Raw genomic sequence first — 47,817 nt, 5'->3', positions numbered from 1 at the left:
CCAACGGCGGCCAGTACATGGCCTGAGCCCGGCACCGGGAGAAACCGGGCGCGGCAGCCCATGAGCGGGCTGCCGCGGCATCTTCGGGCCGCTCGCCGCGCCGCCCGCATGAGCCGGGCGGCGGCGCGTGTTTTCAGACGTGGCAGGCGCGCGCAATCTTCGATAAGGGAAATTATGACAATTTGCCAGCCGGATCGTCGATCTGACGGGACCTTGGCTGCCCCGCCATTGCCAGCGGCAAGGAACGGCACCCGCGCGCCGAGGCTTGACGGCCTGCGCGGAGCGCGTAAGGTCGAGGTCGAGCAACGATGCTCCGGCGACGCCTCGCGCGCCGCCACGATCGATCGAGTCCAGGACAGAACCTGACGGCAACGGAGCCCGCGGCAACAGGCCGGCGGGCCTTGTCGCGCTGGCTCCTCGGGGAGGAGAGCACGCGTGACGGCGCCGGACGTCATCCGGATCGGGCTCCTGTTCTCGACCAGCGGCCCTTACGCCACGATCGGGCGCGCCATGATGAATGGCGCCTGCCTGGCGCTCGCCGAGATCACCGCCGACCCCGCCTTCCCGTTCCGGCTCGAGCCGCTCGCCATCGACCCGGGCGGACGCAATGCGGCCTATGCCGAGGCCGCCCGCGCCATGCTGGCCGATGCCGGCCTCGCCCACGTGGTCGGCTGCTACACCTCCTCGAGCCGCAAGGAGGTGCTGCCGCTGTTCGAGAAGCACGACGCGCTGCTCTGGTACCCCTCGCACTACGAGGGCTTCGAGAGCAGCGAGAACGTGGTCTACACGGGTGCAGCGCCGAACCAGCACATCGTGCCGCTGGTCGAGCACCTCCTGCGCACGCGCGGTCGGCGCGCCTGGTGCCTGGGCTCGAACTATATCTGGGCCTGGGAGAACAACCGGATCATGCGCGAGGCCGTGCTCGGCGCCGGCGGCACCATCCTGGCCGAGCGCTACTTCGCCGTCGGCGAGACCGACCTCGACGCCGTGATCGCCCAGATCCTGGAGGCAAGGCCCGACTTCGTCTTCAACACGCTGATCGGCACCTCGGCCTATGCCTTCTTCCGCCGCTTCCGCGCGGCCGCAGCGGCATGCGGCATCGATCAGGCGAGCGCGATCCCGGTCGCGAGCTGCAGCCTCGCCGAGCCCGAGCTGATCGAGATCGGACCCGAAGCCTGCGCGGGACACATCAGCTCGAGCGTCTACTTCGAGAGCATCGACAATCCGGTGAACCGGGCGTTCGTCGCCGCCTATCGCGCCGCGTTCCCGGACGCCGGCCCGACCTCGGCCGACGTCGAATCCTCCTATCTCGCCGTCCACCTCCTCGCCCGCGCGATCCGGTGCGCCGGCCGCGCCGACATCGACGCCGTGCGCGCGGCCCTGCCCGAGATCGCGATGATGGCGCCGCAGGGCGAGGTCCGCATCGATCCCGACAACCGGCACAGCTATCTCACGCCCCGGATCGGCATCTCGAACGCGGCCGGCGGCTTCGACGTGATCTACGAGGCGAAGCGCCCGGTGAAGCCCGATCCCTATCTCGTCTGGCACGACATGCGGCCCGCCATGCGCCCGCGCAGCCTGAGGCTCGTCCGATGAGCCGGCGCCTCGTCCAGAACTTCCGCGGCATGCGCGCGCTCGTGGCGCTCGGCCCCGACCGCAACCGCGCCGTCCTGCTCGATACGCTCGGAAAGCTCGGGCTCGAGGCCGTGCCGGTGGAAGCGCCGCTCGGGGGCGAGACGGCGGACGGCGCGGGGCTCGTCCTGTTCGATGCCGACGCCGGCGAGGGCGAGCTTCTGCCCTGGCTGCCGGGAACCGCGCCCGTGCCGCTCGTCGCCGTGATCGGCCTCGAGACGCCGAGCCGGCTGCAACGCGCCTTCGACCATCTGCCCTGCGCCGTGCTGCACAAGCCGGTGCGGGCGAACGGGGTCTATACCGCCCTCTTCTTCGCGATCAACGAGCATCGCCGCCGGCAGGAGCTGGCGGCGAGCCTGCGCGCGCTCGAGGCGCGGCACGGGGCGCGCCGCTTCGTCATCAAGGCGGTGCTGCGGCTGATGGAACGCCACGGCATCGACGACGAGCAGGCCTACCGGCGCTTGCGCAAGGAAAGCATGCGCCAGCGGCTCACGGTGGAGGAGCTCGCCGTCCGGGTCCTCGCCGCCGGACCGCCCGGGTCTTCGGCGGCGGCACGCGAGGCATGATGCCGGACGGCCAGACACGAAGGAGCAGGGAGAGAGCCATGAGCGACAGGCAGGATGGGAACGTGGGCGGGACGGGCGCCGCCGCTGCGGCCGAGGCGGCGGCGCCCGGCGCCGACCGCCGCACCGTGCTGAAGGGGGCCACGGCCGTCGGCATCGCCGGGTTCGGCGCCACCTATCTTCGCGGCTTCCGCTTCACGAGTGCGGCGAAGGCGGCGGGCTCCTCGCCGGTGAAGCTCGGCTTCATCGAGGACACGAGCGGCAACCTCGCCGTCTACGGCATCCAGAAGCTGCACGCGGCCCAGCTCGCCGTGAAGGAGATCAACGAGGGCAAGACGCTCAAGGGTGCGCCCAACATCGGTGCGGGCATGATGGGCGTCATGGGCCAGGTCGCGAAGGACCCGCCCGTGATCAGCAAGGAGGGCACGGCGCTCGACGTGGTCAGCGACGGCGGGGCGAAGGGCCGTACCGATCTCGTCTTCGACGAGGACGACGAGATCCTGATCGATTCCGGCGACAGCGGGATCATGGGCCGCGAGCTCTCGCTCGTCGCGGCCGACGGCCAGAGCAACAACGCGATCTGGCAGCAGCTCGCCCGCCGCATGATCCAGCAGGACAAGGTCGACGTGCTGGTGGCGGGCTTCGCGTCCGCCGAGCGCGAGGCGATCCGGCCGATCGTCGACCAGTTCAAGCAGCTCTACTTCTACACCAACCAGTACGAAGGCGGTGTGGCGGATGCCAACACCTTCTGCACCGGGCCGGTGTGCGAGCAGCAGGTGATCCCGACCGTGCAGTACATGGTCGAGAAGTTCGGCCCGCGCTGCTACACGATCGCCGCCGACTACAATTTCGGCCAGCTCACCGCCGCCTGGACCCGCGCCTTCATCCCGCTGGTCGGCGGCCAGATCATCGGCGAGGAGTTCATCCCGCTCTCGGTCTCCGAGTTCAGCCAGGTGATCCAGCGCATCCAGCAGGCGAAGCCCGACTGGGTGATGACGCTCCTCGTCGGCCAGAACCACCACAATTATTACCCGCAGGCCGCGGCCGCCGGCCTCAGGTTCCCGATGGCCTCCACCGTCAACATGGCGCAGGGCTACGAGCACAAGCGCTTCGCGCCCCCGTCCCTCGCCAACATGCACAACGCCATCCAGTACCAGCTCGAGGTGCCGACGGCCAGGAACCGCGCCTTCGTCAAGCGCTGGATGGCGATGTTCCCGGACGACCAGTATATCGGCGAGATGGCGCAGAACACCTACTTCACCATCCACATGTACGCAAAGGCCGCACGCCTCGCCGGCACCACCGACCAGCAGACGGTGAAGAAGGCGCTGGAACTGGGCTGGAACATCGAGGCCCCCGAAGGCAGCGTGTTCCTCGAGCCCGGCACACACCACTGCGCGCACCCGATCCGCATGGCGGTGTGCGACGAGAACCACAATGTCCGCTTCGTGCGCGACTGGCCGATGATCCAGGCCTGGTGGCTGCAGCGGCTCGGCGTCAACCTCGTCCGCAATCCGGAGTACAAGCAGTACACGCCGGACGAGGATCCGTACTTCAAGATGTTCGGCAACAGCAAGAAGGCCTGAGGCGCTTTCCGTCCCCGAGGCCGCAGCATCGGCCTCGGGGATGCATCGGGGATGGGACAGGCGGATGGACGGCTTGGCGCTCCTGGCGAGCGTGCTCTACCAGCTCGGCACCAATGCGGCGTTCCTGCTGCTCTGTGCGCTCGGGCTGATCGTCATCCTGGGCATGATGAACATCATCAACCTCGCCCACGGCGAGCTCATGATGATGGGTGCTTATACCGCTACCATGGCGGTCCAGCGCGGGATACCCTTCCCGCTCGCCGTGCTGCTCGCCTTCGTCGTGGTCGGCCTGTTCGGCGCCGTGCTCGAGCGGCTGATCGTGCGCCGCTTCTACGGCCGCGAGCTCGGGGCGCTGGTGGTCACCTGGGGCCTCAGCCTGATCCTGGCGCAGGGTACCCTCATCCTGCTCGGCCCCTTCATGCCGGCGATCCAGATCCCGGGCGGCTCGGTCTCGCTCGGCCAGTATTCCTTCTCGGTCTACTGGCTCGTCATGATCGCGGTCGCGGCCGCCGTCGTCGTGCTGCTCTGGTGGCTCTACAACCGCACCACCTTCGGCCTCGAGGCCCGCGCCACCATGCAGAACGCGGCGATGGCAAGAGCGCTCGGTGTCGACACCGAGCGCATCTACATGCTGACCTTCAGCCTGGGGGCGGGCCTCGCCGGCCTCAGCGGGGCGCTGCTCGCCCCCACCACCTCGATCGCCCCCTTCATGGGCCAGCAGTTCGTGGCCCCCGCCTTCATCACCGTGGTCGTCGGCGGGGCCACCAACGTCATCGCCGGTGCCGTGGGCTCGAGCCTGCTCCTTTCCCTCGTGCGCACGCCCGTGGGCTTCCTCTTCGGCGCCTTCCTCGGCCTCGTCGCCCTCCTGTTCGCGGCCCTCGTCATCATCCGCCTGATGCCCGACGGCATTTCCGCCTACCTGCAGCGCTGGCACGACCGGCGCACGAGGCTCGCCTGACCCATGAAGCTGCATCGGCTCTTCACCGGCCCCGAGGACATCGGCCAGTCGCCCTGGTTCTGGCTGGGCTTCGTCCTCCTGATCGGCTTCCTGTTCTGGTACCCGAACCTGATCACCGAGTTCGAGGCCACGAACGTCGCCTACTATCTCCTCAACATCCCCCTGGCCTTGGGCCTGTGCCTGCTCTGGGGCTACTCCGGGGTCCTGAGCTTCGGCCAGGTCGCCTATTTCGGCATCGCCGGCTACCTCTACGGCATCATCGCCGGCAACATGACGGGCAACCCCTGGGGACCGCTCGCGGGCTCGCTCGGCGGGCTTCTCGCCTGCGCCGTCGTCGCCGCGATCTTCGGCTGGTTCGTGTTCTACGCCCGGGTGCAGATGTGGATCGCCCCCATCCTCACCCTCGTCTTCACGCTGCTGCTCGAGACCTTCCTCGGCCAGACCGCGGGCTATCAGTGGCGGGTCGGCACGGTCCAGCTCGGCGGCTACAACGGCATGACCGGCATCCCGTCCTTCCAGCTCGGCGAGCTCGTCTTCTTCGGCTACCCGCTCTACTACTACGTGCTCGTCGTCGTCCTCGTCTGCTTCGTCCTCTGCCGGATGCTCGTCGGCTCGCGGCACGGCAAGGTGATGCTCGCGATCCGCGAGGACGCGCTCCGCACCGAGCTCCTGGGCTACGACATCCGCGCGCGCCAGCTCGCCGTCTTCGTGCTGGCCGCGGTCCTCGCCGGCATCTCGGGCCTGCTCTACGTCCAGTGGGGCAACTACATCACGCCCTCGCAGGTGGGCCTGCTCCAGGCCTCGCTGCCGGTGATCTGGGTCGCGGTCGGCGGCCGCGACAGCCTGATCGCGACCGCCCTCTCCACCTACGCCCTCAACTGGCTCAACTACACCCTCTCCTCGGCCGGCAACCAGTACGCGCTCGTCATCATCGGCGGCCTGCTCGTGCTGGTGATGCTGTTCTTCCCCAAGGGCATCATCGTCACCCTCGCCCGCGACCTGCCGCGCCACGGCTGGCGCGCCACCTTCACCACGGCACTGGCGGGCCGCTGACATGACCGTGCCCATCCTCGCCACCCGGTCGCTGGCCAAGCGCTTCGGCGGCGTCGTCGCGACCGACCGGGTCGATCTCGCCGTGGCCGAGGGCGAGCTGCGCTGCATCATCGGCCCGAACGGGGCCGGCAAATCGACCCTGTTCGCGCTCTTGTGCGGCATCTACCGCCCCGATGCCGGCACGATCCGCCTCAAGGGCAAGGACGTCACCACCCTCCCCGCCTTTCGCCGCGTGCGGCTGGGCCTGGGCCTCACCTTCCAGACCAACCGCGCCTACCACGACCTTTCCGTCCGGCAGAACCTGGAAACGCCGCTACGCATCGCCCGCGCCGATGCGCCCAAGGATGCCGAGGAGCGCTTCCGCTACGCGCTCGAGCTGTTCGGGCTCGACCCCGGAAGCGAGCTGCCGGCGCGCGAGCTGCCGCATCACCGGCTCCAGTGGCTCGAGATCGCGATGGTGCTCGCCGCCGGCCCCGACATCCTGCTGCTCGACGAGCCCACCGCCGGCATGTCGCCCGAGGAGACCATGCAGACCGCGCGCGTGCTGCAGCACCTCAACCGGGCGGGCCTCACCATCGTCGTGGTCGAGCACGACATCGCCTTCGTCCGCGAGGTGGCCCAAAGCGTCACCGTCCTGCACCAGGGCCGGGTCTTCGCGGAAGGCAGCGTCGCCGACATCACCGCGCACGAAGACGTGCGCAAGATCTATCTCGGGCGGGCCTGAGCCATGGACGCCATCCTCACGGTCGAAAACTTGCGCGCCGGCTACGCCACCGGCGACGTGCTGCAGGGCGTCGCCGTCCGGGTCGGCCCCGGCGAGGTCGTGGGCGTGCTCGGCCGCAACGGTGTCGGCAAGAGCACGCTCATGCGCGCCGTGATCGGTTTGCTCCCGGCGCGCAGCGGCACGATCCGCTTCAAGGGCGAGGACGTGACCGCAAGCAGCGCCGACCGCCGCGCCCGCGCCGGCATCGGCTACGTGCCGCAGGGCCGCGAGGTCTTCCCGCACATGTCCGTCCTCGACAATCTGCGCATGGGCCGGTTCGTGAACGCCGGCCGCGGCACGTTCGCGCTCGACGAGGTCTACGGCTACTTCCCGTTCCTGCGCGAACGCCGCAACCAGCGCGCCGGCACGCTCTCGGGCGGGCAGCAGGAGATGCTCGCGATCGCGCGCGCCCTCGTCAACGGCCCCGACCTCCTCCTCCTGGACGAGCCCTCCGACGGCGTGCAGCCCTCGATCGTGCAGGAGATCGGCGCCTTCATCGTCGAGCTGGTCAGAAAGAAGCCGATCGGCGTTCTGATCGTCGAGCAGAACATCGACCTCATGCAGACCGTGGCACAGCGCGCCTACGTCATGGACAAGGGCCGCGTGGTGGCGACGGTCGACCGCGGCACGCTTCTCGATACTGAGCGCGTCGCCGGGTTCCTCGCCGTCTGACAGGGAGACGAGAGATGGATGCAGGCTGGCTCGAGACGAGCTACATGGCGCGCAAAGGCGTCGCCAGGGGCAAGGCGGGTGCCACCCACGAGCTCACCGAGGCGAAGCAGGGCAAGTACCACTATGTCTACGGGCCCTACGCCGAGCCCGTGCTCAAGATCAAGCCCGGCGACATCGTCGTCGCCGAGACCAAGGACGCGTTCGAGGGCGCCCTCAAGAGCGAGAGCGACCAGCCGACGAAGCTCCTGCACATGCCTTTCCTCAACCCGCAATGCGGGCCGATCGCGGTGGAAGGCGCCGAGAAGGGCGACGTGCTCGCGGTCCACATCCGCTCGATCAAGCCGAGGGGGCCGCAGCCGATCGGCACGACGGCGCTGATCCCGGAGTTCGGCGGTCTCGTCGCCACGACCAACACGGCGCTCCTCAACGAGCCTCTGCCCGAGCGGGTCAAGAAGATGGAGGTGACGGAGGAGGGCATCAGGTTCAACAGCAAGATCACGCTCCCCTACGAGCCCTTCATCGGCACGCTCGGCGTCAGCCCCGAGATCGAGGCCATCACCTCGCTCCAGCCCGACTATTACGGCGGCAACATGGACCTGCCGGACGTGGCGCCGGGTGCCATCGTCTATTTTCCGGTCCACCACAAGGAGGCCTATCTCTATCTCGGCGACTGCCACGCCACCCAGGGCGACGGCGAATTGTGCGGTGTCGCGGTCGAGATGGCATCGACCACGACCATCCAGGTCGACCTGATCAAGAACTGGCCGATCGCCTGGCCCAGGCTCGAGAACGAGCGGTTCATTATGACCATCGGCAGCACCCGGCCGATGGAGGACGCCGCCCGCATCGCCTATCGCGAGCTCGTGCGCTGGCTCGTCGAGGATTACGGCTGGGACAAGTACGAGGCCTATTTCTTCCTGACCCAGGCCGGCCGGGTGCGGCTCGGCAACATGGTCGACCCGAAATACACGCTGGGCGCCTCGATCCCGAAGCGCTATCTCGCCTGAGCGGCAGCAGGCGCCGGGAAGCCCGTAGCCGGCCCGAGCGGTTCGCGATAGGACGGTCTCGAGCCCAACCATCCGGACGAGCCACGCCATGCCCGGCACGCCTGCGCTGATCGCGATCGATTGGGGGACGACCTCGTTCCGGGCGGCGCTCCTGGACGGGACGGGTGCGATCCTCGACCGGCGCACGGCGGCGGCCGGCATCCTGCAGGTGGAAGATCGCGCCTTCGCCGCCGTCGTGCGGTCCGAGCTCGGCAGCTGGCTCGAGCGCTGGCCCGGCCTGCCGCTCTATGCCAGCGGCATGATCGGCAGCCGGCAGGGCTGGGTCGAGGTCCCTTACGTCCCCTGCCCCGCCGGGCTCGCCGAGGTGGCGGCGGCCGTGGTCCGGCACGCGGCGGACGGGCTCGCGCTCTCCTTCGTGCCGGGGCTGAGCCGGACCGACGCGGCCGGCGTTCCCGACGTGATGCGCGGCGAGGAGGTGCAGGTGCTGGGTGTCGCCGACGCTGCGCGCGACGGGCTCGTCGTGCTCCCCGGCACCCATTCCAAGTGGGTGCGCGTCGCCCGGGGGCGCATCGTGGCGTTCCACACCTTCATGACCGGCGAACTCTACGCGGCCTTGAAGGGCCACACCATCCTCGGCCGGCTGATGCGGGGCGAGGCGGAGGACGCGGCCGCGTTCGCCCGCGGCGTGCGGCGGGGTGCGGAGGAGCCGGCGCTCGGCCATGCGCTGTTCAGCGCCCGCACGCTGCCGCTCATGGGCCTTCTGCCCGAGACCGGGGTGGCGTCCTATCTCTCGGGGCTTTTGATCGGCGCCGAGATCGCGGGCGGGCTCGGGCTGGCCGGCACCGTGCCGGCCGAGGTGCCGGTGGTCGGCGACGCGCGGCTGCAGCGGCTCTACCACGCCGCCGGTCAGGTCCTGAACGTGGGCTTCGTGGCGGCACCGGGCGACGAAGCGTTCCGGGGCTGCCTCGCGCTGGCGAGGCAGCGGGGAGACGTGCGATGACGAGCCTCGCCGACGCGCTGCGCGAGCTGCCGTTGGTCGCGATCCTGCGCGGCGTGCGGCCGGAGGAGGTGGAGGCGGTGGCGCAAGCGCTGCTCGAAGAGGGCTTCCGGCTGATCGAGGTGCCGCTGAACTCGCCCGAGCCGTTGACGAGCATCCGCCGGCTCGCTGCACGCTTCAACGATCGCGCCGTGATCGGTGCCGGGACGGTGCTGAGCCCGACGGAAGCCGAGGCCGTGGCCGCCACCGGGGCGAAGCTCGTGGTGGCACCGAACATGGACCCGGCCGTGATCCGGGCAGCCAAGGGCAAGGGCCTGTGGTGCCTGCCCGGCGTGGCGACGCCGAGCGAGGCGTTCGCGGCGCTCGCGGCCGGTGCCGACGCGCTCAAGGCCTTTCCGGCCGAAGGCCTGCCGCCCGCGGTGATCAGAGCGTGGCGGGCGGTGCTGCCGAAGGACGTCCCCATCCTGCCGGTCGGCGGGATCGAGCCCACCACCATGACCGCCTACCGCGAGGCGGGTGCCGCGGGCTTCGGGCTGGGCGCGGCGCTCTACAAGGCCGGGATGTCGGTCGCGGCGGTGCGAAGCCGCGCGGCCGCGTTCGTGCAGGCCTGGCGGCTCTATCCGGGCTGAGGCCGGGCGCGGCCGGGGAGCAGCATCGTCCGCGGCGGGCGTCCTACCATCGAAGCTTCCTTCGGTCTCGGTCGGCTCGGCAAAGGCCGCCGATTCGTTCGTGGCATCGGGTGGCGTGAACGGATCGCGACGGTGGTGAGGCGATGGCGTGGACAGAACCAGCGGTCCCGTCCTTCACGCCAGCATCGGCATGGTGAAGGAAGCCACGCCCCGCTCTCTCCCCGGAGAGGGGGGAAAGGATCGGGTCGGGTGTGTCCGAGCGCTATCCCTTCACCGCCCCCAGCGTCAGCCCGCGCACGATGTAGCGCTGGGCGAGGAGTGCTATCACCACCGGCGGGATCATGGCGGTCATCGCCCGCACCCCCATGAACCAGAACTGCACGCCGCGCGTGTCGATGGCACCCGCGATGTGGACCGGCACGGTGAGCGCGTTCTGGCTCGCGAGCGCCACCGCGAACAGGAACTCGTTCCAGGAGAAGGCGAAGATGATGAGCCCGGTCGCGGCCATGGTCGGAGCGGCGAGCGGCAGCGCGATCCGCCAGAACGCCCCCCAGTGCGAAGCGCCGTCGACGAGTGCCGCCTCCTCGAGCTCGACCGGAAGATCGAGGAAGGCCTGACGCAGGATGACGACGACGAACGGCAGGACGAAGGTGGCGTCGATCAGGACGAGGGCGAGGCGCGTATCGAGCAGGCCCAGCGTGCGCATGACGAGGTAGAACGGGATCACGGTCGCGACCGGCGGCAGCACGCGCTGCGAGAGGAACCAGATCGCGATGTCCCGGTTCGGCCAGCGCTCGAAGCGGAAGCGCGCGATGGCGTAGGCTGCGGGCGTGCCGAGCAGGAGCGCCAGGAGCGAGGCCGAGACCGAGACGATCGTGCTGTTGGCAAGGGCGCGGAAGGTCTCGGGTGTGCCGATCTGGTCGATCCAGTTGTCGAGCGTCGGCTGGAAGTTGACCCACGGGATGCCGAAGCCCGCCACCGTGAAGGTATCGATCGGGTTGCGCAAGGATTGCGAGAACGCCCAGTAGATCGGAAACACGAAGACGAGTGCTACCGTCACCGCCGCGAGGAAGGCGATCGAGTCGGCGAAGCTCGCCGTCAGCGGACGCCGGGGTCTAGGCATAAGTTTCCCTCATCCGGCGGAAGAACAGCGTGATGATCACCATGACGACGGCGAGCAGCCCGTAGGCCATGGCCGAGGCGTAGCCGACGTCGAAGAAGCGCAGGCCCGTCCGGAAGGCCAGCATGGAATAGGGCTGGGTCGCGACGCCGGGGCCGCCGCCGGTGAGCGCGAAGGGGATGTCGAACAGCTTCAGGGCCTCGGCGAGCCGGATCAGGAGCACGATCGTGATGGTCGGCACCATGAGCGGCAGCAGCACCCGGAACAGAAGATCGAAGCCCGAAGCGCCGTCGATCCGCGCCGCCTCGTAGAGATCGTCCGGGATGCCCTGCAGCGCGGCGAGGAAGACGAGGAAGCAGAACGGCGTCCACTGCCAGGTATCGACCAACGCCACCGAGAACAGCGCCCAGCGCGGGCTCGAGAGCCAGGGTATGCCGGTCCAGGAGAGCGGTCCGCCGGCCTCGTAGAAGATCGTGAAGAAGACGTAGCCCGCCGCCAAGGGTGTGGCGAAGATCGGCAGGATCATCATGGTGCGGAGCACGCTGCGCCCCATGATGTGCCGGTTGAACAGGAGTGCGAGGAGAAAGCCCAGCGTGAGCTGCAGGGGCACGGCGACCAGCACGAAGACGAGCGTCACCCGCACCGCTTCGCGCACCTGCGGGTCCTCGAGAAGCCGCGCGAAGTTGTCGAGGCCCACGAAGGTCGAGGTCGTGACCGGCTCCTTGATCACGACGTTCTTCATCCGCGGCCGCCCTTGCGAATCGAGCACGGGCTTCCCGCCCGCATCCAGCACCGGCTCCTGGACGCGCTTCACCTCCACCTTCTGCTCGACCTTGTAGAAGGCGAGATAGAGCGAATAGCCGAGCGGGAAGATCGTGAGCGCCAGCACCCAGATCACCGCCGGCAGGAGGAAGAGGAAACGGATTCGGCTTTTCCAGCGCATCCGAGGTTCCGCCGTTGGGAGGTGCGGCCGAAGGCGTTCATGGTACCGGGTACCATGAACGCCGGCTGAGCATCGGCCCCGGCCCGCCGGGGGCCGGCGCGATCACTGGCCGTAGCCGATCGCGGCCCGGTAGTCCTTGAGCTGCTTGTCCCGGCCGATCCGGTCCGTGACCGCCTCCCAGGCCGTGGCGGTGTCGTCGAGCGCCTGCTTGGCACTCTTCGAGCCCGACATGGCGGCCGAGAGGTTCTTGTCGAGGATGTCCCAATATTCGAACGTGCCGGGAATGCGCAGGTAGGTCAGGGTGGTGGGCGCGTAGAACGTCTCCTTGTAGGCGTGGGTGTAGGACCGCGCGTCGTCCGGGTTCCAGCCCGCCTTGACGTACTCGTCGACCGTCGCCGTGCCGCCGTCCTCCTTCAGGAACTGGTAGCTGTAGCCGGGATCGACGCCGTCCCAGCCGTACATCGCCATCATCTTGCTCACCGGCGGCATCGCCATGAGCGAGAGGAAGGAGTAGGCCGCCTCGGGATTGGCCGAGAAGTTCGAGATCACCCCGTGCCAGGAGCCGCCCGTGGTGTTGCCGACGAGCCTGGGCTTGTCGAGCTTTACCCACTTCTGGTCCTTGAAGCTCCAATATTCGTCGGAGGACGGGATCACCGCCGCGGCGCAGTCGCCCTGGATCTTCGAGCGCGACTTGTCCTGGCAGAGCGCCCCCACGTCGCCCCAGCTATAGACGAACACCGCCTTGCCGCGCAGGAAATAGTCCCATGCCTCGCCCAGGGACCAGCCGACCTGCGCCGCCGGGCCCGTCTTGTGGAGCTCCTGCAGGAACTCGAGCGCCTTGACGTGGCCGGGGCTGTTGATCAAGGGCTTCATGTCGGTGGGATCGAACCAGTAGACGTTCTCGGTCCGGGTGACCTTGTCGCCCGGATTGATGACGAACGAGGCCGACATGGACTGGAAGTGATAGTGCCCCTGCTCGCCCACCTTGAGATGGAGCACGGTGCCGCTGTCCGGATCGGGGTCGTTGCTGTCCCAGTTCTTGCCGTTGAAATATCTCGATATGTCGAGAAGCTGCTGCCAGGTCGTGGGCGGCGAGGGCAGGTCGTAGCCGAACTGCTGCTTGAACGCCGCCTTGTGCTCCGGGTTCTCGAGGACGCTCTTGCGGTAGTAGAGCACCTGGCCGTCGGCATCGTTCAGGATGCCGTAGGACTTGCCTTCCCACTGATGCAGCTTCTTCAAGGACGGCGGCATGACGTCGTAGGACCATTTCGGGTACTTGCCCGACGCCATGAGATCGTCGATCTGGTAGGCGTAGCCCGCCGGCACGATGTCGCCGTACCAGAACGCACCTACCATGAAGGCGTCGTACTGGCCGGTGCCGTTGCGGAGATCGAGCATCATCTTGGTGTAGTGCTCGGCGAACGGCAGCTCGACGATGTCGACCTTGCCGCCCGAGAGCTCCTCCCAGATCGGCCGGAAGCTGTAGAGCGGCCCCGAGATGCCGCCCTTGGGGCCGGCACCGTTGACGGTGACGGCGATCTTCACGCCCTCGAACGGCTTCTTGCCGGGGCCGAACTCGGAGCCGAGATCGGACTGCTTCACGACGATGACCTGGTTGTCGTACTCGGGCCCCATGTGCAGCGCCACGGTCCCGTCGTCGCGCCACTCGACCCGGCTGTCCTGGGCCACGGCCCCGCCGGCCACGAGCGCCACGAACGCAGCACTGCCGAGCAACGCAAAAAGCTTGCCCATGCGAACACCTCCCTGATCCCGCCTGCCGGCACGGTCGTTCCCTCGCCGTGCCATGCGTACGATGATGAAATGATTGGAGCGTCTATCGCGACGCTTGGCAAGCAGAGAACAACTGCTGCTGGCATATTTGCATCGAGAGATGGAGCGACCTCGCAGCCGGTCCGGACGACCGGCCGGGCCGGCTGCGCTCTTCCATGCCCGCCGCAGCGCCCCGTCGCCGCGACCGTGCCGCCGAAGGGCCGGAGCCGCCACATCCGCTCGGGGTTCTCGCGGCTCCAGCGCCGCATCGACCGCTGCGCCGCCGCGTGCGCGCCGTCCGGAAGTTTGGGGCACCTGCCGGCGTGGACGGCGGATGCAGCCCAACTTTTGAGCCCCCTGCCTCTCCGGATGGATCCTTTCGTACCTTCGTACTGCATGTCATGCTGAACGGAAGGTGCGGCCGGGAGCAGACCGGGCCGGACGAGCCAGAGGAAACGCGCCATGCGTCACGCGATGGCGAGGCACCGGCGGTTGGGACTGCTCTGCGTGGCGATCGCGGCCTGCGGCCTGATCCAGGCGGTCCGCGCCGCCCCGGAGGCGCGGGCCGGGAATCCCGACGGAATCGCGCAGCCCGCGCTCCCGGGCAAGTTCTACCGTGTCCGGCCCGACCTGCGCCGCTGCGTGTCGCCTTTGTGCGGCGGCTACTGGGTCGCCCTCGTCAACCGCGCTGCGACGGCCTGCGCCGACGGCACGTCGAGGCCCGAGTGCTACGTGGCCAGGATCGATCGTGGCTCGGCGTCGGCCGCAGGTGCTGGCCCGATCGCCCTCGTGCGCGGCGAGCTGCGGAGCGAGCGGTTCCCCGGCTTCGGGCAGCTCGGGGTGCTGGTGGCGCGCCAGGCCTGGCGGGCGGCCGGCCGTGCGCCGGCGACCGGGACCTGGTTCGGCCTGCGCGACGTCGGGATCCGCTGCATCGCCGCCCCCTGCTTCTCGATCGAGGCGCGCGTCCTGAACACGCCGGACACGCGCCTCGTCTCGGGGGTCGACCTCGACGGTGTGGCTGCCGGGCGCACGGATCGGGAAGCGGGCTACGCCGCGCTGTCGAGGAAGGACGGGCTGATCGCGACGGGCAGGAACGTCCCGGTCGCACACGCGGGCCCGGCCGGCAACGGTGTCGCCATGGTGGCGAGCCAGTTCTTTCTGCCGCTGACGCCGTAGGCCGGGATGCGGGCGATCCCGCCACCCGACCACTTGTGCCGGAAGGACGGCGACCGCACGGCATCGTCCGCCACGAAGCTCGCCGGCCCCGTTTCCCGCCCGCGGACACTCCAGGCGACGATGCGAGCGAGAGGCGAGCATGACGACGATCAGCGGCACCGCTGACGATGAGTTCCTGCGCGGCACCGCCGCCGCCGACCGGATCTTCGGACGCGGCGGCGACGACCAGCTCGTCGGCCGCGGCGGCCCGGACCTGCTCGTCGGCGGGCCGGGGCACGACCGGCTGGACGGCGGCCCCGGTGCCGACCGGATGGTGGGCGGGATTGAGGACGTCGGCTTCATCGGCGGGCCGGGCACGGATACCTTGCGGCTCGAGGGCACGGCCGCCGCCGACCGGCTGCTGGTCTCGACCGGCATCGCGTTCGACGACCCCGGCACGTTCGTCTTCCGGGACGATGGGTCGTTCGGTGGCGCATCGCTGTCCGAGGTGGAGCAGCTCGTGATCGACGGCCGGGGCGGCGCCGACCGGCTCGTGGTCGAGGCGGTGTTCGGCACCCGGTCGATTCCCGTCCTGGGCGGCCAGGTCGAGGTGATCGGCCCCGACCGGCTGACCTTCGACGGTGGCGACGGGAACGACACGCTCGACGGCACCGCGGCCAACGGTCCCCTGACCGCGCGGGGCGGCACGGGCGACGACCGGCTGAGCGGCGGTCTCGGCGACGACGTCCTGACCGGTGGCGGCGGCGACGACACGATCTCGGGCGGCGACGGCGCGGATCGCCTCTGCGGGAACGCCGGATCCGACATATTGGTGGGCGGCCCCGGTGACGACATCCTGACCGGCGGCCCTGGCGCCGACAGCTTCGTCATCGGTCCCGATGCGGATCGGGACACCATCACCGATTTCACCCGAGGGGACGACCGCATCGACCTCGCGGGCTTCTGCCGGATCCAGAATTTCGGCCGGCTCGCGCCGTTCATCGGCACCTCGGGCGGCGACACCGTCGTCGACGTGTCGGCCGCCGCCGGCGAGCCTGCCGGCACGCAGATCGTGACCGTGGCGCACGTCACGGGTCTCCATGCCGGGGATTTCCTGCTGTAGAAGCCGCGCCGAAAGCCCTCGCGCGGAAAGCGGCTCGGGCGTGCGCCGATGCAGGTCGCGCCGCGGCGCTCCCGGCCCGTCACACCGCGACGTCGCGGTAGAGCTCGTCGAGCGGCACGAGTGCCGACGGCACAGCGCTCTCGAAGCCGGCGCTGCCGACATGGTCCTGCACGATCCAGCGTGCCCGCTCCCGCCGAGCCTTGGGCCCTACCAACGGACCGGCACGCCGTAGCGTCCGATCAGCGGATCGGCAGTGAGCACCATGCGCCCGGTGCGCTGCGCCACGGCGACCAGCGCCCGATCGAACGGATCGGCGTGGAGCGGCGGCAGCCGCGTCGCCTGCTCGGCGGTAGCCGGATCGAATGGCAGAAGCACGTAGCCCTGGCCCGAGAGCATGTCGGTGAGCGTGGGCCAGCCCGGCGCTACGATGTCGGGCAGCTTGCCGAGCCGGGTCTTGATCGCGATCTCCCAGACCGTGGTCGCCGCCACGGCAACTCTGCCCGTGTCATTCTCGAGCAACGAGCGCAGGCTCGACGGGAAGCCGGGGGCGGCGGTATAGAAGCCGATCAGAGCACAGGCGTCGGCGAGATAACGGCTCAAGCGAGCCCCCAGCCCGCCAGCTCCTCCTCGCCCATCGGCGCCAGCGCCGCCGCGACGTCCGCGTCGGTCAGGCCGGCGCGCTCCATGGCGGCTCTGGCCGAGCCGAACATCGGGCGCTCACGCGGCCGCTCGTACGGCACCAGTCGCGCCACCGGCACGTTGCGGTTGGTGATCACCACCTCCTCGCCCTGCTCCACCGCCTGGAGCAGCGCCGAGAGAGTGGTCTTGGCCTCGTAAACGTTCACACGGCGCATGTCCGCCTCTTTCATGGTCAAGAAAGAGACTAGGTCATATTCTTGGCTAGATCAACCCCGACAGCCTCCTCCCACCTCTCACGGCAGCGCCCGCAGGTACCGGATCGGCCGGCCGCGCGAGGCCGACTGCGCCGCGTGGACGATGGCGTTCGCGTCGATGCCGTGATGCCGGTAAAGGTCCTGGATCGCGCCGGTCTGGCCGAAATGCTCGACCCCCAGCGCCTTGACCCGGTGCCCGTGGACGCCGCCGAGCCAGGCGAGCGTCGCCGGATGCCCGTCGAGCACGGTGACGAGGCCGCAGTCGCGCGGCAAGGGGGCGAGCAGCCGCTCGATGTGGCTCATCGCGTTCCGCTGGCCGCGCTGGCGCGCGCGCTCGGCCGCCTGCCAGCCGGCATTGAGCCGGTCGGCCGAGGTCACGGCGAGGAGCCCCACGTCGCGCCGGTCCTCGGCGATCAGGCCCACGGCCTCGATCGCCTCGGGTGCCACCGCCCCCGTGTACGCGATCACCGTGTCGGCGTTGGGGCCGGGGCGGCGCAGCCAGTAGGCGCCGTCGATGATGTCGCGCGCGAGATCCTCGGTCATCGCCCGCTGCGGCTGCTCGATGATGCGGGTGGAAAGGCGCAAGTAAACCGAGCCGCCGGTCTGGTCCCTGAGCCAGGTGCGCTCGTCCGGATCGCCCTCGCCGTCGCGCTGGAGATAGTCGAACGCCCAGCGCAGGATCACGGCGAGCTCGTCGACGAAGGCGGGCTCGAACGCGGCGAGCCCGTCCTGCGCCATGCCGATCAAGGGGGTGGCGATCGACTGGTGCGCCCCGCCCTCGGGGGCGAGCGTGACCCCCGAAGGGGTCGCCACCACGACGAAGCGGGCGTCCTGGTAGCAGGCATAGTTCAAGGCATCGAGGCCGCGCTCGATGAAGGGATCGTAGAGCGTGCCGATGGGCAGGAGCCGCTCGCCGAAAAGAGAATGGCTGAGGCCCAAGGCCGAGAGCAGGACGAACAGGTTCATCTCGGCGATGCCGAGCTCGAGATGCTGGCCCTTGGGCGAGAACTCCCAATGGAACGGCGAGGGGATGCGCTCGTGCTTGAAGATGTCGGCCATCTCCTCGCGCGCGAACAGCTTCCGCCGGTTGACCCAGCCGCCGAGATTGGTCGAGACGGTGACGTCGGGCGAGGTGGTGACGACCCGCTCGGCGAGCGACGTGCGCGTGCCGGCGAGCTCGCTCAGGATCAGGCCGAAGCCCTGCTGCGTCGACATCTCGGCCGCCGGCCGGAACGGCAGGCTCTCCGGCACCTCGACCCGCGCCGCCGCGAGCCGCCGGCGGCCTTTCCGGGCGAACGGCACGCTTTTCAGAAACGCCTCGAGCTCGGCCGCCGGGAGCGACAGTCCCTCGAACCGGTCCCACTCGTGGCCGGGGCGGATACCCATCGACTCGCGCAAGGCCTCCATCTGCGCCGGCGTCATCAGCCCGGCATGGTTGTCTTTGTGCCCCTGGAACGGCAGGCCGTAGCCCTTGATGGTGTAGGCGATGAAGCAGACCGGCCGGTCGTGGCGGATACCCTCGAACGCTTCCAGCAGGGTCGGCAGGTCGTGCCCGGCGAGGTTGGTCATGAGCCGGGCGAGCTCCGCGTCCGAGCGCCGCTCCAGGAGGGCGGTGACCTCGCCCTGGTCGCCGATCTCGTCCATGAGGCGCTTGCGCCAGGCGGCCCCGCCCTGGTAGCAGAGCGCGGCGTAGAGCTGGTTCGGGCAGTGGTCGATCCAGCGCCGCAAGGCCTCGCCGCCGGGCTCCTTGAACGCCTTTTCCAGAAGCGAGCCGTATTTCAGGATCACGACCTCCCAGCCGAAGTTGCGGAAGATCGATTCGAACCGCTGCCACAGGCCTTCGCGGATCACGGCATCGAGGCTCTGGCGGTTGTAGTCGATGATCCACCAGCAGTTCCGGAGTCCGTGCTTCCAGCCCTCTAGGAGGGCCTCGAAGATGTTGCCCTCGTCCATCTCGGCGTCGCCGATCAGGGCCACCATCCGGCCCTCCGGCCAGTCCTTCGCCCAGCCCTTGGCCTTGACGTAGTCCTGCACCAGCGAGGCGAAGAGGGTCTGCGCCACGCCCAAGCCCACCGAACCCGTCGAGAAATCGACGTCGTCCACGTCCTTGGTGCGCGAGGGATAGCTCTGCGCCCCCTTCCAGCCGCGGAAGTTCACGAGCTTCTCCCTGGTCTGGTTGCCGAGGAGATACTGGATCGCATGGAACACGGGCGAGCTGTGCGGCTTCACCGCCACGCGGTCTTGGGGGCGCAGCACGGCGAGATAGAGGGCGGTCATGATGGTGGCGAGCGAGGCCGAGGAGGCCTGGTGTCCGCCCACCTTGAGCCCGTCCCGGTTCTCGCGCACGTGGTTGGCGTGGTGGATCGTCCAGGACGAGAGCCACAGGATCTTCTTCTCGAGCTCGGCAAGGCAGGCGAGGCGGGCGTCTGGCATCGTGGCGGTCCCCGAGGGCAGGAACGATGGTGCCGCATCCTAGCAGGCGAGCGGGCGCGATCCACCCGCCCGTGCTCGACAAGGCCGCACGGACGCGGCATCAGCGAAGACGGCAAGGAGGAGGCGGACGATGCGGGTCGCGTGCATCGGCGAGTGCATGATCGAGTTCCGGGAGCTGCCGGACGGGCTGTTCACGCGCGGCTACGGCGGTGACACGCTCAACACCGCGGTCTACCTGGCACGGCTCGGCGTGCCGGTCGACTACGTGACGGCCTTGGGCGACGATTCCTGGAGCGAGGAGATGCTGGCCGGCTGGCGGGGCGAGGGTGTGGGCACGGACCGGGTCTTGCGCATCCCCGGCCGCCTTCCCGGCCTCTACGTCATCCAGACCGATGCACGTGGCGAGCGGCGCTTCTCCTACTGGCGCGACACCGCACCGGCGCGCGAGCTGTTCGACCGGCCGGAGACGGGGGCGCTCGCCGAGGCGCTCCTGGGCTACGATCTCCTCTATCTCTCCGGCATCAGCCTCTCGCTCTATGGTCCCGTGGGCCGCGCGCGCCTGCACGAGGCGCTGGAGCGGGCCAGAGCGCACGGAGTGCGGATCGCCTTCGACACCAACTTCCGCCCGCGCGGCTGGCCCGATCCCGCCACGGCGCAGGCCGCGTTCGCGGCGGCGCTCGCGAGCGCCGACTTCGTCCTCGCCTCGACCGAGGACATGCGGCTCCTGTTCGGCGCGGACCGCCCCCCTGCCCTCATGGCCCACGCCGGGCGGGCCGAGATCGTCCTGAAGCTCGCCGAGCCCGCCTGCGCCGTGCCCGCCGGCCGGCCGGAAGAGCGGATCGTGCGCGCCGGGCCCGTGGCGGACGTGGTCGACACCACCGCCGCCGGCGACAGCTTCGCCGCCGCCTACCTCGCCGCCCGCTTGCGCGGCGCCGCGCCCGCGGCCGCCGCCGCGGCCGGGCACCGCCTGGCGGGTGCCGTGGTCCGCCACCGCGGCGCCATCATCCCGAGAGAGGCGATGCCCTCGGACCTCACAGCACCTTCCCCGGATTGAGGATGCCCTTGGGATCGAGCGCTGCCTTCAGCGTGCGCATCAGCGCCAGCTCCTCGGGGCTCCGGGCGTAAGGCAGCCAGCGCTTCTTCGTGGTGCCGATGCCGTGCTCGGCCGAGACCGTGCCGCCGCGCGCCGCGACGGGTTCGTAGACCGCGCGCTCGATCGCCTCCTTGGGCTGCGGGTCGGCCCCCGCGACGGCGGCGACGATGTGCAGGTTGCCGTCGCCGATATGGCCGTAGAAGAGCGCCGTGATGCCGGGAAGCTCGGTCAGAAGCCGCTCGCGGCAGGCCGCGACGTAGTCCCCCATCGCACCCGTCGGCAGGCCGACGTCGAAGCTGAAATGCGGCCCCAGCACCTGCCGGAACTCGCCCGCGGCGTCGCGCAAGCTCCAGAACGCCTTGACGTCGCCGAGCGAGCGGGCGAGCGCTGCGTCCGCGAGCAGGCCTTCCTCCAGCATGGCCTCGAGCCAGGCCTCGAAGCGCTGTCCGTCCGCGGCCTCGTCCGTGCCCTGCGCCTCGACCAGGACGTAGAGCGCGTGGTCCCGGTCGAGCGGCGCGCGGACATGCGGCATCCGGCCGGTGACGAAGCGGTAATAGTCGCCCCACATCACCTCGAACGCCGAGAGCATGGGCCCGAGCCGGGCGCGCGCCCCCTGGAGCAGGCCCAGGACCGCCGCGAAGCTCGCGAGCGCGCACAAGGCGGCGTGCACGCAGCGCGGCCTGGGCTGCAGGCGCAGCACGGCGCGGGTGACCACACCCAGCGTCCCCTCGCTGCCGATGAAGAGGTGCTTCAAGTCGTAGCCGGCATTGTTCTTGATGAGCCGGTTCAGGCTCGTCACCACCGTGCCGTCGGCCAGCACCACCTCGAGGCCCAGCACCATCTCGCGGGTCATGCCGTAGCGGATCACCCGGTTGCCGCCGGCGTTGGTCGCGATGTTGCCGCCGATGGCGCAGGAGCCGCGGGCACCCAGATCGAGCGGGCAGAAGAAGCCCGCCGCCTCCGCCGCAGCTTGCACCCGCTCGAGCGGCGTGCCGGCCATGACGGTCATGGTGGCGGTGGCGGGGTCGATCGCCTCGATGCCCGCCATGCGCTCGAGCGAGAGCGCCACCTCGCCCGCACCGGCGCGCGCCCCGCCGCAGAGCCCGGTGAGCCCGCCCTGCGGCACGACAGCCTGCCCGTGGGCGTGGCAGATGCGCAGGGCGGTCGCCACCTCCTCGGTCGCGCGCGGCCGCACCACGGCGAGCGGCCGGGTCGGCGGCAGGCCGCTCCAGTCGGCGCGGTTGCGTTCCGGAACCGCTTCCCCGGCGAGCACCAGCTCGGGACCGAGTGCCGCCAGCAGCGCCTCGACCACGGGCTTCACCGGCCCGTCTCCATGACGGCGCGGATGGCGGCGAGGTGCGTGCCCGCCGCCTCGCGTAAGAGCACGCTGTCGCCGGCGCCGGCGACGAGGCTGTAGCCGTCGCGGAACAGCCCGCCCGTGTCGCGGCGCGCGCTCGGCACCGTGCCCAGGGGCTTGCCGGCGGCGCGGATGCCGGCCTCGGCCCGGCGCACGAGCGCATCGACCTCGGGATGGTCGAGCTGCTCGAGCCGGCCGATCGAGCCCGCGAGGTCGTTGACCCCGATCAGCACCATGTCGACCCCGTCCACGGCCGCGATCGCTTCCGCCCGTTCCGCCGCGGCAGCGCTCTCGATCTGGACAATCAGGAACAGCTCCTCGTGCGCCCTTGCGACGTAGCCCTCGGCAGTGCCGTAGCCGGAGCAGCGCATGGCCGGCGCCGCATAGCCGCGGCGGCCGCGCGGCGGGTAGCGGCAGGCGGCGACGGCGGCCGCGGCCTCCTCGGCGGTCTCCACCATCGGGATCATGAGGGACTGCGCCCCCAGATCGAGGATGCGCTTCAAATAGACCTGATCGTTCCAGGGCACGCGGACGATGGCGGGACAGCCCACGGCCGCGCTCGCGCGCAGCATGTGGGCGGCATCCTGGAGCGAGCCCGCGCCGTGCTCCTGGTCGACGATGAGAAAATCGAAGCCCACGGCCGCCATGAGCTCGGCCACGGCCGGGCTCGCGAGACTCAGCCATGCGCCATAGACCCGCTCACCCCTGGCGATGCGTCGCTTCAGGCGGTTCTCCTGGAACATGCTCGTCGGACCTCCCCGATCGCGGCGCCGCGCCGCGCCGCGCAGGCGTAGCCTCCGGCCGGAGCGTTTGTCGAGCCCCGCGATGCACGGGCCGCGGACCGCTCATCGGGCTGCAGCCATGATGCGGCACCGGCCAGGTCGGTATCATCCCCGGCCCTCGAGGAGAGAGATGTCCCGACCGCCGGCTCGGCCGGAACTCGAGGACGCCGTCGTCGAGCCTCGCCTTGCCCAAGGCAAGCCCTGCCGGGATAGCGACCGGGGAGCGCTTCAGCCGGCGCGAACCGCGGCCAGGTGCCGGGCGAAGGACGGATCGCGCATCAGCGCCTTGCAGCGCGCGAAGCGGTTGGCGGCATAAGCCCAGAAATCGTCGGCCGGGTTGCGGTTCGCGTGCTGGATCAGGCCCCACAAGGTCCAGAGCAGATCGCACATTGCCTTGTAGATCACCATCCGCCCCCGATCGGCCGGGCGCGGCGGCCCCTCGAAATAGGCCTCCAGGAGGGTCTCGTCCTGGGCCGCGTCGAACCCGCCCTCGACGGAGAGATCGCCCAGATCCCACATCGGATCGTTCATCCCGGAATATTCCCAGTCCACGATCCACATGCGCCGGCCCGTGTCGAGGAAGTTCTCGCACAAGGGATCGCAGTGGCAGGGTGCGAGCGGGACCGGATGCGCCGCCAGCGCCTCGCGCACGGGGCCCGCCTCGCGCACGACGTCGTGGTAGCCCTCGGGCAGCTCCGCACCCAGACGCTCGAGCACGGCCAGATAGTCGTCGATCATGGCGAACAGCTCGAAGCGGAAGGCGAAGCTCTGGCCGCTGCGGTGGAGGCGGGCGAAGGCCCGGCCGGCGCGGGCGACGGCCCCGGCGTCGGCGCGGAACCGCTCGGGCGACATGGTGACGGCGTCCTCGACGAACCGGGTCAGCATCAGCCCGGACTCGTCGATGTGGAGGAGCTCGGGCGCCACGCCGGCCGCGGCCGCGGCGCGCGCGTTCACGGCCTCCACCTTGCGGTCGATGTAGGCTTCCGTGCCGGCACCCGGGATGCGCAGGCAGAACGCCTCGCCGGCGAGTTCGACCTTGTAGACGAGGTTGGTGAGCCCGCCCATTCGGGTGAGCCGGGCCGCATCCGGGTCGCGCCCGGCCAGGACGGGAATGCGCGCGAGGCTCGCGCGGGCCTGCTCCTCGCTCACGGCTGCGCCCCTCCCCTTCAATGGCCGATATGGTAGTAGGTCTCGAGCACGTGCCGGGCCTGCCGCTCGGCGGCGGGCCAGTCCCATGCGGCCTCGGTGAACCGGTCCGGCGACAGGCTGCGCACGTAAGGCGACGGCTCGGGCTCGAGCAGCGCTTCCACCACGTGCCGGCCGATCCCGGCCGAGCCCGAAACGCCGTGCGCGTTGCAGCCGATGGCACAGACGAAGCCCGGCACGCGCCGGCTCTCGCCGACGATGAACCGGCCGTCGGGGGTGAAGGTGGGCCAGCCCGTGAACACGTGCCGGACGGGCTGGTCGGCGAGAGCGCCGCCGAAGGGGCGGAACTGCTCCATGAAGCTGGCGAGCACCGGCCAGTCCTCCTCGATCGGCGGCAGAGGATCGGCGAGCCCGTAGCGGCGCGGATCGAGCGAGAGCGCTGCCGGCTCCCAGCCGCCGAGCAGCAGCGCGTTGACGTCGGCGCGGGCGTAGAGCGTGGCGTCGGGCAGGCGCAGGACCGGCATCTCGGGCCGGATCCAGTCGGTGGGCGTCGTGATCACGTAATGGTGGCGGACGGGAAAGACCGGCAGCTCCAGCCCGACCAGGCGGCCGATATGGTAGCCGTGCGCGCCGGCCGCGGCGATCACGGTCTCGCAGGCGATCTCGCCCTCCTGCGTGCGCACCGCGGCGACCCGCCCGCGCTCGAGCCTGATCGCTTCCACACGGGCATTCGTGCGAAAGCGGACACCCTTCGCCCGCGCCGCGTGCTGGTAGGCGGCGACGAGGTCGGCCGGCTGGAGATAGCCGTCGCTCGGGCACCACAAGATCGCCTTCGCCGCCGCGAAGTCGAGGCCCGGCCAGAGCCGCTGCGCGGCCGCCGCGTCCAGAAGCTCGGTCTCGAGCCCGGCCGCGTCCGCCACCGCCATCAGGCGGCGGAATTCCGCCACGCGCTCCTCGGTCTGGGCGAGGCGCAGGCTTCCGGTCTGGCGCCAGCCCGGCTTCACCTCGGCCTCGCGCTCGAGGCGCGAGAAGGTCGCGACCGACCACATGGCGAGCCGCGTGCGCTCGGGCGAGCTGCGCACCTGCCCGACCAGGCCCGCGGCCTGGGGGCTCGTCACCGTGCACAGCGCCGGCTCCTTCTCCAGCACGAGGACGTCCGCGACCCCGGCTTCCGCGAGCTGGAAGGCCACGCCGGCCCCGATCGCCCCGCCGCCGATGATGACGATGCGTGCCTGGTCCATCATGCCTTCACCCGGGTCAGCTTGGGATCGTAGGGCGGCTCGAGGAACGGGGTGGCCGGCACCCGGAAGCCCGCGACCTCGAGCTCGTAGCTGCCGGCCATGACGTAGGCCGGATCGACGCCGGCCGGGTCGCGGACATAGCCGTAGCCCAAGGGCTTGCCCAGCGTGTAGCCGAAGCCGCCGCTCGTGAGCCAGCCGCAGCGGCGGCCGTCGCGGTAGATGGTCTCGCGGCCGAGCAGGACCACGTTCGGGTCCTCGACCATGAAGCCCGCGAAGAGACGCGGCAGCGGCCGGCGTTTCTGCTCGAGCAGCGCGTCGCGGCCCAGGAAGGGCGTGTCCTTGCCGAGCTTCACCGCCCAGCCGAGGCCCGCCACGAGCGGGCTGTGGTCGGGGCCGATGTCCGAGCCCCACGCACGGTAGCCCTTCTCGAGCCGCAGCGATTCGATCGCCCGATAGCCGGCATTGGCGATGCCGTGCGCCCGGCCGGCCGCCATCAGCGCGTCGTAGACGGTGGCCGCGAACTCGGTCGGCAGATGCAGCTCCCAGCCGAGCTCACCGACATAGGTGACGCGCAGCGCTAGCACCGGCGCACCCGCCACGGTGATCGTGCGGCAGGTTCCGAACGGGAAGGCGGCATTCGCGAGATCGTCGCGCGAGCAGACCGCCAGCACGTCGCGCGCGCGCGGCCCGAACAGGCTCAAGGTCGCATGGGCCGAGGTCACCTCGACCAGGTGCGCGTCGAGCCCTGCGGGAATGTTGCGGGCGATCCAGTCGGCATCGTGGGTGGCGAAGCCGGTGCCGGTGACGAGATAGAAGCGGTCCGGCGCCAGCCGCGCCACGGTGAGGTCGCACTCGATGCCGCCCTTCCGGTTCAGCATCTGGGTGTAGGTGAGCCGGCCCGGCGGCTTCGCGACGTCGTTGGCGCAGAGCCAGGAGAGGGCCTTCTCGGCGTCGCGACCGACCACGAGGAACTTCGCGAACGAGGACTGGTCGAACAGCGCCACCCGCTCGCGGCAGGCCGCGTGCTCGCGGCCGACCGCCTCGAACCAGTTGGGCCGCGCGAAGGAATAGCGGTCGGCGGCCTCCTCGCCGGGCCGTGCGAACCAGTTCGGCCGCTCCCAGCCGAGCTTCTCGCCGAACACCGCCCCTTGCGCCCGCAGCCGGTCGTAGAGCGGCGAACGCCGCAGCGGACGGCCGGAGCGGTGTTCCTCGCCCGGCCAGGCCAGGGTGTAGTGTTTGGCATAGGCCTCGAGCGTGCGGGCGCGGACCCAGCCCTCGTCCAGGTGGTTGCGGCCGAAGCGGCGGATGTCGACCGGCCAGAGATCGAACGGCGGCTCGCCGCGCGCGACCCATTCGGCGAGCGCCATCCCGGCCCCGCCGGCGGATGCGATGCCGAACGCGTTGAAGCCGCAGCCGACGAAGAAGTTCCTGACCTCGGGCGCTTCGCCCAGGATGAAATTGCCGTCCGGCGTGAAGCTCTCGGGGCCGTTGATCATCCGCTTGATCCCGGCCCGCTCGAGCGCCGGCACGCGGCCGAGGGCGAGGCGCATGATCGGCTCGAAATGGTCCCAGTCCTCGTCGAGCAGCGCGAACTCGAAGCCCTCGGGGATGCCGTCCTCGGCCCAGGGGATCGGGTTCGGCTCGTAGCCGCCCATCACGAGCCCGCCCACCTCCTCCTTCCAGTAGGTGAGCCGGTCGGGATCGCGCAGGGTGGGCAGGTTCGGCGTCACCCCCTCGATCCGCTCGGTGATCACGTACTGGTGCCTGACCGGAACGAGGGGAATGTTGACGCCGGCGAGCCGGCCGAGTGCGCGCGACCACATGCCGCCGCAGAGCACGAGGCGCTCGCAGGCGACGGCACCGCGGTCGGTCGTGACGGCGCGCACCCGCCCGTGCTCGACCGAAATCCCGGTGACCTTCACCTCCTCCACGATCGTGACACCTGCAGCGCGCGCGCCCTTGGCGAGTGCTTGGGTGATGTCGGAGGGGTTCGCCTGGCCGTCGGTCGGCAGGAAGGCGGCACCCACCACGTCGTCGACCGTCATGAGCGGCCACAGCTCCTGCGCCTCCTTCGGGGTCAGAAGGTGCATCTCGAGGCCGAAGCTTTTCGCCGTCGTCGCCTGCCGGCGCACCTCGATCCAGCGGTCGGGATTGCAGGCGAGCCGCAGGCCGCCGTTACGCTTCCAGCCGGTGGCGAGACCGGTCTCGGCCTCGAGCCGCTCGTAGAGCGCGACCGAGTAGCCGAGGAGCTGGGTGATGTTGGCGCTGGTACGGAGCTGCCCGACGAGGCCGGCCGCGTGCCAGGTGGAGCCGGCCGAGAGCCGGTGCCGTTCGAGCAGCAGCACGTCGGTCCAGCCCATCTTGCCGAGATGATAGGCCACGGAGCAGCCGACGATACCGCCGCCGATGATGACGACGCGGGCGGAGCTGGGAAGGTCCTGCATCAAAGGTCCATCTCGTCGAAGGTGGCGAGTGCTCGCTCGAAGCGGGCGAGGTTCTCGGCCGTGTAGGCGGCGAAATCGAACGCAAGCGTGGCGTGGAGCTCCGAGACCATGCTCCACATCGCCTCGCGCAGGAGCGAGGCCACGAGCATGGCCTGGGCGCGGCGGCGCAGCTCGTCCGTGACGGGCCGGTCGAAATAGGCCTCGAGCAACCACGAGCGCTGCGCTTCGTCGAGTTCGTTGTTGGAGGCGAGGCCGCCGAGGTCGAACAGAGGACTGTTGAAGCCGCCATAGTCCCAGTCGATCAGCCAGAGCCGGCTGCCGTCGTCGATCAGGTTGGCGGCGAGGAGATCGTTGTGGCCGTAGACGAGCTCGACCGGCCCCACCGCCGCCTCGAGGCGCTCGGCCGTGGCGAGCCAGTCCGGCAGCCGATGGGCGAGGCGGAAGCCGCCTTCCCGCAGCGTGTGGGCGTAGTCGCGCAGCACATGGAAGACCCAGAACACGAGCGCCGGCCCGCGCAGGTGGCGCTGGATCTCGCGATGCGCGCGCCGCACCAGCTCCAGGACGCGCGCGAGGTCGCGGCGCACGTCCTCAGGCGTCAGGGTCCGCCCGTCGATGTGCGCGAGGACGAGGATGCCGGGCTCGGCATGGACCACGGCGGGCGAGACGCCGGCTGCGAACGCGGCCCGGCTCGCGGCGAGCTCGTTGAAGCGCATGACGCCGTGGTGCGGGATGTCGTCGCCGACCCGGACGACGAAGCGGCGGCCGCCGTCCTCGACCAGGAAGTTCGTGTTGGTGATGCCGCCGCCCAAAGGCTGCGGGTCCACGGGCCCCCGCCACAGCGGCAGGGCGGCGACGCGCGCTTTCCGGTCCATCAGGCGAGCCCCAGCCGACGGCGCAGCCGCAAGGTGCCGGCGGCGAGCAGCCGGTCGGCGATCATCGCGACCGCGGCGACGCAAAGGCCCGCGATCACGCCGCGGCCGACATCGGCCTTGGCGAGCGCCATGTAGACCTCCTGGCCGAGATCGCGGGTGCCGACGAGAGCCGTGATCACCAGCATCGAGACCGCGAGCATGATGGTCTGGTTGAGGCCGAGCAGGATCTCCGGGAGCGCGAGCGGCAGGCGGATGCGGGTCAGGAGCTGGCGCTTCGTGCAGCCGTTGGCGATGCCGGCCTCGACCAGCGGCGGCGGCACGTGGCGCAGCCCGTGCGCCGTGTAGCGGAGCGCGGGTGCCACCGCGTAGAGGACGATCGCGATCATGGCGGTGAAGTCGCCGACCCGGAACAGCATCACGACCGGGATCAGGTAGACGAAGCTCGGCAGGGTCTGGAGCAGGTCGGTCACGGCCTCGAGCACGCGCCAGAAACGGGGGCGCAGCGCACCGGCGATGCCGGCCGGAATGCCGATCAGGGCCGCGATCACGACCGACACGCCGCAGAGATAGACCGTGATCATCGCGTTCTCCCACTGGCCGGCGAGGGCCACGAAGCAGGCGAGGGTCGCGACCGTGACGGCGAGGCGCCAGCCGCCGAGACGCCAGCCGGCGACGCTCAAGAGCAGGAGCATCCAGGGCCAGGGCTGGGCGAGGAGGAAGCGCTTCACCGGAACCAGCAGGTTGAGCAGCGCCACCGTCTTGAACGCCTCGAGATCGTCGAACAGGTGGAGGTTCAGCCAGCGGACCAGCGCGTCCCAGAACGGCGCGGTCGAGACCTGCCAGGCCGCGGGATAGGTGGCGAGCGCCGGCAGGGGATGGGCGAGGCCCCAGAGCAGAAGGGCCGCGGCTGCCGCACCGGCGAGCCGGCGGCCGGCGTGGCGCCGGTCCCCCTCGTGGCGCCGCGGTGTCGCCGCCTGCGCCGCCAGCGCCTGCGACAGCCGGTCGAGCGCGATCGCAAGGAGCGTGATGGCGAGCCCGGCCTCGAGGCCGTGGCCGATGTCGAGCCGCCGCAGCGCCGACAGCACGTCGAAGCCGAGACCTCCGGCCCCGATCATCGAGGCGACGATCACCATGTTGAGCGAGAGCATGATGACTTGGTTCACGCCCAGCATCAGGCCGGGACGCGCCACCGGCACGAGCACCCGCCAGGTGAGCTGGCCGCGCGTGCAGCCCGCCATCCGGCCGAACGACACCACCTCCTCCGGCACGGCGCGAAGGGCGAGGATCGTGACCCGGATCATGGGCGGGATCGCGTAGAGGACGGTGGCGATCATCGCCGCCACCGGCCCGAAGCCGAACAGGAACAGGATCGGCACGAGATAGGCGAAGATCGGGACCGTCTGCATCAGGTCGAGCACCGGCGTCATCGCCCGCTCGAACGCGCGCGAGCGGTAGCCGGCGATGCCGAGGAGGAGCCCGCCCGCGGCCCCGAGCGGCACGGCGACCACGATCGAGGCGAGCGTGGTCATGGCGCTGGCCCATTGGCCGAATACGGCGAGATAAAGAAAGCAGCCGCCGACCAGGGCCGCGAGCCCGGGCCCGCCGGCGTAAGCACCGAGCGCCGTCGTCAGCAGCAGGACCGAAAGCCACGGCAAGGGCGGGGCGAGCTGCACCGCCTCCGCGCCCTGCCCCGCCACGAAGCCGTTCACGAGCACGGCCTTGGCGAGCGCGAGCGGCCAGTCCAGGAGCCAGGCGAGGCCGCGCGTGAGATCCTTGAAGGCGAGCGGCCCGAGCCGCGCCTCGGGGCCGACGAGCCAGGCCATGGCGGCCGAGACGTCCGCCGCCAGCGGCGGCTGCCAGTCGCGCGGGAAGCGCACGGCCCAGCGCGGCAGGGCGCTCGCCGGCGCGAGGTAGAACGCGAGCGAGACCGCGAGCGCCGCGGGCCACAGCAGGATGCCGGCCGCCCGGGGCAGGCGGATGTTCGGGGCGGCGGCACCGGCGGCGGCGGTCGCCATCACCGCGGCTCCCGCCCGACCAGGACCGCGACGACCGCCTCGCGGTCGAGCACGCCGAGGAGCGTCCCGTCCTCGACCACCGCGAACGGCCGGCCGGCCGCCTCCACGGCGGCGGCGACGTCCGCGATCCTGGCTTTCGGCGAAACCTCGCCGGCGAAATCGCCGGCACGACCGTTCACCGGCCGCATGACGCTGCGCACGGTCAGGATCCGCGCCCGTGGCGCCTCGCGGGTGAAGGCGGCGACGTAAGGGTCGGCCGGGGCCAGGACCAGCTCCTCGGGTGTGCCGGTCTGGACGATGCGGCCGTCGCGCATGATGGCGATCCGGTCGGCGAGGCGCACGGCCTCGGCGAAATCGTGGGTGATGAAGACGATCGTCTTCTTCAGCACGGCCTGAAGGCGCAGGAACTCGTCCTGCATCTCGCGCCGGATCAGGGGATCGAGGGCGGAGAAGGGCTCGTCCAGGAACCAGAGTTCGGGGCCGACGGCGAGCGAGCGCGCGATGCCGACCCGCTGCTGCTGCCCGCCCGAGAGCTCGCGCGGGAAATGGTCCTCGCGGCCCTGCAGGCCCACGAGCCGGATCATCTCGCGCGCCCGCTCCTCGCGGGTGCGCCGGTCCACACCCTGAACCGCGAGCGGGAAGGCCACGTTGCCCAAGACGGTGAGGTGCGGAAGCAGCGCGAAGTGCTGGAACACCATGCCCATCCTGTGCCGGCGGATGGCGATCATCTCGCGCTCGGACGCGCGCAAGAGATCCCGGCCCTCGAACAGGATCTCGCCCGCGGTGGGCTCGACCAGGCGCGAGAGGCAGCGCACCAGCGTCGACTTGCCCGAGCCCGAGAGGCCCATGATGACGAAGATCTCGCCCTTTTCGACCTCGAGCCCGACGTCGACCACGGCCGGGACCAGGCCGGCGGCGGCGATGGCGGCGGGATCGGCGGCGGCACCTTCGCGTGCGAGGAAGCTCTCGGCGCCGTGACCGAAGAGCTTCCAGACGTGGCGGCAGGCGAGCGCTGGCTCGGCCAAGGCGGGGCTCCTTTCCCGTCGACCTACTGGCCGAGCCAGGCCTTCCAACGCGTCTCGTTCTTCGCGAGCCAGTCGTCGACCACGGCCTCGAGCTTCTCGCCGTCGAGGTCGACCCGCGCGATCAGGCCGCCCATCTCCTCGTTCGTGATCTGGAAGTTCTTGATCGCCTTGTAGGCGCCGGGCCACTTGTCCTTGAGGCCGGCCCAGGCGACCTTCCAGATCGGACCGCGCGGCTTGCCGCAGTCGAAGGCGAGATCGGGATTCGTGCCCCAGGCCGGATCTTGGTAGCAGGCGGGCTCGTAGGCCGGGAACCGCACCCACTCGCCCTGGTACTTGATGGGCGCCCAATGCGGCGCATAGATCCAAAGGAGGATCGGCGCCTTGCGCTGGTAGGCGCTCTCGAGCTCGGCGAACAGGGCCGCGTCGGTACCGGCGTGGACGACCTCGTAGTCGAGGCCCAAGGCCTCGACCCGCTCCTCGTCGTGTCCGCCCCAGGTGACCGGCCCGCCGAGATAGCGGCCCTTGGGGGCGGTCTCGGGCGTCGCGAACGCTGCGGCACAGGCGTTGAGCGCCTGCCAGTCCGGCAGACCCGGGCACTTCTCCTTCATGTAGGCCGGGTACCACCACTCCTCGATCGCCTGCATCCCGGTCTCGCCCAGGTTCTCGACCTGGCCGGTGGCGGTGGCCTCGTTCATGGCGTCGCGGCCGGTGGTGGCCCAGATCTCCATGCCGACGTGGAGGTCGCCGGTCTTGAGGCCGGCGAACTGGGCGAGATAGTCGGCCTGGACGTACTCGACGTTGTAGCCGGCCCGCTTCAGGACCTCGCCCATGATCCGGGCACTCAGGAGCTGGCCGGTCCAGTCGTGGAGCGTGAGCTTGATCGGGTCCTGCGATTCGACGGCGGCCTCGGCCCCGGCGGTGGCGAGGCCCGCCGCGAGCAGGCCGCCCAGGACGGCGCGCTTCAGGGTTCCCATCGTCCGAGCCTCCCCGTTCGGCGGCTCGCCGGCACGTGGCGCGCCGCTTCTGCTTCTCCCTGATGATCGGGCATTCTTCATCCCGAACCGGGCAAAGGTCAACAGGAAACCCGCAAATTTGTTGCGCTTCGAGGTCCGATCCCACAAGCTTGCCACATCTCGGGCAAGGAGTTGACGGGCGTGCATCCGACCAGGCTGCAGGCGGCGATCATCGAGGCGGTGCGCAACGAAGGGGCGGTCCGGATCGCCGCCCTCGCCCGCCGGCTCGCGGTGTCGGACGAGACGATCCGCCGTCAGGTGAAGCCCCTGGTCGCGGATGGCCTCCTCACCCGCACGCACGGCGGCATCGCCTGGGCGGCGGCGCGCAGCGAGCCTCCCTTCCACCGCCGGCTGGCCGAGCGCGCCGCCGCCAAGCGCATGATCGGCGAGCTCGCGGCCGAGCGCGTGCAGGACGGCCAGACCGTCATGATCGACACGGGCTCGACCACCGCCTACACCGCGGAGGCCCTGAGCCGGCGCCGGCGCGACCTCACCGTGATCACCAACTCGCTCGAGATCGCGCGCCGCCTGGTCGGCCGCAACGGCAACCGCGTCTTCCTCGCCGGCGGCGAGCTGCGCGCCGACCTCGCCGCGGCCGTGGGCCCCGAGGCCGTGGCCTTCCTCGACCAGTTCCGGGCCGATCTCGCCATCCTCTCGATCGCCGCCATCGACCCCGAAGCCGGGCTCATGGACTTCGACCTCGACGAGGCGCGCATCGCCCGCACCATGCTGACGCACGCGCGTGCTCGTCTCGTCGTCGCCGACACCAGCAAGTTCGGCCGGCGCGCGCCCGTGTGGGTGTGCGCCGCGGGCGAGATCGGCACCGTCGTCACCGAGGCGCCGCCGCCGGCCGAGCTCGCCGCCCGATTGAGCGAGGCCGGCGTCGAGCTGCTCTGGCCCGCGGGCTGAAGCACCCGGTACCCGCGGCCGTGCGCCGCGAGCACGCGGCCCGTCAGGCGCGCCCGGCGCCTCGGCCGGCCAGGACGCGCCGGAAGCTGGCTGCGGAGAGCTGACGCGGGATCGCCGGCCGATCGGCGGATCGCCCGGTGGTCACTCCCGAGCCGGCCCCGCCCCGAGCCCGGACGGCAGGAACGGGACACGCCTTCCGCGCCCGGCCCCCGGTCGGGCCGACGCTCGCACGGCCGACCGGCGGCGCTCGCGGGCGGTCCACTGGTAGCGCGGATCGTCCCGGATCAGGTGCAGATGCTCGCTCACCCGGTTGCGCTCGAGCCAGCCGATCATGGCCTCGAGCTCGGCGAGGCTCATGGCGGCACGCGGCTTGCCGAGCACGCGCTTCAGAACGGCGTTGTAGGCGTGATAGCCCCAGGGCTGGCCGATCAGCCCGGCCTCGACGTCCTCGATCACCTGCGCCGCCACGAGCAGCCCCACCTGCCGGCGCAGCCGCTGCTCGGCCTGGCTCGGCGTCTCGGGGAGATCCCCCGCCGCCTCGCCCGCCCGGCCCGCGTGCGCGCGATCCCGCGGATGCACGGTCTGGAACACGAGCTCGGTCGCCTCGGAGCGGAGCGGCTCCAGAGGCGGGGACCGGAACGGATCGTCCTCGGCGTGGATGCCGGAAAACGGCAGCTCGTCCTGCCCGGGCGTCGGCCGCGCCCTGGCCCGCCCGGCCTGATCGCTCTCGATGGCGCGCCGGAACAGCCGGAACAGAGGATCGTCGGGATGATAGATCACCGCCCGCTGCTCCTCGTAGGCGCCGCCGTGCGGATCGAAGCGCGTCGCGCGCGCCACCATCTGCTCGAGCCAGGGGGTCGAGCGGATCTGGGTCAGGCAGGCGACGTGGCTGATCTCGGGCGCGTCCATGCCCTCGTAGGCCATGCCCACGGTCACCAGCACCGAAGGCTGCGGCCGCAGGCGAAAGCGCGCGATGCGCTCGACCGCGTCCCGCTCCTCCGAGATCGCGAGCGCCACCGCGTCGCCCGGCAGCCACAGCCGCAGGAGCTCGGTATAGGCTCTCGCCGTCACCTGATCGGGCGCCACGACCAGGAGCTTGCCCAGCCCCCGCGCCGTCTCGCGGGGTGCGAGGCCCAGCGCCGCGCGCCGGCGGGCACGATGCTCGCGGCAGTCCTGGAACGCGCGGCGCAGGAGATCCTTGGCGTAGCCCGTGCGCAGCGCCGTGAACAGCATCGGCCGCAGCCGCTCGCCGGCCGCGCCGAACGAATCGGCCTCGCAGCGGTCGCCGCGGAACAGCCACTCCGCCTTGCCGTCGAGCGCGCCGAAGCGGATCGGGACGATCGCCTGCTCGGCCAGCGCCGCCTTCCGGCTGTAGCCGACCACGGCCCAGCCCGGTGCCGTGAGATCGACCCGCCGCTGCCGCCGCGCCCAGCGATCCGCCCGGTAGGTGAGCCACAGGATCGGCCGCCGGTCGCAACGCTCGAGCGTGCCGGTCATGAGGAGTCGGAGGCCGGCGGTCTCGAGCAGCGGCAGGAGCGCGCGCGACCAGGCCGTGTCCTCGGCCGCGGCCGCCGCCGCGTCGAGCTCGCTGAGACCCGGCAGGTGGTGCAGCTCGTCGATGCACAAGAGATAGCGGTGGCGGTTGAACTCGGCGAGGTGGAGGTCGGGTGCGGCCGCGATCGCCTGGTAGGTGGTGACGTAACCGGCGAGGCCGCGGCACGGGTCCGGCCCGTTGTCGGCCGCGCGCACGGCATGGCCGTGCCCGAGAAAGCGCCGCCAGGCCGGATCGACGAACGCCTCCTCGGCCTGCCGGCGCAGCGTGTCGCGCGGCACCACCCAGCAGATCCGCTCGACCAGTGGCGTCTTTCGCCCGGGCGGCACCACGCTCAAGAGCCGTGCCGCCGCGATCACCGGCAGCGCCGACTTGCCCCCGCCCGGCGTCACCGCCGCCAGGATGTCGGTCACACCCGCCGCCCCGGCCGCGATCGCCCGGCACAACCGGTCGATCTCCTCCTGGTGGCGGCGCAGCCTCACGGCCTGCCGCCCCTCGCCGCTCCGTCGGGTTCGGCATTCGCCATGCGACGCCACCTCGACCAGTATCTTGGGCCTGTGGATAATTATTTCACCATATGTTGTGATCCTAGCCTGTCAAGCCGTTATTCCCAGTGCGCGGCCGCAAGACCCCGGCGATGAGGCGCAGGCATGGGAACGAATCCGGCACGAGGGTCGAAGATCTGCCCGCGCGGTACGACGGCCCGGTGTCGGGAGCGCGCGCGCAGCCTGGCCGGTGGGACGGAAGAGGGCCGATTCCGCAGGGATTCTCCCGAAATCGCCATCAGATATCGAATGAATGTTCGAGCAAGTGATGGAAGTTTCATCTCGATCATCCCATTAATTAATAAACGAACGGATATTCATGATGCTACAATGAATCGTTACGGTTCCATCGGCACGATATCGGTTGCGCTGTATAGCTGCCGGCGCAATCCTCTAGGAGAATGAAATGATCCTCCGAAGACTTGTCGTGACTTCGGCGATTCTGACTGGCTTGTCCATGGGCGCCTCTTCCGAGGCGGCGGCACAGGCCGCCGTGCAGTTCTTCGCGGTGCTGAGCGGCGGCAACGAGGTGCCGGCAGGGGCCGGTGCCCCCAACGGCTCCGGCGTCGCCTCGCTGCTCCTCGTCGGCAGGAGCACGGTCTGCTACTCGGTTCTGGTCAGCGGCATCGACACGCCGACCGAATTCCATGTCCATCGGGGCGTCGCCGGCACCGAAGGCGACGTCGTGGTGCCCTTCCTGCCGCCGACCTCGGGCAATCCCGGCAGCGCCTCGGGCTGTGTCACGGGCTCGGCCGTGATGCTCGGCGCCATCCGCAGCACGCCGACCGCGTTCTACGTCAACGTCCATACTCGCAACTTCCCCGGAGGGGCCGTGCGCGGCCAGCTCTTCTGAAGCCCGAGCGTCTCCGGGCAGGAGCTTCGAGCTGCGGGGACATCCTACGAAAGCAACGTCTCCACCCTGCGCCGGACCGAGCGGGCGGCCGTCGCCTGTCCCCCGCGAGCGCGGCCGCGCACGGACCCGGGCTTCATCGGAAGATCCAGAAGAAGAGTTGATTTCGCATGGCGGTCCAGAATTCTCAGGTTGATCAACCATGGCGCCTCTGAAACCCGATACGAAAAAAGACTTCGTGAATAACATTTTAAGTGTCGGCCGGTCGGGTCGATGCTCAAATCCTTGGTCACAAGAGGACCTCCAACCTGCGTGTCTAGGCGCGAGGCCGTCCGGAGTGTTCGTCTTCTGATTGAGAGGGGAACATGGCGCTTTTCCTTGGCACCACCGGCGACGACGACATCGTCGGCACGTTCGGCGCGGATCAGATCTATGGCGACTACGGCAACGACCTGCTGTGGGGCGACAACGGCAGCGACACCATCCGTGGCAGCTTCGGCAACGACCTCCTCAACGGCGGCACCGGCGCCGACTGCCTGCGCAGCGACCAGGGCAACGACGTCCTGGTCGGCGGCGAGGACGGCTCGCGCGACATCCTGATCGGCCTCTACGGCCGGGACTGGCTCGACGGTGGTGCCGGCAACGACACGCTGGACGGCGGCGTCGGGGCCGACACGCTGATCGGCGGCGACGGAGCCGACGTGTTCGTCTACCAGAGCATCAAGGACAGCCCGGCCACGGGCGGCGACTTCATCCAGGACTTCGACCCGAGCCAGGACCAGATCGACCTCAGCAACGTCCGGACCGGCACCGGCCAGGACTTCGTCTTCATCGGCCAGACCAGCTTCACCGGCCTCGGGCAGGTCGCCGTCGAGTACACGGCCGACGGCCTCACCCACGTCAACGTCAACACGAGCTGGGCGGCCGGCTCGGAGATGGTGATCACGCTGCAGGGCTGGGTGCCGCTCGGCGAGAGCAACTTCATCCTGCACGGCGGTGACCAGTTCGCTCCGGTCCGCGACGAGAACTTCCTCAGCACCGAGGGCGACGACTGGTTCTTCGGCGAGGGCGGCAACGACTACGCCTTCGGTGGCGCCGGCAACGACGAGCTGCACGGCGGTCCGGGCGAGGACATGCTGCGCGGCGGCGACGGCAACGACATCCTGGTCGGCGAGCAGGGCAACGACCTCTACTACGGCGGCCTCGGCCGCGACTCCTTCGTCTTCGACGGCAATTTCGGCCACGACCTCGTCCAGGACTTCCATCACGAGGACAAGCTGGTCATCGCCCCCGACGCCTTCGGCAATCACCGCACCTTCGAGGGCCTGACCATCACCCAGGAGAGCGACGGCGCCCTGATCGACACCGGCGATGGCAACCAGATCCTGCTCGCCGACTTCAACGCCGCCGATCTGAGCCAGCGCGACTTCATCTTCACCTGAGCCGCACCCCCGGACCACTGCCGCCGACGCGCGCGACGGCGCTCGCGTGGTCCACCGGCCGTGCCGGCGGGGTGCTGCCTGCCTCCGGGAATGCCCGGCAAAGGCGCCGTCGATGTCGTCCGGCAAATTTACAGGCGTCGCGTCATCCCTTAGCTTCCGGACCGCAGGAGATCAGGGAGCATGGATCGATGACGCGATTCTCCGACGGCTGGACCCGGCGCTCGGTGCTGGCCGGCACCACCGCGATGGTCTCGGCGGCGGCGCTCGCCCGGCCGGCACGGGCGGCACCCGACTGGCGGAAGTTCGAGGGCGCCTCGATCGAGGTGAATCTGGTGAAGAGCCCGCGCGGCGAGGTGTTGCAGCGGCACCTGAAGGAGTTCGAGGATCTTACCGGCATCACGGTCGGGCTCGAGCAGATCCCCGAGCAGCAGCAGCGGCAGAAGGCCGTGGTCGAGCTCTCGAGCGGCCGGCCGAGCTTCGACGTCGTGCATCTGAGCTACCACGTGCAGAAGCGGCTGTTCGAGAAGGGCAACTGGCTCGCCGATCTCGGCCCCTACCTCGCCGATCCGAGCCTCGCCGATCCCGCTCTCGACACGAGCGACTTCTCGGCCGCGGGCCTCGCTTACGCCACCGCCCCGGACGGAAAGCTGCACAGCCTGCCGCTCAGCGTCGATTACTGGATCGTCTACTGGAACAAGGAGCTGTTCGAGAAGAAGGGGCTCGCCTATCCCGCCACCTTCGACGAGCTCGTCGCCGCGGCCGAGAAGCTCACCGATCCCGATGCCGGCATCTACGGCTTCACGGCGCGCGGGATGAAGAACGCCAACGTCCCGGTCTGGACCAGCTTCCTTCTGGGCTACGGTGTCGAGCCCGTCACGGCCGACGGCAGGCTCCAGACCGCCAGCCCCGGCGCCATCGAGGCGGCCAGGCTCTACCAGCGTCTTCTCACCAGATCGGCCCCGCCCGGCGTGGCGGGCTTCAACTGGAACGAGTGCCAGTCCGCCTTCCTCCAGGGCAGGATCGGCATGTGGCTGGATGGCGTCGGCTTCGCCCCGCCGCTCGAAGACCCGAAGAAGTCGCGCGTGGTGGGCAAGGTCGGCTACGGCATCGTGCCGAAAGGCCCGGTGGCGCAGGCCTCGGCCACGTTCGGCGACGGCATCGGCGTGGCGGCCGCGAGCCGGAACAAGGAGGCGGCCTTTCTCTTCTGCCAGTGGGCGGTCTCGAAGACCCTTCAGGCCGATCTGCTCCAGACCGGCTCCGGCGTGCCGTTCCGGAAATCCGTCATCGACGATCCCGAGGTGCGCAAAGGCGTCAAGATGCCGGCCGAATGGATCGACGCCGTGGCGGGTTCGGCCAAGGTCAGCAGGCTCGGCTTGCCGGTCGTGGTGCCGGTGACCGAGTTCCGCGACATCTTCGGCATCGCGCTCACCAACATGATCGGCGGCGCCGATCCCGCGACCGAGCTCGAGCGGGCGACCGAGCAGTTCCAGCCGATCCTCGCCAAGAGCGAGGCCGGCTGATGGCGGCGGTGCCGGGGCGGGCGGTCTTCCGGCGGGGTGTGCTCGCGGGCACGGCCCCGGGCTTCCGGGACCGCCATCCTTACCTGCCCTTCATCCTGCCGGCCGTGCTGCTCGTGACCGCCGTCATCGTCTTTCCCTGGGCGTTCACGGGCTGGATGAGCCTGCAGGCCTGGCAGGTCGGCGGCGAGCGCCGCTTCGTGGGCCTCGCCAACTATGCGCGGCTGCTCACGGATGCCCGCTTCGGCGCGGCGGTCTGGCACACGCTCCTCTACACCTTCCTGGCCGTCCTCCTGCCGCTCGTCCTCGGCACGCTTTCCGCCCTCGTCTTCGACGAGCGCTTCCCTCTGCGCGGTTTCCTGCGCGGCATCGTCGTCATGCCGATGATGGCGACCCCGGTCGCGATCGCTCTCGTCTGGACGATGATGTTCCACCCGCAGCTCGGCGTCCTGAACTATCTCCTCTCGCTCGTGGGCCTGCCGCCGCAGCTCTGGGTGTTCGATCCCGCGACCGTCATCCCCTCGCTGGTCCTGGTCGAGACCTGGCAGTGGACGCCGCTCGTGATGCTGATCGTGCTCGGCGGGCTCGCGGCGCTGCCGAGCGAGCCCTACGAGAGTGCGGAGCTCGACGGCGCCAACGCGCTCCAGAAGTTCCGCCACATCACCCTGCCGCTGATCGCCCCTTTCCTCATGGTGGCGGTCATCATCCGCACGATCGACGCCGTGAAGAGCTTCGACATCATCTTCGCCATCACGCAAGGCGGCCCCGGCACCGCTTCGGAGACCATCAACCTCTACCTCTTCACCCAGGCCTTCTCGTTCTACGACATCGGCTACGGCTCGGCCCTGGCCGTCGCCTTCTTCGTCCTCGTGGTGGCGCTCTCGCTCGCCCTGATCTGGGTGCGGGCGCGCACCAACTGGACCCTGAGCGGAGGGGCCTGAGCCCATGGTCCGCGGGAAGCTGCGCATCGTCTTACGGAAGGCCGCGCTCGCCTTCGCGGTCGCCGTGATCGTCTCGCCGGCGCTTCTCTTCTTCCTGTGGATGCTCTCGCTCTCGCTCAAACCCGAGATCGACAACACGAGCTACCCGCCCGTCCTGATCCCGACCACCATCGCCTGGGAGAACTACCGCCAGGTCCTCGCGGAAGGCTCGTTCGGGCTCTATTTCTGGAACAGCCTGATCGTCACCGGCACGGCGACGCTCGTGGCCCTTCTCGTGGGCGTTCCCGCCGCCTACGGCATCGCCCGTGCGCGCGCGACGCATCTCGCCGTCGTCGTCATGATCGCGCGCATGACCCCGGCGCTCAGCTATCTCATCCCGCTCTTCCTCCTGTTCCAGTGGCTGGGGCTCCTGGGCACGCTCTGGCCGCAGATCGTCACGCACCTCGTCGTCACCGTGCCGATCGTGATCTGGGTGATGATCAGCTTCTTCGAGGCGCTGCCGATCGAGCTCGAGGAGGCGGGGCGGATCGACGGCGCTTCGCGCTGGCAGGTGTTCCGGCTGATCGCCCTGCCGCTCGCCCGCCCCGGCATCACGGTGGCGCTGCTGCTCGCCTTCATCTTCTCCTGGAACACGTTCGTGTTCGGCATCGTGCTCGCCGGCCGCACCACGCGCACGCTGCCGGTCGCGGTCTACAACTCCTTGACCTTCGAGCAGGTGAGCTGGGGCCCGCTCTCGGCGGCGGCGCTGATCGTCACCCTGCCCGTCCTGCTGCTCACCGTCCTCGCCCAGAAGCAGATCGTCGCCGGTCTCACCGCCGGGGCGGTCAAGGGGGGCTGACGGCGCCCCGGCTGCCGCGGGCGAGCCGCCAGGCGCGCAAGAGCAGCCCCCAGCCGAGCCAGGCGAGGGCGAACGCCACCGGGAACACCACGGCGCGCGGGAAGAGAAAGATCGAACAGGCCAGCATCAGGAATACGACCCCGATCTTCGCGATCACCCGGCTCTCGGTGGCGCTCAAGGGCCTGGAGCCCGTGATCGCCGCCCCCGCCGTGCTGCCGAGGCCGATGGCGCCGGCCGCGAGCCGCCCGCCGCTGCCCTTGTGGCGCTGCCCGTGCGGCGCATGCGGCGGCCGCGGCGGCTCGCCCATCGGATGCACGCGCCGCCGCTCGTCGAGCACCACCTCGGTGGCGTTGCCGAGATCCTCGAGATAGGTGGCCTCCATCAGCCGCGCGAAGCCCGCGTCCTCGATCGTGATGTCGAGCTCCCAGTTGGTGAGCCAGCTCGTGAGGTTGAGGTTGGTCGAGCCGATCCGGGCCCAGCGCCCGTCGCACACGGCGCTCTTCGCGTGCAGCATCGAGCCGTTCCACTCGAAGATCCTGATCCCGGCCTCGAGCAGCGGCCGGTAGTTCGAGCGCACGAGCGTCTGCACGCCCGGCACGTCGATCGAGCCCGGCACCAGAAGGCGCACGTCCACCCCGTCGCGCGCCGCCTCGGTCAGCACCTGCACGAAGGCCGTGGTGGCGACGAAATAGGCGTCCGTGAGCCACAAGGTGTGCCTGGCCGCGGCGGCGACGAGCTGATCGACCCGGTACGTGCTGAGCTGGCCCGGCCGCCCGCGCACGACACGCATCCGGATCGGGCCCGCCTCCGGCAGGTCCTCGGGCAGGATCCGCTCCTCGGGCGAGATGGCGCCGCCCGAGAGGCGCCAGCTCTCGGCGAAGGCCTGATCGACGTCGGCCACGACCGGACCCCGCAGCTCCACGCCGGTGTCGCGCCAGGGCGGGACGCCGCCTTGCGGGTCGCCGAGCCAGGGGCGCGCGAGGCACAAGCCCGAGACGAAGGCGAGGCGGCCGTCCACCGTCATCACCTTGCGATGGTCGCGCCGGAAGCAGGCGACGGGCGAGCTCCATTGCGGCGGGTTGAAACAGCGGACCTCGATCCCGGCCGCGCGCAACCGCGCCCAGTAGCCGCGCGACGCCTTCCCGAGGCTGCCCCACCAGTCGTAGAGGAAGCGCACCTTGACCCCGCGCCGCGCCCGCTCGATCAGGGCATCCGCGAACGTGCGGCCGACCTCGTCGTCGGCGACGATGTAGTTCTCGAAGTGGATCGTGCGCTCGGCCCGGCGGATGGCGTCGAGCCAGGCCGGGTAGTTCTGGGTCGCGTCCTTGAGCAGGCGGACGGCGTTGCCGGCCAGCGGCTCGCTGCCGGTCACGCGCGAGAACGCCCGGTCGAGGATCGCGTCGTGGCCTTCGGCCGGCTCGGCGGGCGGCCGGGCGAGGACCGCTTCCGGGCCGCTCGGGATCATGGCTGCGCTCGCTCTCTGGCCCTTCCTTTCCTTCCTGCCGCAGGAGCGGTGCCCCTGCAAGCCGGGGATGAGGCCGCCCTGCCGTTCAGGCGGCGCTCGCCCGCATCCGGTCCGCTGCCGCGAGCGTCGGCCAGGCCACGCCGCAGGCGAGCTGCAGGCAGCAGCGCGACAGATGCAGCCATCGCATCGTGCGGGCGGCGAGACGGTCGGGCGGCAGGACACGCGGCCCGCACCCGCAGCCCGCCGTCAGCATCGGCAGGAGGTCGTCCTCCAGCTGATCGGCCGCGAGCTGCATCGCGACCCGGGCGAGCTCGGCCGGGCCGACCACGGCGGGAGCGAGGAGTATCTGCGCGTTGCGCAGGAAGCTCGCGGTCCCGAGCGCCGCGAGCCGGATGCCTGCCTCGCCGACGATCCAGCCGATCGCGGCGTCCGCCGGGAGCGCTCGCGGCTGCGGACGTGCGGCCGCGGGCGGTCCTTTCTCCGGCTGGCGCAGGAAGGGGATGATCCGCGCCGTGCCGCCTCCGTCCGCCTCGCCGCCGCTCCATCCGGCTCCGCTTCCGACCATGGTCGCTTCCTCTGCTCGAGCGCCGCGGGGCACGGCAGCTCGGGATTTGCTGCAATGCAACGCACGGCCGCGGCGCAGGTTCCGCGCCGCGGCCGTGCCGAGCGGCATCGGAAGCGCCGGCGAGCGAGACGGCTTCCATCCGCCGCCGCCTCGCGCCTAAATGGCGCGCCTCGAGCCCACGCAGCCGGAGCAGGCCCATGTCCGAAAGACCCGAGAAGCCGCGCGTCGGCCTGTTCGTCACCTGTCTGGTCGACGCCATCCGCCCCAGGATCGGCTTCGCCGCCATCCGCCTCCTCGAGGAAGCCGGCTGCACGGTCGAGGTGCCGGAGACCCAGACCTGCTGCGGCCAGCCCGCCTGGAACAGCGGCGACAGCCGCCACGCCCTGGCACTGGCCCGGCAGGTGATCCAGGCCTGCGAGCCCTTCGACTACCTCGTCCTGCCCTCGGGCTCGTGCGCCGGCATGATCCGCCACTATGCCGACGGGCTCGCGGACGATCCGGCCTGGGCGGCGCGCGCGCGGGCGCTGGGGGAGCGCACCTTCGAGATCACGAGCTTCCTCGTCGACGTCATGGGTTGGCGGCCCGAGGGCCGCTCCTTGCGCGCCACCGCCACCTACCACGACAGCTGTGCCGGCTTGCGCGAGCTCGGCGTCTTCGTCCAGCCCAGGAAGCTCCTGGCATCCGTGGCCGGGCTCGAGATGAGGAAGCTCGAGGGCAGCGAGGTCTGCTGCGGCTTCGGCGGCACGTTCTGCGTCAAGTACCCCGCGATTTCGAACGCCATCGTCGAGGAGAAGGCGGAACGGATCGAGGCGACCGGCGCCGACCTCCTGCTCGCGGGCGATCTGGGGTGCCTCATGAACATGGCGGGCAAGCTCAGCCGGCGCGGCTCGACGGTGCGCGTCTTTCACACCATCGAGGTCCTGGCCGGGATGGCCGACGGCCCTGCCATCGGCGAGGAGGGCTGAGGCGATGCAGCTCGCTCCCGAGCGCTTCGAGGAGAACGCGGCCGCAGCGCTCGCCGATCCCGTCCTCGAACTCGCGATCCGCCGCACCACCGGCACGGCCGAGAGGAAGCGCGCCGAAGCCGTCGCCGCCTTCCCCGAGTTCGCTGCGGCGCGCGAGCGCGGGCGGAAGATCAAGGACCACGTCCTCGCCCACCTCGATCATTATTTATGCGCGTTCGAGCGCAACGCCGTGGCCGCCGGCGCCCACGTCCACTGGGCGGCCACGGCCGAGGAGGCGTGCCGCATCGTGCTCGCGATCTGCCGGGAAGCCGGTGCGAGACGCGTCACCCGCGTGAAGTCGATGCTGGGCGAGGAGATCGGCCTGCCGCACGCGCTGGCCGCGGCCGGCATCGAGCGGGTCGAGACCGATCTCGCCGAGCACATCATCCAGCTCGCGGGCGATCCGCCCTCGCACATCGTCTGGCCCGCCATGCACAGGACGCGCGAGCAGGTGGCGGCGCTGTTCCAAAAGGCGCACCGGGAGCCCATCGGCGGCCCCGACGACGTCGCGGGCATGGTCGAGAGCGCCCGCCACGAGCTGCGCTCGAAGTTCCTCGGCGCCGAGGTCGGCATCTCGGGCGCCAACTTCCTGATCGCCGATACGGGTGCGGTCTGCACCGTCACCAACGAAGGCAACGCCGAGCTCACCACCACCCCGCCGCGCGTCCACATCGTCACCGCCGGCATCGAGAAGCTCGTACCCTCCACCGCGCACGCCTTCGCCATGCTGCGCCTGCTCGTCCGCTCGGCCACGGGGGCCGACATCACCCAATACACCACCTTCCACTGCGGCCCGAAGCGCGCGGGCGACGCCGACGGCCCCGAGGCGATGCACATCGTCCTCGTCGACAACGGCCGCACGCGGATGCTGGCCGACCGCTCTCTACGCGCGATGCTGCGCTGCATCCGCTGCGGAGCCTGCATGAACCACTGCGTCGTCTATCGCCAGATCGGCGGCCACGCCTACGGCTCGGTCTATCCCGGCCCCATGGGGGCGGTGCTCACCCCCGTCCTCACCGGCCTCGCCAGAGCGCGCGACCTGCCCCACGCCTGCACCATGAACCGCCGCTGCGAGGAGGTCTGCCCGGTCGCGATCCCGCTTCCCACCCTGCTGCGCGGCTGGCGCGACCGGAGCTGGCGCGAAGGGCTCGAACCCGCGGCGACCCGGGCCGGGATCGGGCTCTGGGCGTTCGTGGCGCAGCGCCCCCGGCTCTACCGCCTCGCGACCGCCTGGGCCGTGCGCGCCCTGCGTCTGTTCCGCCGCGGCGGCTGGATCCGCGTGCTGCCGCTGGCGAGCGGCTGGACCGCGCATCGCGACTTCCCCGCCCCTGCCGGAAAAACCTTCATGGAGCTCTACCGCGAGCGCCGCCGGGAGACGAGCCGATGACGAAAGCGCGCGCCACGATCCTGCAGGCGGTCCGGGCCGCGCTCGGCGGAGCGCCCGCCGACCCGGGCACCATCGCCGCCGAGGCGGCGGCGCTCCTCGCCGATCCGGACGCGATCCGCCCCCGGCTGCCGCCGGGCGATCCCGTCGCGGCCTTCGCCGAGCGCGTGGTCTCGCCCAAGGTCGACGCCACGCTGGAGCGCATCGACCGGCTCGACGCCCTGCCCGCCGCCGTCGCGCGCTATCTCGCGGCCCAGGCCCTGCCGCCCGCCGTGGCCCTCCAGCCCGCACCCGAGCTGCTCGCCCTCGACTGGCGCGGCCTCGAGATCCGCCGCAGCATGTCGGCCGACGAGGCGGTGGGGGTGGGCCTCGCCCGCTTCGGCATCGCCGAGACCGGCTCGCTCGTGTTCCATTCCGGCCCCGACACGCCGATCCTGTTCAACTTCCTGCCGCTGCACCACGTCGTGGCGCTGCGGGCGGACCGCATCCTGCCCTACCTCGAGGATTACGCCGCCGCCGCCGCGAGCGAGCCCGCGCCGCGCAACGTCAACCTGATCACCGGCATCAGCGGCACCACCGACATCGAAGGCAGCTACGTCCGCGGCGCCCACGGGCCGCGCTTTCTGCACGTCGTGCTGGTGGCCGGGTGACGACGCCATTCCGAGATGAAGGCACGCATCTCCGTCACCGCGTGACGGCGCCTTCACCGTTCACGCGACCTGCTCCTCGAAGCGGCTCGTGGCGTCACGATCGCGGTCGTATCGTCTCGTGAGCGGAAACGGCGGCAACCAGGCCTCGCGACGGACGATCCAGCTTTCGTAGGTCGGCGTCAGCTGGTCGGGGGCATCCAGGGAGCCCAGGTTCACCTCGATTTCGTCCGCGGTGCGTGCGAACACGGACGAGCCGCAGCGGGGACAGAAAAACCGCCCGGCATAGTCGCGTGTTTCGCCCTCGATCGTCACCGCATCCTGAGGGAACACCGCGGAAGCGTGAAAAAGCGCCCCGTGATGCTTGCGGCAGTCGAGACAGTGACAAAGGCCGACCCGGTACGGGCGTCCCGATGCGACGATCCGGACGTTGCCGCACAGACAACCGCCCGTGAATCGGTCCATGCTGCGGCTCCTCTAAAATCGAGCGGGCGGAACGTTTACGATGACCGGCACCGTCATGGCAACTGCCCGGAGTTTCGGAGACACCCCGCGCAATCGGCCTTCCTCGCGGTGCACCGGCCATGCGGGCCACGTCCGGCCGGGCGCAGCCGGAGAACGAGCGGCAGGCGCTGCATTATCCCATGGGAGGCTCGGCCGATGCCGGGTGGAGAGGTCGATTTCGTATGCTGTTCCCGAAACCCCTTTCCCCGGGTTCGGTAAGCGCTGTCTGCGCCCCACCTTCCGGGTCGGCCGACGAGGAAAGCACGGCTCTCATGGCTCATTGGGTAGTATAACCCCCGTCCACCGGCAGAGCCTGCCCAACGACGAAGGAGGCGGCATCGGAGCACAGCCACACCACCGCCTCGGCCACCTCTTCCGGTCTCCCAATCCGCCCGATGGGATGGCGTGCCGTCATCATCGATTCGAACGCGGGGATCGCGGCGATGAACGGATCCAGGATCGGGGTGCGTATGGTGCCTGGATTGACGGCGTTGATCCGGATGCCCTGCTGCGCGTACTCCAACGCGGCGGCGCGCGTCAGGCCGACAACCCCGTGCTTGCTCGCCACGTAGGCCGAGGCACCGGGCGCACCCACCACCCCCCATATCGACGCCGTGTTGACGATGGCGCCACCACCCTGCTGAAGCATCTGGGGGATCTCGTACCGCATGCACAACCACACCCCTTTGAGATTGATGCCGATCACGCGATCCCAGCTGTCGTCAGGGTATTCGTGCGTGGAAGCTCCGATAGCTCCGGCGATGCCGGCGTTGTTGAAGGCGCAGTCGAGGCGGCCGTAGGTGGCGACGGCTGTGTCGACCATGGCCTCGACCTCGGCTGCCACCAACACGTCGGCTTTGGCAAAGATTGCTTCACCGCCAGCCTCCCGGATGAAGCGTACGGTTTCTTCACCCCCCTGCACATTCACATCCGAGACGACTACCCGGGCGCCTTCTCGGCCTAAGGCGAGTGCGGAAGCCTGGCCGATACCCGTGCTTCCACCCGTCACCAGCGCGACTTTGCCCGCTAACATACCTGCCATTTTCAGCTTCCTTGCCCACGAGAAAAGGGTCAGCAAGAAAAGGGGTAAGACCCTATTTTTCCATTTTTCGGGAAAAGGGGTCAAGGAAAGGAGGTCAGATCCCGAGTTTCGGGGACACCCTACGAAATTAACCCTCTTCGTGGCGCTCGCGAGTTTCGGGGACACCCTACGAAATTAACCCTCCTCGTGGCGCTCGGGGCAACGCAGACCGCGTCTGACCGGATTTCGTAGGGTGTCCCCGAAATCCCCTGGCTCGACACGCTGGTACGCCTCTCGACCCTGCTCGGGGCGAGCGATCAGCAGGCGGTCGATCTCCGGGCGGTGGTC

The 47,817-nt window shown here is 70.3% G+C and carries 43 protein-coding genes; 22 read left to right on the top strand and 21 right to left on the bottom strand.

All coding sequences use genetic code 11. The annotated features are described in order from the left end of the window. Positions 1–435 precede the first annotated feature (435 nt). From U1T56_RS21905 to U1T56_RS21860, 10 genes are all read left to right on the top strand, one after another. Positions 436–1,596, top strand: a complete 1,161-nt coding sequence (locus U1T56_RS21905) for a transporter substrate-binding domain-containing protein (protein ID WP_418161640.1) — start codon at positions 436–438, stop codon at positions 1,594–1,596. After that, positions 1,593–2,198, top strand: a complete 606-nt coding sequence (locus tag U1T56_RS21900) for an ANTAR domain-containing response regulator (protein ID WP_418161639.1) — start codon at positions 1,593–1,595, stop codon at positions 2,196–2,198. Before U1T56_RS21905 ends, U1T56_RS21900 begins: the two co-directional genes overlap by 4 nt. Positions 2,199–2,236: 38 nt before the next feature. Then, entirely contained in the window at positions 2,237–3,781 is a 1,545-nt protein-coding gene (locus tag U1T56_RS21895) for an ABC transporter substrate-binding protein (RefSeq protein WP_418161638.1), read from the top strand. A 64-nt stretch (positions 3,782–3,845) separates the two neighbouring features. Beyond that, positions 3,846–4,739 (top strand): ABC transporter permease subunit, encoded by an 894-nt coding sequence (locus tag U1T56_RS21890; protein WP_418161637.1) that lies wholly within the window; start codon positions 3,846–3,848, stop codon positions 4,737–4,739. Between the two features lie 3 nt (positions 4,740–4,742). Continuing rightward, a complete protein-coding gene (locus U1T56_RS21885) occupies positions 4,743–5,792 on the top strand; it encodes a branched-chain amino acid ABC transporter permease (protein WP_418161636.1) in 1,050 nt (349 codons plus the stop codon). Position 5,793: 1 nt separating this feature from the next. Further along, positions 5,794–6,516: an ABC transporter ATP-binding protein gene (locus U1T56_RS21880; RefSeq protein ID WP_418161635.1), complete on the top strand. Its 723-nt coding sequence runs from the start codon at positions 5,794–5,796 to the stop codon at positions 6,514–6,516. 3 nt (positions 6,517–6,519) lie between these two features. Continuing rightward, a complete protein-coding gene (locus tag U1T56_RS21875; protein ID WP_418161634.1) occupies positions 6,520–7,227 on the top strand; it encodes an ABC transporter ATP-binding protein in 708 nt (235 codons plus the stop codon). A gap of 14 nt (positions 7,228–7,241) precedes the next feature. Beyond that, a complete protein-coding gene (locus U1T56_RS21870) occupies positions 7,242–8,234 on the top strand; it encodes an acetamidase/formamidase family protein (protein ID WP_418161633.1) in 993 nt (330 codons plus the stop codon). 88 nt (positions 8,235–8,322) lie between these two features. Further along, positions 8,323–9,234 carry a 2-dehydro-3-deoxygalactonokinase gene (locus tag U1T56_RS21865; protein WP_418161632.1) on the top strand — a complete coding sequence of 304 codons (912 nt, stop codon included), beginning with the start codon at positions 8,323–8,325 and terminating at the stop codon, positions 9,232–9,234. Then, complete coding sequence (locus U1T56_RS21860; RefSeq protein ID WP_418161631.1) at positions 9,231–9,860, top strand: 2-dehydro-3-deoxy-6-phosphogalactonate aldolase; 630 nt, start codon at positions 9,231–9,233, stop codon at positions 9,858–9,860. Before U1T56_RS21865 ends, U1T56_RS21860 begins: the two co-directional genes overlap by 4 nt. 262 nt (positions 9,861–10,122) lie before the next feature. On the opposite strand, the gene U1T56_RS21855 is transcribed toward U1T56_RS21860, so the two are convergent. The 3 genes from U1T56_RS21855 to U1T56_RS21845 all read right to left on the bottom strand — a co-directional run bounded on the left by U1T56_RS21855 (position 10,123) and on the right by U1T56_RS21845 (position 13,675). Next, positions 10,123–10,983, bottom strand: coding sequence for a carbohydrate ABC transporter permease (locus U1T56_RS21855; protein WP_418161630.1), 861 nt, complete (start codon positions 10,981–10,983; stop codon positions 10,123–10,125). Then, entirely contained in the window at positions 10,976–11,923 is a 948-nt protein-coding gene (locus U1T56_RS21850; protein WP_418161629.1) for a carbohydrate ABC transporter permease, read from the bottom strand. Before U1T56_RS21850 ends, U1T56_RS21855 begins: the two co-directional genes overlap by 8 nt. A 102-nt stretch (positions 11,924–12,025) precedes the next feature. Next, entirely contained in the window at positions 12,026–13,675 is a 1,650-nt protein-coding gene (locus tag U1T56_RS21845; RefSeq protein ID WP_418161628.1) for an extracellular solute-binding protein, read from the bottom strand. 480 nt (positions 13,676–14,155) lie between these two features. Between U1T56_RS21845 and U1T56_RS21840 the strand changes: the two genes are divergently transcribed. Next, positions 14,156–14,869 (top strand): DUF6748 domain-containing protein, encoded by a 714-nt coding sequence (locus U1T56_RS21840; RefSeq protein ID WP_418161627.1) that lies wholly within the window; start codon positions 14,156–14,158, stop codon positions 14,867–14,869. Between the two features lie 139 nt (positions 14,870–15,008). After that, entirely contained in the window at positions 15,009–15,971 is a 963-nt protein-coding gene (locus tag U1T56_RS21835) for a calcium-binding protein (RefSeq protein WP_418161626.1), read from the top strand. A 79-nt stretch (positions 15,972–16,050) separates the two neighbouring features. On the opposite strand, the gene U1T56_RS21830 is transcribed toward U1T56_RS21835, so the two are convergent. The 4 genes from U1T56_RS21830 to U1T56_RS21815 form a co-directional block, all read right to left on the bottom strand. Next, on the bottom strand, positions 16,051–16,185 hold the full coding sequence (locus U1T56_RS21830) for a hypothetical protein (protein ID WP_418161625.1): 135 nt from the start codon (positions 16,183–16,185) through the stop codon (positions 16,051–16,053). Further along, on the bottom strand, positions 16,179–16,571 hold the full coding sequence (locus tag U1T56_RS21825) for a type II toxin-antitoxin system VapC family toxin (RefSeq protein WP_418161624.1): 393 nt from the start codon (positions 16,569–16,571) through the stop codon (positions 16,179–16,181). Before U1T56_RS21825 ends, U1T56_RS21830 begins: the two co-directional genes overlap by 7 nt. Beyond that, complete coding sequence (locus U1T56_RS21820) at positions 16,568–16,825, bottom strand: type II toxin-antitoxin system Phd/YefM family antitoxin (RefSeq protein ID WP_418161623.1); 258 nt, start codon at positions 16,823–16,825, stop codon at positions 16,568–16,570. The genes U1T56_RS21825 and U1T56_RS21820 overlap by 4 nt, the downstream gene beginning before the upstream one ends. Before the next feature lie 78 nt (positions 16,826–16,903). Continuing rightward, positions 16,904–19,297, bottom strand: a complete 2,394-nt coding sequence (locus U1T56_RS21815) for a transketolase (RefSeq protein ID WP_418161622.1) — start codon at positions 19,295–19,297, stop codon at positions 16,904–16,906. A 130-nt stretch (positions 19,298–19,427) separates the two neighbouring features. Here U1T56_RS21815 and U1T56_RS21810 point away from each other — a divergent pair, with 130 nt between their 5' ends. After that, positions 19,428–20,351, top strand: coding sequence for a sugar kinase (locus U1T56_RS21810; protein WP_418161621.1), 924 nt, complete (start codon positions 19,428–19,430; stop codon positions 20,349–20,351). On the opposite strand, the gene U1T56_RS21805 is transcribed toward U1T56_RS21810, so the two are convergent. The 9 genes from U1T56_RS21805 to U1T56_RS21765 form a co-directional block, all read right to left on the bottom strand. Continuing rightward, on the bottom strand, positions 20,329–21,711 hold the full coding sequence (locus tag U1T56_RS21805; RefSeq protein ID WP_418161620.1) for an FAD-binding oxidoreductase: 1,383 nt from the start codon (positions 21,709–21,711) through the stop codon (positions 20,329–20,331). The two genes, U1T56_RS21810 and U1T56_RS21805, sit on opposite strands and share 23 nt — an antisense overlap. Then, positions 21,708–22,490 carry an HpcH/HpaI aldolase family protein gene (locus tag U1T56_RS21800; RefSeq protein WP_418161619.1) on the bottom strand — a complete coding sequence of 261 codons (783 nt, stop codon included), beginning with the start codon at positions 22,488–22,490 and terminating at the stop codon, positions 21,708–21,710. The genes U1T56_RS21805 and U1T56_RS21800 overlap by 4 nt, the downstream gene beginning before the upstream one ends. A gap of 267 nt (positions 22,491–22,757) precedes the next feature. After that, complete coding sequence (locus tag U1T56_RS21795) at positions 22,758–23,678, bottom strand: phosphotransferase (RefSeq protein ID WP_418161618.1); 921 nt, start codon at positions 23,676–23,678, stop codon at positions 22,758–22,760. 17 nt (positions 23,679–23,695) lie between these two features. Next, positions 23,696–24,919 carry an NAD(P)/FAD-dependent oxidoreductase gene (locus U1T56_RS21790; protein ID WP_418161617.1) on the bottom strand — a complete coding sequence of 408 codons (1,224 nt, stop codon included), beginning with the start codon at positions 24,917–24,919 and terminating at the stop codon, positions 23,696–23,698. Then, complete coding sequence (locus U1T56_RS21785; RefSeq protein WP_418161616.1) at positions 24,916–27,363, bottom strand: GcvT family protein; 2,448 nt, start codon at positions 27,361–27,363, stop codon at positions 24,916–24,918. The genes U1T56_RS21790 and U1T56_RS21785 overlap by 4 nt, the downstream gene beginning before the upstream one ends. Then, positions 27,360–28,232, bottom strand: a complete 873-nt coding sequence (locus U1T56_RS21780; protein WP_418161615.1) for a phosphotransferase — start codon at positions 28,230–28,232, stop codon at positions 27,360–27,362. Before U1T56_RS21780 ends, U1T56_RS21785 begins: the two co-directional genes overlap by 4 nt. Beyond that, positions 28,232–30,247, bottom strand: coding sequence for an ABC transporter permease (locus tag U1T56_RS21775; RefSeq protein WP_418161614.1), 2,016 nt, complete (start codon positions 30,245–30,247; stop codon positions 28,232–28,234). The genes U1T56_RS21780 and U1T56_RS21775 overlap by 1 nt, the downstream gene beginning before the upstream one ends. Then, positions 30,247–31,272: a quaternary amine ABC transporter ATP-binding protein gene (locus U1T56_RS21770; RefSeq protein WP_418161613.1), complete on the bottom strand. Its 1,026-nt coding sequence runs from the start codon at positions 31,270–31,272 to the stop codon at positions 30,247–30,249. Before U1T56_RS21770 ends, U1T56_RS21775 begins: the two co-directional genes overlap by 1 nt. Positions 31,273–31,295: 23 nt before the next feature. Beyond that, a complete protein-coding gene (locus U1T56_RS21765; protein WP_418161612.1) occupies positions 31,296–32,246 on the bottom strand; it encodes an ABC transporter substrate-binding protein in 951 nt (316 codons plus the stop codon). A gap of 180 nt (positions 32,247–32,426) precedes the next feature. On the opposite strand from U1T56_RS21765, the gene U1T56_RS21760 reads away from it, so the two are divergent. Further along, positions 32,427–33,194 carry a DeoR/GlpR family DNA-binding transcription regulator gene (locus U1T56_RS21760; protein WP_418161611.1) on the top strand — a complete coding sequence of 256 codons (768 nt, stop codon included), beginning with the start codon at positions 32,427–32,429 and terminating at the stop codon, positions 33,192–33,194. Between the two features lie 141 nt (positions 33,195–33,335). On the opposite strand, the gene U1T56_RS21755 is transcribed toward U1T56_RS21760, so the two are convergent. Beyond that, the gene (locus U1T56_RS21755) at positions 33,336–35,228 is read right to left on the bottom strand and encodes a DEAD/DEAH box helicase (RefSeq protein ID WP_418161610.1); all 1,893 of its coding nucleotides are present in this window, start codon (positions 35,226–35,228) and stop codon (positions 33,336–33,338) included. 520 nt (positions 35,229–35,748) lie between these two features. Between U1T56_RS21755 and U1T56_RS21750 the strand changes: the two genes are divergently transcribed. From U1T56_RS21750 to U1T56_RS21730, 5 genes are all read left to right on the top strand, one after another. Then, positions 35,749–36,144, top strand: a complete 396-nt coding sequence (locus U1T56_RS21750; RefSeq protein ID WP_418161609.1) for a CHRD domain-containing protein — start codon at positions 35,749–35,751, stop codon at positions 36,142–36,144. A 362-nt stretch (positions 36,145–36,506) separates the two neighbouring features. Then, entirely contained in the window at positions 36,507–37,583 is a 1,077-nt protein-coding gene (locus U1T56_RS21745) for a calcium-binding protein (RefSeq protein WP_418161608.1), read from the top strand. A gap of 188 nt (positions 37,584–37,771) precedes the next feature. Further along, a complete protein-coding gene (locus U1T56_RS21740; protein WP_418161607.1) occupies positions 37,772–39,103 on the top strand; it encodes an ABC transporter substrate-binding protein in 1,332 nt (443 codons plus the stop codon). Further along, positions 39,103–40,041, top strand: a complete 939-nt coding sequence (locus U1T56_RS21735; RefSeq protein ID WP_418161606.1) for a carbohydrate ABC transporter permease — start codon at positions 39,103–39,105, stop codon at positions 40,039–40,041. The genes U1T56_RS21740 and U1T56_RS21735 overlap by 1 nt, the downstream gene beginning before the upstream one ends. A gap of 4 nt (positions 40,042–40,045) precedes the next feature. Beyond that, positions 40,046–40,879 carry a carbohydrate ABC transporter permease gene (locus U1T56_RS21730; protein ID WP_418161605.1) on the top strand — a complete coding sequence of 278 codons (834 nt, stop codon included), beginning with the start codon at positions 40,046–40,048 and terminating at the stop codon, positions 40,877–40,879. Here U1T56_RS21730 and U1T56_RS21725 read toward each other — a convergent pair. Together U1T56_RS21725 and U1T56_RS21720 are read right to left on the bottom strand one after the other, a co-directional pair. Continuing rightward, entirely contained in the window at positions 40,866–42,344 is a 1,479-nt protein-coding gene (locus tag U1T56_RS21725; protein ID WP_418161604.1) for a phospholipase D-like domain-containing protein, read from the bottom strand. The genes U1T56_RS21730 and U1T56_RS21725 overlap by 14 nt on opposite strands. An 85-nt stretch (positions 42,345–42,429) precedes the next feature. Beyond that, positions 42,430–42,909, bottom strand: coding sequence for a hypothetical protein (locus U1T56_RS21720; protein WP_418161603.1), 480 nt, complete (start codon positions 42,907–42,909; stop codon positions 42,430–42,432). A 197-nt stretch (positions 42,910–43,106) separates the two neighbouring features. Between U1T56_RS21720 and U1T56_RS21715 the strand changes: the two genes are divergently transcribed. The 3 genes from U1T56_RS21715 to U1T56_RS21705 are packed head-to-tail and all read left to right on the top strand — an operon-like array spanning position 43,107 to position 45,947. After that, positions 43,107–43,874: a (Fe-S)-binding protein gene (locus U1T56_RS21715; RefSeq protein WP_418161602.1), complete on the top strand. Its 768-nt coding sequence runs from the start codon at positions 43,107–43,109 to the stop codon at positions 43,872–43,874. Positions 43,875–43,878: 4 nt separating this feature from the next. Beyond that, complete coding sequence (locus U1T56_RS21710; RefSeq protein WP_418161601.1) at positions 43,879–45,300, top strand: lactate utilization protein B; 1,422 nt, start codon at positions 43,879–43,881, stop codon at positions 45,298–45,300. Then, entirely contained in the window at positions 45,297–45,947 is a 651-nt protein-coding gene (locus U1T56_RS21705) for a LutC/YkgG family protein (RefSeq protein WP_418161600.1), read from the top strand. Before U1T56_RS21710 ends, U1T56_RS21705 begins: the two co-directional genes overlap by 4 nt. 60 nt (positions 45,948–46,007) lie before the next feature. Here the strand turns inward: U1T56_RS21705 and U1T56_RS21700 are convergent, their stop codons facing one another. Together U1T56_RS21700 and U1T56_RS21695 are read right to left on the bottom strand one after the other, a co-directional pair. Next, the gene (locus tag U1T56_RS21700; RefSeq protein ID WP_418161599.1) at positions 46,008–46,409 is read right to left on the bottom strand and encodes a GFA family protein; all 402 of its coding nucleotides are present in this window, start codon (positions 46,407–46,409) and stop codon (positions 46,008–46,010) included. Positions 46,410–46,725: 316 nt separating this feature from the next. After that, positions 46,726–47,490 carry an SDR family oxidoreductase gene (locus tag U1T56_RS21695; protein WP_418161598.1) on the bottom strand — a complete coding sequence of 255 codons (765 nt, stop codon included), beginning with the start codon at positions 47,488–47,490 and terminating at the stop codon, positions 46,726–46,728. Positions 47,491–47,817 lie beyond the last annotated feature (327 nt).

It is taken from the genome of Benzoatithermus flavus, assembly GCF_037908215.1.
In the GTDB taxonomy this organism is placed as follows: domain Bacteria; phylum Pseudomonadota; class Alphaproteobacteria; order Geminicoccales; family Geminicoccaceae; genus Benzoatithermus; species Benzoatithermus flavus.
Note: the sequence above shows the minus strand (reverse complement) of the source record. Positions and strands in the feature narration are given on the sequence as shown.

Excerpts from the sequence above, each read along its gene's own strand:
- U1T56_RS21900 (WP_418161639.1), top strand. The coding sequence starts at position 1,593 with ATGAGCCGGCGCCTCGTCCAGAACTTCCGCGGCATGCGCGCGCTCGTG.
- U1T56_RS21895 (WP_418161638.1), top strand. The coding sequence starts at position 2,237 with ATGAGCGACAGGCAGGATGGGAACGTGGGCGGGACGGGCGCCGCCGCT.
- U1T56_RS21890 (WP_418161637.1), top strand. The coding sequence starts at position 3,846 with ATGGACGGCTTGGCGCTCCTGGCGAGCGTGCTCTACCAGCTCGGCACC.
- U1T56_RS21885 (WP_418161636.1), top strand. The coding sequence starts at position 4,743 with ATGAAGCTGCATCGGCTCTTCACCGGCCCCGAGGACATCGGCCAGTCG.
- U1T56_RS21880 (WP_418161635.1), top strand. The coding sequence starts at position 5,794 with ATGACCGTGCCCATCCTCGCCACCCGGTCGCTGGCCAAGCGCTTCGGC.
- U1T56_RS21875 (WP_418161634.1), top strand. The coding sequence starts at position 6,520 with ATGGACGCCATCCTCACGGTCGAAAACTTGCGCGCCGGCTACGCCACC.
- U1T56_RS21870 (WP_418161633.1), top strand. The coding sequence starts at position 7,242 with ATGGATGCAGGCTGGCTCGAGACGAGCTACATGGCGCGCAAAGGCGTC.
- U1T56_RS21865 (WP_418161632.1), top strand. The coding sequence starts at position 8,323 with ATGCCCGGCACGCCTGCGCTGATCGCGATCGATTGGGGGACGACCTCG.
- U1T56_RS21860 (WP_418161631.1), top strand. The coding sequence starts at position 9,231 with ATGACGAGCCTCGCCGACGCGCTGCGCGAGCTGCCGTTGGTCGCGATC.
- U1T56_RS21855 (WP_418161630.1), bottom strand. The coding sequence starts at position 10,983 with ATGCCTAGACCCCGGCGTCCGCTGACGGCGAGCTTCGCCGACTCGATC.
- U1T56_RS21850 (WP_418161629.1), bottom strand. The coding sequence starts at position 11,923 with ATGCGCTGGAAAAGCCGAATCCGTTTCCTCTTCCTCCTGCCGGCGGTG.
- U1T56_RS21845 (WP_418161628.1), bottom strand. The coding sequence starts at position 13,675 with ATGGGCAAGCTTTTTGCGTTGCTCGGCAGTGCTGCGTTCGTGGCGCTC.
- U1T56_RS21840 (WP_418161627.1), top strand. The coding sequence starts at position 14,156 with ATGCGTCACGCGATGGCGAGGCACCGGCGGTTGGGACTGCTCTGCGTG.
- U1T56_RS21835 (WP_418161626.1), top strand. The coding sequence starts at position 15,009 with ATGACGACGATCAGCGGCACCGCTGACGATGAGTTCCTGCGCGGCACC.
- U1T56_RS21820 (WP_418161623.1), bottom strand. The coding sequence starts at position 16,825 with ATGCGCCGTGTGAACGTTTACGAGGCCAAGACCACTCTCTCGGCGCTG.
- U1T56_RS21815 (WP_418161622.1), bottom strand. The coding sequence starts at position 19,297 with ATGCCAGACGCCCGCCTCGCCTGCCTTGCCGAGCTCGAGAAGAAGATC.
- U1T56_RS21810 (WP_418161621.1), top strand. The coding sequence starts at position 19,428 with ATGCGGGTCGCGTGCATCGGCGAGTGCATGATCGAGTTCCGGGAGCTG.
- U1T56_RS21800 (WP_418161619.1), bottom strand. The coding sequence starts at position 22,490 with ATGTTCCAGGAGAACCGCCTGAAGCGACGCATCGCCAGGGGTGAGCGG.
- U1T56_RS21790 (WP_418161617.1), bottom strand. The coding sequence starts at position 24,919 with ATGATGGACCAGGCACGCATCGTCATCATCGGCGGCGGGGCGATCGGG.
- U1T56_RS21780 (WP_418161615.1), bottom strand. The coding sequence starts at position 28,232 with ATGGACCGGAAAGCGCGCGTCGCCGCCCTGCCGCTGTGGCGGGGGCCC.
- U1T56_RS21775 (WP_418161614.1), bottom strand. The coding sequence starts at position 30,247 with ATGGCGACCGCCGCCGCCGGTGCCGCCGCCCCGAACATCCGCCTGCCC.
- U1T56_RS21765 (WP_418161612.1), bottom strand. The coding sequence starts at position 32,246 with ATGGGAACCCTGAAGCGCGCCGTCCTGGGCGGCCTGCTCGCGGCGGGC.
- U1T56_RS21750 (WP_418161609.1), top strand. The coding sequence starts at position 35,749 with ATGGGCGCCTCTTCCGAGGCGGCGGCACAGGCCGCCGTGCAGTTCTTC.
- U1T56_RS21745 (WP_418161608.1), top strand. The coding sequence starts at position 36,507 with ATGGCGCTTTTCCTTGGCACCACCGGCGACGACGACATCGTCGGCACG.
- U1T56_RS21740 (WP_418161607.1), top strand. The coding sequence starts at position 37,772 with ATGACGCGATTCTCCGACGGCTGGACCCGGCGCTCGGTGCTGGCCGGC.
- U1T56_RS21735 (WP_418161606.1), top strand. The coding sequence starts at position 39,103 with ATGGCGGCGGTGCCGGGGCGGGCGGTCTTCCGGCGGGGTGTGCTCGCG.
- U1T56_RS21730 (WP_418161605.1), top strand. The coding sequence starts at position 40,046 with ATGGTCCGCGGGAAGCTGCGCATCGTCTTACGGAAGGCCGCGCTCGCC.
- U1T56_RS21725 (WP_418161604.1), bottom strand. The coding sequence starts at position 42,344 with ATGATCCCGAGCGGCCCGGAAGCGGTCCTCGCCCGGCCGCCCGCCGAG.
- U1T56_RS21720 (WP_418161603.1), bottom strand. The coding sequence starts at position 42,909 with ATGGTCGGAAGCGGAGCCGGATGGAGCGGCGGCGAGGCGGACGGAGGC.
- U1T56_RS21715 (WP_418161602.1), top strand. The coding sequence starts at position 43,107 with ATGTCCGAAAGACCCGAGAAGCCGCGCGTCGGCCTGTTCGTCACCTGT.
- U1T56_RS21710 (WP_418161601.1), top strand. The coding sequence starts at position 43,879 with ATGCAGCTCGCTCCCGAGCGCTTCGAGGAGAACGCGGCCGCAGCGCTC.
- U1T56_RS21705 (WP_418161600.1), top strand. The coding sequence starts at position 45,297 with ATGACGAAAGCGCGCGCCACGATCCTGCAGGCGGTCCGGGCCGCGCTC.
- U1T56_RS21700 (WP_418161599.1), bottom strand. The coding sequence starts at position 46,409 with ATGGACCGATTCACGGGCGGTTGTCTGTGCGGCAACGTCCGGATCGTC.
- U1T56_RS21695 (WP_418161598.1), bottom strand. The coding sequence starts at position 47,490 with ATGGCAGGTATGTTAGCGGGCAAAGTCGCGCTGGTGACGGGTGGAAGC.